The organism is Bradyrhizobium sp. Gha (genome assembly GCF_900113735.1).
Lineage (GTDB): Bacteria > Pseudomonadota > Alphaproteobacteria > Rhizobiales > Xanthobacteraceae > Bradyrhizobium.
The window spans coordinates 1-55,105 of the sequence record NZ_FOQM01000022.1 but is presented as its reverse complement, the minus strand read 5'-3'; the positions used below and the strand labels follow the sequence as shown (position 1 = coordinate 55,105).

At 64.1% G+C, this 55,105-nt stretch carries 57 protein-coding genes and 1 pseudogene (1 of these 58 cut by a window edge); 24 read left to right on the top strand and 34 right to left on the bottom strand.

The window, feature by feature from the left end; genetic code table 11:
• The 7 genes from BM222_RS24300 to BM222_RS24270 form a co-directional block, all read left to right on the top strand.
• On the top strand, window positions 1-778 hold the 3' portion of the coding sequence (locus tag BM222_RS24300; RefSeq protein ID WP_092233234.1) for an ABC transporter ATP-binding protein. The gene continues 38 nt to the left of window position 1, outside the view; 778 of the gene's 816 nt are visible here — the last part of the coding sequence; its start codon lies off the left edge, out of view; its stop codon occupies window positions 776-778.
• Complete coding sequence (locus BM222_RS24295; RefSeq protein ID WP_092233231.1) at window positions 775-1,593, top strand: ABC transporter permease; 819 nt, start codon at window positions 775-777, stop codon at window positions 1,591-1,593. Before BM222_RS24300 ends, BM222_RS24295 begins: the two co-directional genes overlap by 4 nt.
• Complete coding sequence (locus tag BM222_RS24290; RefSeq protein WP_092233228.1) at window positions 1,593-2,582, top strand: 2-hydroxyacid dehydrogenase; 990 nt, start codon at window positions 1,593-1,595, stop codon at window positions 2,580-2,582. Before BM222_RS24295 ends, BM222_RS24290 begins: the two co-directional genes overlap by 1 nt.
• Window positions 2,582-3,274: an AprI/Inh family metalloprotease inhibitor gene (locus BM222_RS24285; protein WP_092233225.1), complete on the top strand. Its 693-nt coding sequence runs from the start codon at window positions 2,582-2,584 to the stop codon at window positions 3,272-3,274. Before BM222_RS24290 ends, BM222_RS24285 begins: the two co-directional genes overlap by 1 nt.
• 158 nt (window positions 3,275-3,432) lie before the next feature.
• Window positions 3,433-3,840, top strand: coding sequence for a YciI family protein (locus BM222_RS24280; protein WP_092233222.1), 408 nt, complete (start codon window positions 3,433-3,435; stop codon window positions 3,838-3,840).
• Between the two features lie 31 nt (window positions 3,841-3,871).
• On the top strand, window positions 3,872-5,152 hold the full coding sequence (locus BM222_RS24275) for an RNA polymerase sigma factor (protein WP_092233218.1): 1,281 nt from the start codon (window positions 3,872-3,874) through the stop codon (window positions 5,150-5,152).
• Between the two features lie 222 nt (window positions 5,153-5,374).
• Window positions 5,375-5,680, top strand: coding sequence for a YMGG-like glycine zipper-containing protein (locus BM222_RS24270; protein WP_092233215.1), 306 nt, complete (start codon window positions 5,375-5,377; stop codon window positions 5,678-5,680).
• 32 nt (window positions 5,681-5,712) lie between these two features.
• Here BM222_RS24270 and BM222_RS24265 read toward each other — a convergent pair whose 3' ends face one another.
• Window positions 5,713-6,504, bottom strand: coding sequence for a bestrophin-like domain (locus BM222_RS24265; RefSeq protein WP_092233455.1), 792 nt, complete (start codon window positions 6,502-6,504; stop codon window positions 5,713-5,715).
• Between the two features lie 177 nt (window positions 6,505-6,681).
• On the bottom strand, window positions 6,682-7,395 hold the full coding sequence (gene radC / locus BM222_RS24260; protein WP_092233212.1) for a RadC family protein: 714 nt from the start codon (window positions 7,393-7,395) through the stop codon (window positions 6,682-6,684).
• Between the two features lie 295 nt (window positions 7,396-7,690).
• On the opposite strand from radC, the gene BM222_RS24255 reads away from it, so the two are divergent.
• Together BM222_RS24255 and BM222_RS24250 are read left to right on the top strand one after the other, a co-directional pair.
• Entirely contained in the window at window positions 7,691-8,131 is a 441-nt protein-coding gene (locus BM222_RS24255; RefSeq protein WP_177243422.1) for an antibiotic biosynthesis monooxygenase family protein, read from the top strand.
• Between the two features lie 91 nt (window positions 8,132-8,222).
• On the top strand, window positions 8,223-9,113 hold the full coding sequence (locus BM222_RS24250; RefSeq protein WP_092233452.1) for a sigma-70 family RNA polymerase sigma factor: 891 nt from the start codon (window positions 8,223-8,225) through the stop codon (window positions 9,111-9,113).
• 15 nt (window positions 9,114-9,128) lie between these two features.
• Here the strand turns inward: BM222_RS24250 and map are convergent, their stop codons facing one another.
• Window positions 9,129-9,947, bottom strand: a complete 819-nt coding sequence (gene map / locus BM222_RS24245; RefSeq protein WP_092233206.1) for a type I methionyl aminopeptidase — start codon at window positions 9,945-9,947, stop codon at window positions 9,129-9,131.
• Between the two features lie 110 nt (window positions 9,948-10,057).
• Window positions 10,058-11,374 carry a mechanosensitive ion channel family protein gene (locus BM222_RS24240; RefSeq protein WP_092233203.1) on the bottom strand — a complete coding sequence of 439 codons (1,317 nt, stop codon included), beginning with the start codon at window positions 11,372-11,374 and terminating at the stop codon, window positions 10,058-10,060.
• Between the two features lie 212 nt (window positions 11,375-11,586).
• Here BM222_RS24240 and BM222_RS24235 point away from each other — a divergent pair, with 212 nt between their 5' ends.
• Both BM222_RS24235 and BM222_RS24230 read left to right on the top strand, forming a co-directional pair.
• Window positions 11,587-13,380 (top strand): potassium/proton antiporter, encoded by a 1,794-nt coding sequence (locus BM222_RS24235; protein ID WP_092233200.1) that lies wholly within the window; start codon window positions 11,587-11,589, stop codon window positions 13,378-13,380.
• Between the two features lie 324 nt (window positions 13,381-13,704).
• Window positions 13,705-13,965 carry a PepSY domain-containing protein gene (locus BM222_RS24230; protein WP_092233196.1) on the top strand — a complete coding sequence of 87 codons (261 nt, stop codon included), beginning with the start codon at window positions 13,705-13,707 and terminating at the stop codon, window positions 13,963-13,965.
• Window positions 13,966-13,981: 16 nt separating this feature from the next.
• Here BM222_RS24230 and modC read toward each other — a convergent pair whose 3' ends face one another.
• From modC to plsY, 7 genes are all read right to left on the bottom strand, one after another.
• Window positions 13,982-14,644, bottom strand: coding sequence for a molybdenum ABC transporter ATP-binding protein (gene modC / locus BM222_RS24225; protein WP_092233192.1), 663 nt, complete (start codon window positions 14,642-14,644; stop codon window positions 13,982-13,984).
• A 2-nt stretch (window positions 14,645-14,646) separates the two neighbouring features.
• Window positions 14,647-15,342: a molybdate ABC transporter permease subunit gene (gene modB / locus BM222_RS24220; protein WP_092233189.1), complete on the bottom strand. Its 696-nt coding sequence runs from the start codon at window positions 15,340-15,342 to the stop codon at window positions 14,647-14,649.
• A 19-nt stretch (window positions 15,343-15,361) separates the two neighbouring features.
• Window positions 15,362-16,147 (bottom strand): molybdate ABC transporter substrate-binding protein, encoded by a 786-nt coding sequence (modA, locus tag BM222_RS24215; RefSeq protein ID WP_092233186.1) that lies wholly within the window; start codon window positions 16,145-16,147, stop codon window positions 15,362-15,364.
• A gap of 209 nt (window positions 16,148-16,356) precedes the next feature.
• On the bottom strand, window positions 16,357-17,301 hold the full coding sequence (mepA, locus tag BM222_RS24210; RefSeq protein WP_092233182.1) for a penicillin-insensitive murein endopeptidase: 945 nt from the start codon (window positions 17,299-17,301) through the stop codon (window positions 16,357-16,359).
• A gap of 34 nt (window positions 17,302-17,335) precedes the next feature.
• Complete coding sequence (locus BM222_RS42855) at window positions 17,336-17,470, bottom strand: hypothetical protein (RefSeq protein WP_283810256.1); 135 nt, start codon at window positions 17,468-17,470, stop codon at window positions 17,336-17,338.
• Window positions 17,470-18,624 (bottom strand): acyl-CoA dehydrogenase family protein, encoded by a 1,155-nt coding sequence (locus tag BM222_RS24205; RefSeq protein ID WP_092233178.1) that lies wholly within the window; start codon window positions 18,622-18,624, stop codon window positions 17,470-17,472. The genes BM222_RS42855 and BM222_RS24205 overlap by 1 nt, the downstream gene beginning before the upstream one ends.
• 69 nt (window positions 18,625-18,693) lie before the next feature.
• The gene (plsY, locus tag BM222_RS24200; RefSeq protein WP_092233175.1) at window positions 18,694-19,401 is read right to left on the bottom strand and encodes a glycerol-3-phosphate 1-O-acyltransferase PlsY; all 708 of its coding nucleotides are present in this window, start codon (window positions 19,399-19,401) and stop codon (window positions 18,694-18,696) included.
• A 313-nt stretch (window positions 19,402-19,714) separates the two neighbouring features.
• Between plsY and BM222_RS24195 the strand changes: the two genes are divergently transcribed.
• On the top strand, window positions 19,715-20,131 hold the full coding sequence (locus tag BM222_RS24195; RefSeq protein WP_092233173.1) for an SRPBCC family protein: 417 nt from the start codon (window positions 19,715-19,717) through the stop codon (window positions 20,129-20,131).
• Between the two features lie 282 nt (window positions 20,132-20,413).
• On the opposite strand, the gene BM222_RS24190 is transcribed toward BM222_RS24195, so the two are convergent.
• The 3 genes from BM222_RS24190 to BM222_RS24180 all read right to left on the bottom strand — a co-directional run bounded on the left by BM222_RS24190 (window position 20,414) and on the right by BM222_RS24180 (window position 22,296).
• On the bottom strand, window positions 20,414-20,713 hold the full coding sequence (locus tag BM222_RS24190; protein ID WP_244547223.1) for a carboxymuconolactone decarboxylase family protein: 300 nt from the start codon (window positions 20,711-20,713) through the stop codon (window positions 20,414-20,416).
• Between the two features lie 407 nt (window positions 20,714-21,120).
• Entirely contained in the window at window positions 21,121-21,978 is an 858-nt protein-coding gene (locus BM222_RS24185) for a L,D-transpeptidase (RefSeq protein WP_177243421.1), read from the bottom strand.
• Window positions 21,979-22,086: 108 nt separating this feature from the next.
• A complete protein-coding gene (locus BM222_RS24180) occupies window positions 22,087-22,296 on the bottom strand; it encodes a hypothetical protein (RefSeq protein ID WP_143106027.1) in 210 nt (69 codons plus the stop codon).
• Window positions 22,297-22,478: 182 nt separating this feature from the next.
• Here BM222_RS24180 and BM222_RS24175 point away from each other — a divergent pair, with 182 nt between their 5' ends.
• Window positions 22,479-23,168 carry an aspartate/glutamate racemase family protein gene (locus BM222_RS24175; RefSeq protein ID WP_092233161.1) on the top strand — a complete coding sequence of 230 codons (690 nt, stop codon included), beginning with the start codon at window positions 22,479-22,481 and terminating at the stop codon, window positions 23,166-23,168.
• A gap of 31 nt (window positions 23,169-23,199) precedes the next feature.
• On the opposite strand, the gene BM222_RS24170 is transcribed toward BM222_RS24175, so the two are convergent.
• The 3 genes from BM222_RS24170 to BM222_RS24160 form a co-directional block, all read right to left on the bottom strand.
• Entirely contained in the window at window positions 23,200-23,490 is a 291-nt protein-coding gene (locus BM222_RS24170) for a hypothetical protein (RefSeq protein WP_092233158.1), read from the bottom strand.
• A gap of 72 nt (window positions 23,491-23,562) precedes the next feature.
• Window positions 23,563-24,180 carry a DinB family protein gene (locus BM222_RS24165; protein WP_349509868.1) on the bottom strand — a complete coding sequence of 206 codons (618 nt, stop codon included), beginning with the start codon at window positions 24,178-24,180 and terminating at the stop codon, window positions 23,563-23,565.
• Window positions 24,181-24,349: 169 nt separating this feature from the next.
• Window positions 24,350-24,583: a hypothetical protein gene (locus BM222_RS24160; RefSeq protein WP_092233155.1), complete on the bottom strand. Its 234-nt coding sequence runs from the start codon at window positions 24,581-24,583 to the stop codon at window positions 24,350-24,352.
• Window positions 24,584-24,798: 215 nt separating this feature from the next.
• Between BM222_RS24160 and BM222_RS24155 the strand changes: the two genes are divergently transcribed.
• Window positions 24,799-25,074, top strand: coding sequence for a hypothetical protein (locus BM222_RS24155; RefSeq protein WP_092233152.1), 276 nt, complete (start codon window positions 24,799-24,801; stop codon window positions 25,072-25,074).
• Between the two features lie 1,121 nt (window positions 25,075-26,195).
• Here BM222_RS24155 and BM222_RS24150 read toward each other — a convergent pair.
• The 3 genes from BM222_RS24150 to lepA form a co-directional block, all read right to left on the bottom strand.
• Entirely contained in the window at window positions 26,196-26,399 is a 204-nt protein-coding gene (locus BM222_RS24150; protein WP_092233149.1) for a hypothetical protein, read from the bottom strand.
• Between the two features lie 320 nt (window positions 26,400-26,719).
• Entirely contained in the window at window positions 26,720-27,013 is a 294-nt protein-coding gene (locus BM222_RS24145; RefSeq protein WP_210188515.1) for a hypothetical protein, read from the bottom strand.
• A 183-nt stretch (window positions 27,014-27,196) separates the two neighbouring features.
• Window positions 27,197-29,008, bottom strand: coding sequence for a translation elongation factor 4 (lepA, locus tag BM222_RS24140; protein WP_092233146.1), 1,812 nt, complete (start codon window positions 29,006-29,008; stop codon window positions 27,197-27,199).
• A 126-nt stretch (window positions 29,009-29,134) separates the two neighbouring features.
• Here lepA and BM222_RS24135 point away from each other — a divergent pair, with 126 nt between their 5' ends.
• Window positions 29,135-30,760: a glycosyltransferase family 39 protein gene (locus tag BM222_RS24135; protein WP_092233443.1), complete on the top strand. Its 1,626-nt coding sequence runs from the start codon at window positions 29,135-29,137 to the stop codon at window positions 30,758-30,760.
• A gap of 9 nt (window positions 30,761-30,769) precedes the next feature.
• Here BM222_RS24135 and BM222_RS24130 read toward each other — a convergent pair whose 3' ends face one another.
• From BM222_RS24130 to BM222_RS24110, 5 genes are all read right to left on the bottom strand, one after another.
• Entirely contained in the window at window positions 30,770-31,087 is a 318-nt protein-coding gene (locus tag BM222_RS24130; RefSeq protein WP_092233143.1) for an HPr family phosphocarrier protein, read from the bottom strand.
• On the bottom strand, window positions 31,084-31,485 hold the full coding sequence (locus BM222_RS24125) for a PTS sugar transporter subunit IIA (protein WP_007597752.1): 402 nt from the start codon (window positions 31,483-31,485) through the stop codon (window positions 31,084-31,086). The genes BM222_RS24130 and BM222_RS24125 overlap by 4 nt, the downstream gene beginning before the upstream one ends.
• Window positions 31,486-31,692: 207 nt before the next feature.
• The gene (locus tag BM222_RS24120) at window positions 31,693-32,157 is read right to left on the bottom strand and encodes an HPr kinase/phosphorylase (RefSeq protein WP_283810255.1); all 465 of its coding nucleotides are present in this window, start codon (window positions 32,155-32,157) and stop codon (window positions 31,693-31,695) included.
• Window positions 32,154-33,944 carry a sensor histidine kinase gene (locus tag BM222_RS24115; protein WP_177243420.1) on the bottom strand — a complete coding sequence of 597 codons (1,791 nt, stop codon included), beginning with the start codon at window positions 33,942-33,944 and terminating at the stop codon, window positions 32,154-32,156. The genes BM222_RS24120 and BM222_RS24115 overlap by 4 nt, the downstream gene beginning before the upstream one ends.
• Before the next feature lie 195 nt (window positions 33,945-34,139).
• The gene (locus BM222_RS24110; RefSeq protein WP_027535781.1) at window positions 34,140-34,841 is read right to left on the bottom strand and encodes a response regulator transcription factor; all 702 of its coding nucleotides are present in this window, start codon (window positions 34,839-34,841) and stop codon (window positions 34,140-34,142) included.
• 240 nt (window positions 34,842-35,081) lie between these two features.
• Here BM222_RS24110 and BM222_RS24105 point away from each other — a divergent pair, with 240 nt between their 5' ends.
• The 3 genes and pseudogenes from BM222_RS24105 to BM222_RS24095 all read left to right on the top strand — a co-directional run bounded on the left by BM222_RS24105 (window position 35,082) and on the right by BM222_RS24095 (window position 38,571).
• Window positions 35,082-35,828: a HugZ family pyridoxamine 5'-phosphate oxidase gene (locus BM222_RS24105; protein WP_092233140.1), complete on the top strand. Its 747-nt coding sequence runs from the start codon at window positions 35,082-35,084 to the stop codon at window positions 35,826-35,828.
• A gap of 78 nt (window positions 35,829-35,906) precedes the next feature.
• Window positions 35,907-36,674: pseudogene (locus BM222_RS24100) on the top strand (CHAT domain-containing protein); the annotation flags it as partial.
• A gap of 280 nt (window positions 36,675-36,954) precedes the next feature.
• The gene (locus BM222_RS24095) at window positions 36,955-38,571 is read left to right on the top strand and encodes a phosphoenolpyruvate carboxykinase (RefSeq protein ID WP_092233137.1); all 1,617 of its coding nucleotides are present in this window, start codon (window positions 36,955-36,957) and stop codon (window positions 38,569-38,571) included.
• Window positions 38,572-38,743: 172 nt separating this feature from the next.
• Here the strand turns inward: BM222_RS24095 and BM222_RS24090 are convergent, their stop codons facing one another.
• Together BM222_RS24090 and BM222_RS24085 are read right to left on the bottom strand one after the other, a co-directional pair.
• On the bottom strand, window positions 38,744-39,559 hold the full coding sequence (locus BM222_RS24090; RefSeq protein ID WP_092233434.1) for an acyl-CoA thioesterase: 816 nt from the start codon (window positions 39,557-39,559) through the stop codon (window positions 38,744-38,746).
• 94 nt (window positions 39,560-39,653) lie between these two features.
• Window positions 39,654-42,179, bottom strand: a complete 2,526-nt coding sequence (locus tag BM222_RS24085; RefSeq protein ID WP_177243433.1) for a glycogen/starch/alpha-glucan phosphorylase — start codon at window positions 42,177-42,179, stop codon at window positions 39,654-39,656.
• A gap of 228 nt (window positions 42,180-42,407) precedes the next feature.
• On the opposite strand from BM222_RS24085, the gene BM222_RS24080 reads away from it, so the two are divergent.
• Entirely contained in the window at window positions 42,408-42,638 is a 231-nt protein-coding gene (locus BM222_RS24080) for a hypothetical protein (protein WP_092233131.1), read from the top strand.
• Between the two features lie 221 nt (window positions 42,639-42,859).
• Window positions 42,860-43,291, top strand: coding sequence for a hypothetical protein (locus BM222_RS24075; RefSeq protein ID WP_092233128.1), 432 nt, complete (start codon window positions 42,860-42,862; stop codon window positions 43,289-43,291).
• A 78-nt stretch (window positions 43,292-43,369) separates the two neighbouring features.
• On the opposite strand, the gene BM222_RS24070 is transcribed toward BM222_RS24075, so the two are convergent.
• Window positions 43,370-44,134 (bottom strand): DUF2865 domain-containing protein, encoded by a 765-nt coding sequence (locus BM222_RS24070; RefSeq protein ID WP_092233125.1) that lies wholly within the window; start codon window positions 44,132-44,134, stop codon window positions 43,370-43,372.
• Between the two features lie 169 nt (window positions 44,135-44,303).
• On the bottom strand, window positions 44,304-44,867 hold the full coding sequence (gene pyrE, locus BM222_RS24065) for an orotate phosphoribosyltransferase (protein ID WP_092233122.1): 564 nt from the start codon (window positions 44,865-44,867) through the stop codon (window positions 44,304-44,306).
• 173 nt (window positions 44,868-45,040) lie between these two features.
• Between pyrE and BM222_RS24060 the strand changes: the two genes are divergently transcribed.
• On the top strand, window positions 45,041-45,667 hold the full coding sequence (locus BM222_RS24060; RefSeq protein WP_092233118.1) for a glutathione S-transferase family protein: 627 nt from the start codon (window positions 45,041-45,043) through the stop codon (window positions 45,665-45,667).
• A gap of 163 nt (window positions 45,668-45,830) precedes the next feature.
• Here the strand turns inward: BM222_RS24060 and BM222_RS24055 are convergent, their stop codons facing one another.
• From BM222_RS24055 to BM222_RS24040, 4 genes are all read right to left on the bottom strand, one after another.
• Window positions 45,831-46,466: a LysE family translocator gene (locus tag BM222_RS24055; RefSeq protein ID WP_092233117.1), complete on the bottom strand. Its 636-nt coding sequence runs from the start codon at window positions 46,464-46,466 to the stop codon at window positions 45,831-45,833.
• A gap of 96 nt (window positions 46,467-46,562) precedes the next feature.
• Window positions 46,563-47,096 carry an NADPH-dependent FMN reductase gene (locus BM222_RS24050; protein ID WP_092233114.1) on the bottom strand — a complete coding sequence of 178 codons (534 nt, stop codon included), beginning with the start codon at window positions 47,094-47,096 and terminating at the stop codon, window positions 46,563-46,565.
• 13 nt (window positions 47,097-47,109) lie between these two features.
• Window positions 47,110-50,160: a DNA polymerase I gene (gene polA / locus BM222_RS24045; RefSeq protein WP_092233431.1), complete on the bottom strand. Its 3,051-nt coding sequence runs from the start codon at window positions 50,158-50,160 to the stop codon at window positions 47,110-47,112.
• A gap of 99 nt (window positions 50,161-50,259) precedes the next feature.
• Complete coding sequence (locus BM222_RS24040) at window positions 50,260-51,102, bottom strand: LysR family transcriptional regulator (protein ID WP_092233112.1); 843 nt, start codon at window positions 51,100-51,102, stop codon at window positions 50,260-50,262.
• A 98-nt stretch (window positions 51,103-51,200) separates the two neighbouring features.
• On the opposite strand from BM222_RS24040, the gene BM222_RS24035 reads away from it, so the two are divergent.
• Complete coding sequence (locus BM222_RS24035) at window positions 51,201-52,172, top strand: quinone oxidoreductase family protein (RefSeq protein WP_092233109.1); 972 nt, start codon at window positions 51,201-51,203, stop codon at window positions 52,170-52,172.
• 5 nt (window positions 52,173-52,177) lie between these two features.
• Here BM222_RS24035 and BM222_RS24030 read toward each other — a convergent pair whose 3' ends face one another.
• Window positions 52,178-53,248, bottom strand: a complete 1,071-nt coding sequence (locus tag BM222_RS24030) for an acyltransferase family protein (protein ID WP_092233108.1) — start codon at window positions 53,246-53,248, stop codon at window positions 52,178-52,180.
• Between the two features lie 191 nt (window positions 53,249-53,439).
• On the opposite strand from BM222_RS24030, the gene BM222_RS24025 reads away from it, so the two are divergent.
• Both BM222_RS24025 and BM222_RS24020 read left to right on the top strand, forming a co-directional pair.
• Complete coding sequence (locus tag BM222_RS24025; protein ID WP_092233105.1) at window positions 53,440-54,756, top strand: UDP-glucose dehydrogenase family protein; 1,317 nt, start codon at window positions 53,440-53,442, stop codon at window positions 54,754-54,756.
• A gap of 146 nt (window positions 54,757-54,902) precedes the next feature.
• Window positions 54,903-55,105: DUF4372 domain-containing protein (locus BM222_RS24020; RefSeq protein WP_143106025.1), on the top strand; the 203-nt coding region annotated here is incomplete at its 3' end.

Below are 55,105 nucleotides of genomic sequence, written 5' to 3'. Positions count from 1 at the left end.
CCTGACGGCGCTCGCCGTCAGCCTGCGCGGCGTGACGAAAGTCTACGACAACGGCGTCATGGCGCTCGGTCCGCTCGATCTCGCCGTGCGCAAGGGCGAGTTCATCTCGCTGCTCGGACCCTCCGGCTGCGGCAAGTCGACGGTGTTGAGGCTGATCGCGGGTCTCAGTGCGCAGTCATCGGGTACGGTACGAATGTCGCGTCATGAAGGCCCGAGGCAGCCCGGCCATGGCATCGGCTTCGTGTTTCAGGAGCCGACCCTGATGCCCTGGACCAGCGTGCGCGAGAACGTGCGGCTGCCGCTCAGGCTTGGCGGCGTCTCGAAGCCCGAAGGGCGGGCGCGGGCCGATGCCGCGCTGGCGAGCGTCGGGCTTGCCGATTTCGCCGACGCCGTCCCGCGCGAATTGTCCGGCGGCATGAAGATGCGGGTGTCGCTCGCGCGCGCGCTCGTCACCGATCCGGACATTCTTCTCATGGATGAGCCGTTCGCAGCGCTCGACGAGATCACGCGCTTCCGCCTCAACAATGATCTGCTCGCGTTGTGGCGCAGCCTTGGCAAGACCGTCATCTTCGTCACCCATTCGGTGTTCGAATCCGTCTATCTGTCGCAGCGCGTCGTGGTCATGACGGCGCGGCCGGGCCGCATCCAGGCGGACATCCGCATCGAGACCGTCGAACCGCGCAGCGAAGAGTTTCGCACCTCGACGGCCTATTCCGATTACTGTCGGAAAGTCTCGGCCGCGCTGGCGCCCTCCTATCAGGGACAGTCGATGCTATGAACGCGCGAGCCGCCATTCCCGCAAAGCCATCAGGCGGGCAAGCCGCGATGCGGTTCGTACTTCCGATCGCCGTATTCGCCGCCGGCCTCGCGGCCTGGGAGCTCGTGGTTCGCATCAGGGATGTTCCGCCTTACGTCCTGCCGGCGCCGTCGGTGATTTTCCTGACCTTGATCAAGGACTGGGCGGTGCTGTCGCAATCGCTCGCCGTCACGCTGTTGACGACGCTCGAAGGCTTCATCGCTGCCAGCATCGGCGGCATTGCGCTGGCATTGCTGTTCAACCAGTCGAAATGGGTCGAATATACGTTGTTCCCCTATGCCGTCGTGCTCCAGGTGACACCTGTCATCGCGATCGCGCCGTTACTCCTGATTTATCTGGAGCAGCAGACGGCGGTAGTCGTTTGCGCTTTCATCGTCGCCTTCTTCCCGGTGCTGTCGAACACCACGCTCGGCTTGAATTCGGTCGACCGCAATCTCGCCGGCCTGTTCCAGCTTTACGGCGCCTCGCCGCCGCAAACGCTGCGCTTTCTGAAATTGCCGGCGGCGCTGCCCTATATCCTCGGCGGGCTGCGCATTGCCGGCGGCCTGTCGCTGATCGGCGCGGTGGTGGCCGAGATCGCGGCGGGAACTGCAGGTGCCGGCTCCGGTCTTGCCTACAGGATCGCCGAGTCGGGCTATCGATTGAACATACCCCGCATGTTCGCAGCGCTGCTTTTGTTGTCGTTGGCCGGGATTGTCATCTATGGGGTGCTGGCGCTAGTTTCCCACCTCGTTTTACGGCGCTGGCACGAGAGCGCGCTTGGAAAGGAAGCCTGATGTCTACCGGTTCGATTTCGTCCGACAAGATCGACCTTCTGATCTATGGGCCGGTGCGGCCGATCCTCGAGAACGGGTTTTCCGATCAATTCGTCGTTCACAAGGCCGAGACACGCGGCGACCTGGAGCGGCTGACCCCGGCGATCCGCGACAGGATCCGCGGTGTCGCGGTGACCTATCACACCGTCCGCGCCGACAAGGATTCGCTGTCGCAGCTGCCCAAGATCGAGATGGTGGCAAGCTTCGGCGTCGGCTACGACCATGTCGACGCCAAATACGCTGCCGAGCACAACATCATCGTCACCAACACGCCTGACGTGCTGACCGAGGAGGTCGCCGACGTCGCGATGGGCCTGCTGATCTCCACGCTGCGCGAGTTCATCAAGGCCGACCGCTACGTGCGCTCGGGCCTCTGGCAGACCCAGAACTATCCGCTCAGCGTCGGCTCGTTGCGCGACCGCAAGGTCGGCATCGTCGGCATGGGCCGGATCGGCCAGGCCATCGCGCGCCGGCTCGATGCTTCGCTGGTGCCGGTGGTCTATCATTCCCGCAATCCGTCCAAGGACGTCTCCTACCAGCACTACCCTGATCTGATCGAGATGGCGAAGGCGGTCGACACGTTGATGGTGATCGTGCCTGGCGGCGCTGCTACCGAAAAGATGATCAATGCGGACGTGCTCAAGGCGCTCGGCCCGCGCGGCGTGCTGGTCAACGTCGCGCGCGGCTCGGTGGTCGACGAACAGGCGCTGGTCCAGGCCCTGAAATCGGGCACCATCCTCGCCGCCGGCCTCGACGTGTTCGCGGCCGAGCCCAACGTGCCTGATGAGCTCAAGACCATGCAGAATGTCGTGCTGCTGCCGCATATCGGCTCGGCCTCGGTGGTGACGCGCAATGCGATGGACCAGCTCGTGATCGACAACCTCAAGTCCTGGTTCTCCGGAAAGCCGCCGTTGACGCCGGTCGTCGAAACGCCGTTCAAGGGGCGCTGATGTCAGTTCTTCGGGTCATTGCATTCGCCGTCGTGGCCCATTTGGCCTCGCTCTGCAGCGCACATGCGCAGGATGCCAAGGCCCTGAAGAAGGAGATGATCGGGCAGTGGGAGCTTTCGACCACGGAGCGCAGCAAGACCTGCGTCGTCACGATCAAGGGCGATCCCGTGGCGCAGGGCTTCAAGTTGGAGCTGGAGCCGGCCTGCAAGACCGCGCTGCCCTTCACCAAGGACATCGTGGCCTGGAGCATCAAGGGCCTCGACATCGTCCGCTTGCAGGATGCATCCGGCGAATCCGTGATCGACTTCACCGAGGTCGAGGCCGGCATTTTCGAGGGCCTGCGGCAGGGCGAGGGCGTCTACATCCTGCAGGACCTCGCCGCCGCCCGCTCGATGGCCAAGTCGATGGACCAGATGATCGGCGACTGGGCGATGGTGCGCGGCGACGGCCAGCCGATCTGCGGGCTGACGCTGACCAACACGGAAGCCGATCAGGACAATTTCCAGGTCTTTCTCAAGCCGAAATGCGATGCGGCGATCGCCCAGTTCAACCCGACGCAATGGCGGCTCGATCGCGGCCAAATCATCCTGATGTCGAAATCAGGCGAGGTCTGGCAGTTCGAGGCCGACGACAATGCGCAATGGCGCCGGGTTCCCGATACCGCCGATCCCCTGATCATGCTGCGCCAATAGCACCTCTCCGTTCCTGCAATTTGTCTGGGTGCCCAATTTTTCTTGCTGCCAATTTTTCTTGATGCCTATGTCGATCCGGTCCCTGCCGGATCGTCATCTCTTGTAGCGAGCTGATCGCGGCCGAACCGGCCGCGTCTCGCCTTATCCAGGAGTTTTGCATGCGCTTCATGTACATCGTCACCTCCAGCCAGCCCATGAAAGGCCCGTCTCCGGCGCTGATGGAGGCCATGCAGAAAATATCCGAGCGGGAAATCAAGGCCGGCCGGATGATCGACAATGGCGGGTTGATGCCGCTTGCGACCGGTGCCCGCGTGCGGATCGTCGACGGGGAGCTCAGCGTCATCGATGGTCCCTTCATCGAAGCCAAGGAAGTGGTCGGCGGCTATGCCATTTTCGAGCTGCGCGACAAGGCGGAGGCCCTCGCGATGGCCAAGGAATTCATGCAGCTGCACCTCGATCACATGCCGGGCTGGGACGGTACCTGCGAGCTACGGGCCTTCGCCACGCCGGGCGTCGATGGCGCCTGCGAGGTCGATTCGCGCGCAGGGGTAGCCGCGCACGCCTGATGCACAGCAACGCGCATCACGGTCGGCGGCAATGACGGCCGCCGACATCGATCAAACCATCCGTGCCACGATTCACGCAACCTGGCGCGTCGTGCAGCCGCGGCTGATCGCGACGCTGTCGCGCATGCTGCGCGACGTGCCGTTGGCGGAAGAGCTGACCCAGGATGCGCTGGTGGCGGCGCTGGAAGCGTGGCCCGGCATCGGCGTGCCCGACAATCCCGGGGCATGGCTGATGACGACCGCGAGGCGCCGTGCGCTCGATCATTTGCGCCGCGGCAAGATGCTCGGCGAGAAGCACGACATGCTGACGCGGGACATGTTGCAGGAGCAGGAGACCGTGCCGGATTTCGATGCCGCGCTCGACGACGACATCGGCGATGAATTGCTGCGGCTGATCTTCACCGCCTGTCATCCGATCCTGTCGCGAGAGGCGCGTTCGGCGCTGGCGCTGCGCATGATCTGCGGCTTGACCACCTCCGAGATCGCGCGCGCCTATCTCGTGCCCGAGGCCACCATCTCCCAGCGCATCGTCCGCGCCAAGCGCACGCTGTCGAATTCCGGCCTCGGCTACGAGACGCCGGGCGGCGAGGCTCTGTCGGAGCGTCTCGCCTCGGTGCTGGAGGTCGTCTACCTGATTTTCAACGAGGGCTATCTCGCGGCACGCGGCGAGGAATGGCTGCGGCCGCAGCTTTGCGACGAGGCGCTGCGCATGGGCCGCGTGCTCGCAGGGCTCGCGCCTGACGAGCCCGAGGTTCACGGCCTCGTCGCACTGATGGATCTGAATGCGGCGCGGGCCCGCGCGCGCACCGATGCGAATGGTGATCCCATTCTGCTGATGGACCAGGATCGCACGCTCTGGGACTGGTTGCAGATCCGCCGCGGCCTGCGTTCACTCGAACGTGCCGGCGAGCTCGGCGGCTCCAGGGGGTTTTACGCGCTCCAGGCCGCAATCGCGGCATGTCACGCCAGGGCGGAGACCGCTGCCGCGACCAACTGGCAGCGCATCGCGCAGCTTTACGGCGAATTGGCGCGGTTGGTGCGCTCGCCGATCATCGAGCTCAATCGCGCGGTCGCGGTCGGCATGGCCGAGGGGCCGCAGGCCGGACTTGATGTCCTTGATACGGTCGCCGGTGCGCCGGCGCTGGCGGCCTATCACCATCTGCCGGCGGTTCGCGGCGACCTCCTGCAGAAGCTCGGACGGATCGCAGAGGCGCGGCAGGCCTTCGAAGCCGCCGCGCGTCTTGCGACCAATGGGCGCGAGCGCGCGCTGATGCAGCGCCGCGCCGCGGCGCTCGACGCTCAGAAAATCTAGAGCATGATCCGGAAAAGTGTGGCGCGGCTTTCCGAAAAGCTCATGCTCAAGCAAAGAGCCCCGATTGCGATCATTCCCGAAAGTGCAGCCGAGTGCCTTCGGTTTGAGGCGCAATCATACGTCGCGACAGGCCCGCCTTGGGGCGCGCCCGGCCAGGACGATTGTTCTGGCCCGGAGGGGCTCGAAACGCTATGACTGCGCCATCCGTTGGGAGGATTCGGAATGCTTCGACGCCTTGGAATTGCAGCATGTTTCGCGGTCGCGATGGCCGTCCCGGTCCATGATGCCGTGGCGCAGGACGCCGTCGGCGGCGCCATCATCGGCGGCGTGGGCGGAGCGATTTTGGGTGGCGCGCTCGGCGGTGGCCGTGGCGCGGCCATTGGCGCGGTCGTTGGCGCCGGCACGGGAGCTGCGATCGCCTCCGAAGGCGAGCGGCGCCGCTCCGGCTATTACGCCTATCAGCGCGGCTGCTACATGCAGCGCCGGGATGGCCGTTACGTGCCGGTCGATCCGCGCTACTGCTACTGAGTAGCCAACTGACGCGGGCACGGCCCGCGCAGTCAGCTTCGTCTCGCGGGGACCTCCGGCATGATCTGACGCAGCGGCTCCGGCGAGATCGATATCTGGCCCGTGAACGGACGGTCGTGCGCCGCGATCAGGAGCACCGAGGTGGCGACGCCCGTCGCGAACAGGCCCATCGCGATCGCCGAGCCGAGACGGTTGTCGCAATGAACGAAGCCGATCACCAGCAGCTCGCACAGGGCCTGGAGATAGAGGCACCACCATTTCACCGAATTGACCGAGGCGAGGCTGACGATGATGCGCTGCCGCCGCGCATCCAGCGCCTGCTCCAGCGCGGCGAGGACCTCGCGCTGCGTGGTCTCCTGGGCGCGCCCCTGCGGCGTCATCGTAACGACGAGCTGCAGGGCTTCCGCGAGCGCCGACGGCGTCGCCTTCAGCGAGGCCTCCTGATGCGCCATCATCGGCCATTCCACGGTGACGGCCTGCCCGACATAGTCACGCACCAGCCCGCGTAGCTTCGTCTCCTGCTCCGCCGGCAGGCCGGCTGCGAGCAGCAGGGCGCTTCGAAGCGCGCTGGCCTCGCGGCTCACCGCGGCGCCGGCGCGGTCGCTGTCGCCCCAGACCTGGGCTGCAGTGAAGGCGACGAACAGGCCGAAGATGATGCCGAGCACTGGCAGCATGCCCGGCGAGATCGCCTTCAGCGATGCCGCGCGCTCCTTCGTCGCGACCAGCGCGACGAGGGTGAACACCCCTGCTGCCAGAAGATAAGTGAAGCCGAAGATCACCACCGCCATCAAAGGCACTGGCAGGTTGTGCAGCCAATCGCTCATGTCGTCGTTGCTACGCGATTCGTGGGCCGAAATCAGCCGCATCCGTCGTGACCATCGACACCATGATCGACGGAGACGGCCGTTCGATCACGGCCACACGCACGGTCGCTCTCGGGTTCGATCAGGCCGGCAAAGCGGGATCGTCAAATCGACGATCAAGCCCAAGACGCAGACGGACTAGATCAGCCGCATCCCCTTCAGGCTCGCATGCCCGCTCTTGCCCACGATGATGTGGTCGTGCACGGCAATCCCCAGCGGCTTGGCGATGTCGATGATCGCCTTGGTCATCTGGATGTCGGCTTGCGAGGGCGAGGGATCGCCGCTGGGATGGTTGTGCACCAGGATCAGCGCGGTCGCCGAGAGCTCCAGCGCCCGCTTGATCACCTCGCGCGGATAGACCGGGGTGTGGTCGACGGTGCCGGTCTGCTGCACCTCATCGGCGATCAGCTGGTTGCGCTTGTCAAGGAAGAGCAGGCGAAACTGCTCCTTGTCGGCGAAGGCCATGCTGGTGCGGCAATAGGCGATCACCTCGTTCCAGGACGACAGCGCGTTGCGGCTGTTGACCTCGCCCTTGGCGATGCGGTGCGCGGCGGCAGCGATCAGCTTGAGCTGGTTGATCGCGGCTTCGCCGACGCCATCGACCTCGCGCAAGCGAGCCGCCGGCGCATGGACGACCTCGGCGAACGAGCCGAACACCTTGATCAGCATCTTCGCCAAAGGCTTGGTGTCGCGCCGCGGCAGCGCCGGAAACAGTGCCATCTCCAGCAGCTCGTAGTCGCTGAGCGCATCCGCGCCCGCGCTATAGAAGCGCTCGCGCAGCCGTTCGCGATGGCCGAGATAATGCGGCGTATCTTCGGGCGTGCTGTCGTCGGCGTCGGGCTTGGCAGGCATCGTCCGCCAGCATTGCCACGGATCTCGGCTTTTGCAACCGCCAATTGCAACAAGCCGGGGGCCCGCTTTGACCCGGAACCGGCAAGGCCAGCCGGAAGCTCACCGTCGTCGCCTTCACCCACCGGGCTGGAGCGCGGTTTCGGCACCTTCCCGAGCGAAATTCGCGACGCCGTCTATGGGCAAAGCGGCTGAACGAAAAAAATCCGCACCGACCGTTTCCTTTTCGCCGCCTCGTTCGTCTCTGCGCTGTGGGCCTCGACGAGCGGCCAGCAGGTTTTCGCAAAGGAGAACATCGATGTCAGAGATCAAAGCCACGCCATCGCGTCGTGCGGTGGTTGCCACCGGCCTCCGTGCCGGCGCACTGCTCGCCGCTCAAATCGACCCGTCCTTTGGCCAGAACAGGAGTTCGAACATGGAAGCCACCATTCGCACCGGCAGCGACATCGCGACCCTCGTCAACGTCTTCACGGTCGAGCCCGATGACCAGCAGAAGCTGGTCCTGCTCCTGAAGGAGGGCACCGAGGCCTTTTTCAGCAAGCAGCCCGGCTTCATCTCGTCCAGCGTCCACGCCGGCAAGGAGGGTGGCCGCGCCATCAACTACTCGCAATGGCGCAGCGCTGCGGATATCGAGAATTTCCGCAAGGATCCGAAATTCGCGCCCTACGTCCAACGTCTTGCCGCGATCGCGAAGGCCGAGACGATCCTGTGCGAGGTCGTCGAGGTCAATCATGCCTGACCTCGGCGTGTGGCGCCACGATCCGGATCGGCGTATCACGCTGACAGATGACCGGGAGATTTGCTTGGCAGACGATGCGACGAGCAATGGAATGGGGGCGGTCCGACAGACCGCCCGGCAGGCCCTCGAGCGGCTTGCGGTGGAGATGCGACCGCAACTGCATCGCTATTGCGCGCGCATGACGGGCTCGGTCATCGACGGCGAGGACGTGCTCCAGGAGGCGCTGCTCAAAGCCTTCGAGGCGGCGCCGCGAACCGGAACGCTCGACAATCCGGAAGGCTGGCTGTTTCGCATCGCCCACAACGCTGCGCTGGATTTCCTGCGCCGGCGCGCCCGCTACAACGCGGTCCACTCCGATGAAGATCTGGACATGATCCCCGCTCTGACCAGCGTCGCGACCGAACGTGAGATCGTGGCCGCAAGCCTCGGGACGTTCATGCGCCTGCCCGTGGCGCAGCGAGGCGCCGTGATCCTGCGCGACGTGCTCGGCTATTCCGTCGACGAGGTCTGCGCCATCATGGGCAGCAGCGTCCCGGCCACCAAGGGCGCGCTGCAACGCGGGCGTACCCGGCTTCGCGAACTCGCGGCTGAAACCGACGACGTCAGGCCTCCCGAACTGGAAGCCGCTGAACGTGCCCGCCTGATGCATTATGTCGAGCGCTTCAACGCGCGCGATTTCGATTCCTTGCGCGACATGCTGGCCGACGACGTATGCCTGGAGATGGTCAACCGGACCCGTCGTACCGGCCGCCGCGACGTCAGCGAATATTTCCATCGCTATGAGCAGACCAGCCCCTGGCGCTTCGTGCCGGGCTTCGTCGACCGCCGCCCCGCCATCATCGCGTTCGACCCGCAAGATCCGTCAGGTCCGCCGCGCTACTTCGTCCTGCTCGATTGGGACAACGGCAGCATCGTCAACATCAGGGATTTTCTGTTCGCGCACTACGCGATCGAAGGCGCGGAGCTGTTCACGCTGGAATGACGCCGCGGCGGGCCATCACCCGATCTGCTTCTCGCCGTGCCGCTCCGACAGCGTGAAGATCTCGACGCCCGTCGAGGTCACGCCGACGGAGTGCTCGAACTGCGCCGACAGCGAGCGGTCGCGGGTCACCGCGGTCCAGCCGTCGGACAGGATCTTCACATGCGGCTTGCCGAGGTTGATCATCGGCTCGATGGTGAAGAACATGCCGGGCTTGAGCTGCACGCCTTCGCCGGGCCGGCCGATATGGATGATGTTGGGTTCGTCGTGGAACATGCGTCCCAGGCCATGGCCGCAGAAATCGCGCACCACGCTCATGCCCTGCGGCTCGACGAAGCTCTGGATGGCGTGGCCGATGTCGCCGGTGGTGGCGCCGGGCTTCACCGCGGCGATGCCGCGCATCATCGCCTCATAAGTCACCTCGATCAGCCGCTCGGCCTTGCGCGCGATCGGGCCGACCGCATACATCCGGCTGGAATCGCCGTACCAGCCATCGACGATGAAGGTGACGTCGATGTTGACGATGTCGCCTTCCTTCAACGGACGGTCGCCGGGCATGCCGTGGCAGACCACGTGATTGAGCGAGGTGCAGGTCGAGTAGCGATAGCCACGATACATCAGCGTTGCCGGATAGGCGCCATGGCTGAAGGCGAACTCGCGGACGAACTGGTCGATGCGATCGGTCGGCACGCCGGGGCCGACGATATCAGTGAGCTCGTCCAGACACTTTGCGACCAAAGCACCCGCCTTGCGCATGCCGGCAAAGGCGTTCGGCCCATGCAGCTTGATCTGTCCGGTCTTGCGCAGGGAGGTATCGGTAGCTTCGACGTAGCTCATGCGGGCGCTATCTTCTGGAATATGGCGGAAGGGCTTGATTTGAAGCCCTAATTTAATGATTGCGGGCCCCCATGCAAGCTTGGCCTAGCCGCCATGCGCCCGAAAGCGGCTCAATTCGGGACTTCTACGGTGGTTTCGACCGGCAGCGCGCCGCCGCGGACGCGGATTTCGCGGACAGGATAGGGAACCCGGATGCCCTCGCGCTTGAAGGCGTCCCACAGCGCCAGCATCACGTCGCTCTTGACGTTGTCCATGCCGTCGGGGTCTGCGAGCCAGAGCGTCAGCGAGAACTTCATGCCGGCTTCGGCGAACTCGGTCAGGATGCAGTTCGGCGGCTTGGCCTTCTGCGCGCGTGGATGGGCGGCCGCAGTATCGATGGCCAGCCTGCAGACCAGCCGGGGATCGGCGTCATAATTGGTGCCGAAGGTGATCTTCACCAGCGTGTTCTTGTCGGTATAGGTCCAGTTGACGACCTTCTGCGTCACCAGGTCCTCGTTCGGGATCAGGAATTCGCGGCCGTCGCCGGCGGCGACGGAAATATAGCGCGTCTTCATCGCGCTGATGCGGCCTGTGTTGTCGCCGATGGTGACGAGATCGCCCGGCTTCACCGATTTGTCGGCGAGCAGGATGATGCCGGAGATGAAGTTGGCGACGATCTTCTGCAGGCCGATACCGATGCCGACGCCGACTGCACCGGAGAATACCGCAAGCGCGGAGAGGTCGATGCCGACCGCGCCGAGCGCGATCACGATGGCGACGGCAAGAAGCCCGATGCGGATGATCTTGATCAGCAGCACCTGCACCGACGGCGTCAAATCGGCCGCCGAGTTGATCTTGCTCTCGGCGAAATTGCTGGCGATGTTGGTGAGCCAGAGCGCGATGATCAGCAGCGCGCCGGCCTTGATCACCAGCAGCGGCGTCAGCCGCAGACCGCCGAGCACGATGGCATAGGAGTCGAGCAGCTCGACCGTGGCGTCGAGCTGGCCGAGGATGGAGAGCGCGGCGAAGAACCATGCGGCAACCGACACCAGCTTGACGATGAAGGCATTGCGCAGCACCGAGGTCACGAGCCGGATCGCGAGCCATGCCAGCCCCAGCTTGGCGGCGACCATCAAGAGATAGCTACGGCTCGGCCAGGTCGCGTGATACATCACGACGCGGGAGATGATCACGAGCAGGGTGAACACGGCTGTCGAGGCACTGGCCGCCATCACGTGGACGAAGCGGCGAAGCGGCAGCGGCCAGCGCATGGCGAGCGAGGTCAGGTCGACGCGGCTGTGCGCCGTGGCTTCCGCCGCATAGGCGATCCCCGCCGCCGCCAGAATGAGCCCGAACTGCAGGTAGAACCAGGGCGAGGAGATTTCCGCCCCGACGCTGCGCGCAGTCGTCTGCACGAACTCCATGAGGTCTTTGAGGTCCATGTCCATCTGATGGTCTCGGGGAAGCGGTCGGGCGGGTTTGATTCGGAAGTGCCGCAGAATCCCACAAAGGCCGCGACCGGGCCACCGATACACCGTGAAGTGAAGCGCGTTAAGGCCGTAAAATACGGGCAGATTGCCGCGAGCCGGAGAAAATGGGTTGGCGCGCCCGTCTGGCGACGATAAGGATGCAATTCCAGCGATTTGTACCCGGAAGGTGGATGGCCTCCCTCGACTCCTTCAGCATCGCCATTTTGCTCGGCGCCGTCCTCGTCATGGCCGGTATCCTGTCGAGCCTGCTCGCGCTGCGCTTCGGTGCGCCGTTGCTGCTCGTCTTCCTTGCCATCGGCATGCTCGCCGGCGATTCCGGTCCCGGCCAGCTCCAGTTCAACGATGTCGGCACCACCTATCTGGTCGGCTCGGTGGCGCTGGCCCTGATCCTGTTCGACGGCGGGCTGAAGACGCGCTTTGCCAGCATCCGCGCCGTGCTCGCGCCCTCGATGGTGCTCGCGACCGTCGGCGTGTTGCTGACCGCGTTGATCACGGCGCCGTTCGCGAAATTCGCGCTCGATCTCAACTGGGCGGAGTCGCTGCTGGTCGGCGCGGTCGTCGCCTCCACCGACGCCGCCGCGGTGTTCCTGCTGGTGCACACCCAGGGCCTGCGCCTGCGCCCGCGCGTCGGCGCGACCTTGGAAGCGGAATCCGGCACCAACGATCCGTTCGCGATCTTCCTCACGCTGATGCTGGTCGAGTACATCTCGCTGGGCTCGAGCACACCAGGCCATGTGGTGATGGAGTTCCTCCAGGAAGCGGTGCTCGGCGCCGTCGTCGGCGTGATCGGTGGACGTCTCGTCGTCATCGGGCTCAACAAGGTCGCGCTGCCACAGGGCCTGCACGCGCCTTTCGTCACCACGGCTGCGCTCGTGATCTTCGGCGGCTCGCAGATCATGCATGCCTCCGGATTTCTGGCCGTGTATCTCGCCGGCATCATCATCGGCAACCGGCCGACGCGCGCGCATAATTCGGTGGTGGCGTTTCTCGACGCCGCGACCTGGCTTGCGCAGATCGTGATGTTCGTGCTGCTGGGCCTGCTGGTGTCACCGAGCCGGCTCGGCTCCAGCGTGCTGCCGGCGGTTGCCGTCTCGCTGGTGCTGATGCTGGTGGCGCGTCCGATCGCGGTGTTCGTGTGTCTGGCGCCGTTCCGCTTCAACTGGCGTGAAAAGATCTTCATCGCCTGGACCGGCTTGCGCGGCGCCGTCGCGATCTTCCTGGCGTCGATCCCGATGCTGGTCGGCCTGTCGAAAGCCTATCTCTATTTCGACGTCGCCTTCGTCGTCGTGATCATCTCGCTGCTGCTGCAGGGCTGGACCTTGGCACCGGCCGCGCGAAAACTGCACGTGGCGCTGCCGCGCGCCGAGCGTGGGCCCCGCCGCGTCGAACTGGATCTGCCCGGCCAGCTCGAGCAGCAGCTGGTCGGCTATCCGGTGCGGCCGAAGAGCCTCTATTTCCGCCGCGGGCTGATCCCGTCCTGGTCCAAGCCGACGCTGGTGATCCGCAAAGAGAGCATCTTGACGCCTGTCGAAGCCGAGCCGATCGCGCCCGGCGACTACATCTATTTGCTGGCGCCGCCGGAGAAGGCCGAGGCGCTCGATCGTTTCTTCGTCGACATGCAGCCGAGCACCGCGCCCGATCCGCACCTGCTCGGCGACTTCATGGTATCGGGCGAGCACACGCTCGCCGAGCTCGCCGGGATCTACGGCGTGAAGGTCAGCGACGAGGAAGGCGCGCTCACGCTTGCCGATTATTTCGACGTCCATCTCGACCGCGCGCCGAAGGAGGGCGCCGAGCTTGCGCTGGACGAGATCGTGCTGGTCGCGCGCAGCATCTCCGGCGGCCGCGTAAACGTCGTTGGCCTGCGTCTGCCGGAAGAGGACGAAACGCCCGCGCCGCTGACCCGCAGCCAGGCGCTGCGACGCAAGCTCGCGGAGCTGTGGACCTCGGTGGCCGGCGTTTGATGCTGCCGTCCTGACGAAAGCCCATGGCCGCTGTCGGCCGTTGTCGAGATGATGCCAGCCAGGAACTCGTCATTGCGAGGAGCCCAGCGACAAAATTGCGTCGCAATTTTGCGCGGATGCGACCAAGCAATCCAGGATCTTTCCGCGGAGAGATTTTGGATTGCTTCGCTGCGCTCGCAATGACGGTGGTCGGAACACCGACCGCCACCAAATCGCCGCAACCGCCGAAGATTTGCGCGGCTTCGTGATCGCGGTTCCGGAACGCTCCGCGCCACTGTCGGTTCTTAGCCGCGTAACCGTCAACGCATCCGACAGGAGCAATCCATGCGCAAATGCATCCTGCCCGCCGTCGTCGCAATCGGTCTCGGAACGGCGGCACCGGCAATGGCCTATGACACGGGCGATCAGATCTCGATGCAGGCCGCGCTCGATGTCGCAACCGATATCGGCGTGATGACCATTTCGCACACCGAGTTCGCGGGCGATGAATGGCAGATCGAGGGCCGCGACCGCACCGGCCGCTGGATGGAGGTCGATGTCGATGCTCGCACCGGCGACGTGCGCAACGTCGATCGCGGCTGGTAGCATCCGGGCTACGGCCTCACGTCAGCACCTTCACCCCGCCGAACGACGTCACGCGTCCCTGCCTCAGCATCACGATCTGCGTCGCGAGCTGGCGCAGTTCGGCGGCATCGTGGCTGACATAGACCATCGGGACATTGGCCTCGTCGCGCAAGCGCACCAGGTATGGCAAAATCTCGAGCTTGCGAGCTTCATCGAGCGCGCCGAGCGGCTCGTCGAGCAGAAGCAAACGCGGCTTTGACAACAGCGCGCGGCCGAGCGCGACGCGCTGGCGCTCGCCCCCCGACAGCTTTCCGGGGCGGCGGTCGAGCAGCGTGCCGATATCGAGCAGCTCGATCACGCGCGCGTGCTGCGCCCGATCGGGCGCGAGCCGGTTCATCCGCCGGCCGTAATCGAGATTCTGCGCGACGTCGAGATGCGGAAACAGCCGCGCATCCTGGAACACGTAACCGATGCGGCGGCGCCAGGCCGGCACGTGAATGCCCGACGCGGTGTCGTCGAGCGTCTCGCCGTCGATGACGATGGTGCCGCGGTCGGGCCGCAGCAGCCCTGCGATGATGTTGATCAGCGAGCTCTTGCCGGCGCCGGAGGCGCCGAACAGGCCGGTGACGCGGCCCTCGCTCGAGAACGACGCCGAGAGCGAAAACTCGCCGAGCTGTTTTTCGACGTCGACGCGCAGCATGGTCAATTCCCGTGCAGGCGCGCCGTGGCGCGGCGAGCGAACCATTCGGCGGCGATGAGCGCACCGAGTGCGAGGACAACGGAGACGATCACGAGCCGCCCCGCGGCGGCGTCGCCGTCAGGTGTCTGGATCAGCGAATAGATCGCGGACGAGATCGTCTGGGTCTCGCCGGGAATGTTGGAGACGAAGGTGATGGTCGCGCCGAACTCGCCGATCGCCTTGGCAAAGCCCAGCACCATGCCGGCAAGCACGCCGGGCAGCGCCAGGGGAAGCGTCACCGTGAAGAACACCTTGAAAGGCGCGGCGCCAAGCGTCTCGGCGGCCTGCTCCAGCCTGCGGTCGATCGCCTCGATTGACAGCCGCATCGGCCGCACCAAAAGCGGAAACGACATCACGCCGCAGGCGAGCGCCGCTCCGGTCCAGCGGAAGGCGAAGACGATGCCGAGATGATCGGCGAGAAAGCCGCCGACGAGACCGCGGCGGCCGAAGGTGAGAAGCAGCAGATAGCCGGTCACGACAGGCGGCAGCACCAGGGGCAGATGCACGACGGCATCCAGAACCGACTTGCCCCAAAAATCCTTTCGGGCAAGCAGCCACGCCAGCGCAATGCCGAACGGCGTTGCCACCAGCGTCGCGATCACGGCGACCCTGAGCGAGAGCAGGATCGCCGTCCATTCGGCGGCAGAGATGTCGAGCACGACAATCAGGTGGCAAGAATCATGTTGTGGGACTGATCAAGAATTTGAAGCCGTACTTTTCAAGACAGGTCTTGGCCGTCGTCGAGCGCAGGAAGGCGAGATAGGCGCTGGTCTCGGGCTTCGCGGTCGTCGTCGCGGCGACGGGATAGACGATCGCGGGATGCGAATCCGCCGGAAAGGTGCCGACGATCTTCACGCCGGGCTCGACCTTGGCGTCGGTGGAATAGACGATGCCGAGATTGGCTTCGCCGCGCGCGACCAGTGCCAGCGCGGCGCGCACGCTCTCGGCCATGGCGAATTTCGGCTCGGCGGCGTGCCAGGCGCCGAGCTTCTCGAGTGCCGCCTTGGCATATTTCCCAACCGGCACCGACTTCACGTCACCGGTGGCGATCTTGCCGTCGCCGGCAAGCTTGGCGAGGTCGAAGCCTTGCGCGATCGTGACGTTGTCGATCCCAGAATCCTTCGGCGCGATCAGCACGATGCTGTTGCCGAGCAGGTTCACCCTGGAAGGCTCGTTGATGGCCTTCTTGGAAACCGCGTAGTCCATCCAGTCGGTGTCGGCGGAGACGAACACGTCGGCCGGCGCGCCCTGCTCGATCTGTCTTGCCAGAACCGAGCTCGCCGCATAGCTCGCTGTGATCTTGACGCCTGTTTTGGCGGTGTAGGCGGCATCGACCTCGTCGAGTGCGTTCTTCATCGAGGCCGCGGCGAAAACCGTGATGGTCCTGTCCTCGGCGCTGGCAGGCGAGAGGGTCGTGCCTGCGAGCAGGACGAGGGCAGTGAACAGTCCGGCGAGTCGGTACATGATGGCGCTCCGTGCGAGGGTCGCGCGCGCAACCGCACGCGCAAATCTGGCGTTGGGTGAGGTCGCGACCGACGGAAGCGCTGTTCCGGGTGTCCCCGCAACGGCTTACGGCCGGCGGAGATATCGCAGTCGCGAAGATAGCAGGCTGAGCCATCAGGTCAAAGGCGACCGTTTGTCTAATCTATTGCGCCGAGTAGGGCCAGCGCACCCTAAGGCTTCGCATCGGCCGCGTGCAGCACGGCTTTGCAGGCCGCCGGCATCTGGGCCAGCGTCATCGGCGGTTTTGGTTTGGGCGGCTCCGGCGGGGGCTTGGGGTGCAGCACGCCCTCGCTGAACCAATAGGCGAAATCAGAGGGCTTGCAGCCTTCGTCCTCGGATTGCGACGGCTGGCCCTGGCAATCGGTGGCGCCTGCCGGGCAGCGCATGCGGATGTGGAAATGATAGTCATGGCCCCACCAGGGCCGGATCTTCGATAGCCAGGAGCGGTCGCCCTTGGCCTCGCGGCACAGCGCCTTCTTGATCGCGGGATTGACGAAGATGCGCTGCACCGCCGGCTCCTGCGCGGCATCGCGCAGCACCAGCACGTGGGCAGGCGTGAAGACCCGGGGATCGACGTCGAGCCGGTCTTCGCGCACCATCATCACCGCCGACATCTCCTCGCGCTCCTCGCGCGAGAGGCGATGGTCCGGCATCGGCGTCAGCCAGATGTCGGCATCCAGCCCGATCTGGTGGCTGGCATGGCCTGACAGCGCCGGGCCGCCGCGCGGCTGGCCGATATCGCCGACCAGGATGCCCGGCCAACCCGCGTCCTTGTGCGCCTTGGCCGCCAGGCGCTTGATCAGCGCGATCATGTCAGGATGGCCCCAATTGCGGTTGCGCGACAGCCGCATCACCTGCCAGTTCTCGCCATTGAGCGGCATCTGCTGGGCGCCGCCGATGCAGCCCTTCACATAGGAGCCGATGACATGGGGCGGCCCCTTCGACGGCAGCAGTTTTCGTGCGAACAGCTCCTTGGCGCCGATCTTGGGATCATTGGGGTTGGCCAGTGGTGGCAACGGCTTTGGGTTCACGCTGCCCTTGTCCTGGGCCAGTGCGCCGCTGGCGGTCAGGAGCGTCATGATGAGCAGGAGAGGGGCGATGCGGCGGGGACTCATGCGAACGTGATTATACCCCAATGCCATCTCAGGGTCACTGAACGATGCGGCGGTTCGCCCGGCCGTGTTCCCTGACGGAGATCCGGACCTGATCGACCCGAAACCGTCGTGACATGATTTGTTGCCGGAACAGGTTGCGATCCTGGCCGCCGTTGGTGAACTCCGACATCACCGGCCCTCCGCCAAGATCATCTTCCCGACATCCTCAAAATGCGTGTCGCGCGCCTGGATCTGCTGGGTGATGGCGTGCATGTCGCGAAACCGTCGCTCGAACGGATTGCTGCGGAAGACGGCGGTGGCTCCGGCCATGCGATAGGCGATGTCGACCACGTCCGCCGATTGCTGGATGGTCCAGGTCGCGGCGAGCCTGATGGCGCTGCGATGGGCGGTGCTGAACGTGCCTGTTGTCGAGAGGTCGCTCCACATCGCGCCTGCCGTCGCATAGAGATAGGCGCGCGCGGCGCGCAAATCGCCTTCGGTGCGGCCGATCAGGCCCTGGACCGCCCCGTTGTCGCGCATCGCGCTCGTCGCCAGCGACTGATGCTTGGCGCGCGCCAATGCAATCGCTGCATCCAGCGTCGCGCGCGCGACGCCGAGCGAGACGGCGGCAAAGCCGAGGCTGAAGGCTGAGCCGGTGGGAAGCCGGTAGAGCGGGCCCGGCTCTCGCAAAGCGCTCGGCAGGTCGCGCAATACGGCGAAGCGATCGGGGATGAAGAGGTCTTTCACCTCGTAGGAATCGGTGCCGGTGCCGGCGAGACCGATCGCCTGCCAGACGTCGTGCAGCACAGCGCTCGCACGCGGGAACAGGACGGTGCGCAGCTCCGGCGAACCATCGGCCGCGTTGCGCGGTGTGCCGTCGGCATCGACGATGCGGACATGCGCCCCGAGCCAGCTCGCCTGTCGCGAGCCCGAGGCAAAATCCCATCGCCCGGTGACGCGGTAGCCGCCATCGACCGCGCGCGCCTCATGCGCCACCGCGCCCCAGGCGAGAATGCCGGGCGCGGTCTCGAAGATCTCGCGCGCGGTGTCGTGGTCGAGCGCGGCCGCGATCATCGCGCAGACGCTGCATTGGCCGAGACACCAGGCCGTGGAAGCGTCGGCCTTGGCGATCTCCTCCAGCATCTGCATGAAAATCTCCGGCGGCGCCTCTGACCCGCCGATGCTCCGCGGCAGCAGCGCGCGATAGAGCCCGTTGCCGATCAGCGCGGCCACGACGTCTGGCGTCAGCCGCCGCGTCCGCTCGATCTCGTCGGCCTCGTCAGCGATCAGTGGCGCGATCGCCCGCGCACGTTCGACCAGGCCAAGCCCCGGAGTTGCGTCCATGTCAGCGTTTCCTCGCCCATTCTGCGTGAGCGGTAAGGCCGGCGATGGTGGGCTATTTCGCGGAAGCGATCAAGCGCGGCCAGGAGGCGACGAGGCAGGCTCCGCTGCGTGCGTCTCGGCGCGGCTTTGTCCCAGCCGCGGCTCCGTGCCCGCCAGCAGCCGTTGAATGTTGGCGCGGTGGCGAAGGATCACATAGAGGCCGCCTGCGATCACCAGCAGCCGATAGGGCCACGGGTGCGCAAAGCCGCAGACGAGAATGATGGCCGTCACCGCCGCGAGCATCGAGCTGAGCGAAACGATCCGGGCCAACGCGAGAGCGATGCCAAAGACCACTGCCGCGCCCAGCCCCACCGGCCACGACATCGCCAGCAACACGCCGAGCCCGGTCGCAGCCGATTTGCCGCCGTTGAAATTCAACCAGATCGAGCGGGCATGGCCCAGCAGGGCGGCAATGCCGGCGAGGCAAACGGCCCATGGCCCCCAGACTTGCAGATCAGGCGCCGACGGCGGCGTCGATGACAGCTCTGCCGTGAGCCAGGGACAGAACCAGCGGGCGACGAAGATCGCGGCCACGCCCTTCAGCACATCGATGACGAGCACCATCAAGGCAGGCCATTTGCCGAGGGTCCGCAACACATTCGTCGCGCCGGTGGATCTGGAGCCGTGCTCACGGATGTCGATGCCTCCGAGTAGTTTGCCTGCCAGATAGCCCGTGGGGATCGAGCCGAGCAGATAGGCGATCATCAATCCAGCTGCGCCAGCGATCCAGAAAGCCATGTGCGTGTCCAGTGTTCGGTCAGTTCTATTTTATCGCCGACTTCTCCTCACCGCCATGGGCCGGATCTTGGAGCGCGTCCGATTCAGAAACTGCTGCCGTCGTTGCCTGCACCCATGCGCCGCGGAGCGCTGATGGACGTCCCGGCGAATATTTTTTTCCGGGTTTATCGCATTGAGGGCGGGTCCTCATGTCGGCATGGACTGGTCTCGATCGTCCTTGGGTGGACATTTCCCCTGATGTGCGGTGGATGGTCACCGCAGAGGTGAAGTGACGTCATCTCGAGCCGTCGAAATCGAACTGGAGCAACACCCCATGAGGATCACCGTCGAAACCAGCGTCGCCGCCCCCATCGATCAAGTCTGGCGAGCCTATACGACGCCCGCCGACATCGTGAAGTGGAACGCCGCGTCGGACGACTGGCACACGACCAAGGCAGCGGTCGATCTGCGCGAAGGCGGCGCCTTCTCGTCGCGCATGGAGGCCAAGGACGGCAGCATGGGTTTTGATTTCGCGGGCACCTACACCAAGATCATCGAGCACGAGCGGATCGAATATGCCTTCGGCGATCGCAAAGCCGAAGTCGACTTCGTCCCGGCAGCGAACGGCGTCACCGTCCGCGTCGTCTTCGATGGCGAGCAGACGCACTCGGTCGAGCAGCAGCAAGGCGGCTGGCAGGCGATCCTCGACAGTTTTGCGCGCTACGTGGAAGCGCAGCAGAAGAAGTCGTGAGGGCGTATAGGGAGGGGATGGGGCAAGAGCGGCAGACCAATGAAAGGCCGGACACATGCCCGGTCTTTCGTCATCACGCTCGTCGCGAGCGAATGAGCGGCCGTCTTGCTTCATCGCAGTCGATACACTGCCGAATGTCGCCTAAACTTGCGATCCAGGACCATTCACAGCGGGCGATCATGGCAACGCCCATCCAGGCGGCGACAAGGCTGTATTCAATGCGACACCCGGAAGCTTTTGGACGAATGTGAAAAGTAGGCCGCCTTCAGTCGGCGGCCTCACTCATTTTAAAGTGAAGACCGAGTCGGCATCGCGGCCGCCGTCCGAGCCTTGCAGCATTGTGCTGTTGAAACGCACGAGCGCGGCGGTTGCAATGGCCTCCTTTATTTGAGCATCGGTCGCACCAGCGGCTTTTGCCAATTTAGTGTGACCGTAAACGCAATATGCACAAGGAATTTGTGCTGCCACAGCGAGGCCAATGAGGTGCTTCGTTTTCCCGTCCAAAGCTCCCTTGGGATTCATCACGGCCAACTGTTCGTCCCAATGCGGCTTCAGGGCCTGGTCAGGAAGTGTCTGTTTCATCCATTCAGGGGCCTCCTGCGCGCTGACGCTTGGTTCCGTTGCCAAGGCCAACAACAGCGCAAGACCGGCACTCGCTAGTAGAGTTCTCATGACGGATCTCCCACGTGGTGGCACGGCCCGGCAGTGCGTGACACCGCCCGAGCAAGTGAGTTTCTTATTACTAGCATTTGCCCCAAACTCACGCTGCACCGCGGGATTTTAGCCTGGTCGATGTCGGCTGTGCGTCATGTGCGTCGGTCGGGCCAAGGGTCGGTCGGGCCAAGCGTCGGTCGGCTTCCGGTTCACCAGGACAAGCCGACCTTCTCGGTGGAGAGTTCGACTTCACCGTTGGCCCAGAAGCCGACCTTGAAGCAGCGACTTGAATTGCCCTCTTCCCCTCAGTTGCAGACCGAGGGCAGAGGACCGGGCTACTGGACCTCGGCGATCCTCGGTCCGGATGACAGCAGCTGCGCGTTGGTTGCCGCGGGACGGCTCGACGGCGAGGCCGGGTCCGGCGATCGGGAGGCGGCGTCGGGCGCTCCCTGGGATGGGCGATGGGCCGCATTTGCCGGAAGCACGATCACCTTGGCGCCGACCTTCACCCGCTCATAGAGATCCGCGACGTCGTCATTGGTCAGGCGGATGCAGCCCGACGAAACCCGCTTCCCGATCGTATCGGGTTTGTTGGTGCCGTGGATTCTATATTCGGTCTCGCCGAGATACATCGCCCGGGCGCCGAGCGGGTTGGTGGGTCCGCCTGCCATGAACCGCGGCAGATAAGGCTGACGCACGAGCATCTCTGCAGGCGGGCGCCAGTCCGGCCATTCCGTTTTACGGGCCACCGTCTGTTCGCCGGACCACGCGAAACCTTCGCGGCCAACACCGATGCCGTAGCGCATCGCTTGGGTGTCGTTCAGAACGAAATAAAGGAATGTGTTCTTGGTGTCGATGATCACGGTGCCCGGGGTCTGGTGACTGGCGTAGTCAACCACCTGCCGAACGAATGCGCCGGGACCGTCAGCGGCTTTGGGTGGTTCGACCAGCGGCGCCGGGGCCGGAACCGGAGCCGGAGCCGGAGCCGATGCGTGAACCGGAGTTGCCACGTAAACCGGAGATGATGATGCCTGGGCCTCGTGCATGAACGGTTTCCGGATCGGCTGAACGGTCGCCGGGCGAGACCACAAGCCATACCCCAGGGCGGCGACGGCCACGGCGCCAATCGCAACTCTCCCGGCCATTGGCAATGCGAGCGTCTCCGCCTTTCCACGTTTGGTCCGCTTGCCCATATCTTTCTCCGGATCACGATGGCCGGAACAGGTACCCCAGCAAATTTTAAGAAAGCTCGAAGCGATCTCCGTTGAGACCGGAACCGTTAAACATCGTTAACGCTGAACTCAGACCGATGCCTTGCGCCCGATCAGGCCGAACACGATCATGACGAGACTGATGCCGCCGACGGCGCCGGAGACCTCTCCGACCGTGCGCATCAGCGCGACCGGATCATTGGACCACAACGTCATGTCACGCATGGACAGGAAGAACAGCAGGGCCAGCACCAGCAGCACCGTGCCCACCGCAATCAATCGCCTGTTTCGTCGTCGCATGCGGGATGCTCCCCCGTACCGCCCATGAGGGCGAGACCGTCCACTCTGCAGGAGAGAGTGTCGTCCAGACCGGAACGGGTTCAATCCAGCCGAACGCAATCGGGTTGGTGCCCTGTCGCGATGGCGGGCGTCGGCGTCTTCGTCTACGATCCGGACATATCCAGATTTCGAAAGGCGCGGCGATGCGTACCATTGGGCTGATCGGCGGCATGAGCTGGGAGAGCACTGCGCTCTATTACAAGCTCATCAACGAACGCGTCCGCGACCGCATGGGCAAGCTGCATTCGGCGCCGGTGCTGATGTATTCCTACGACTTTCAGGAGATCAAGGAGATGCAATATGCCGGCCGCTGGGCGGAGGCGGCGGCGGATCTGGCCAAGGTTGCGCAGCGCCTCGAAAACGCAGGCGCGCGCGCGATCGTGCTGTGCACGAACACGATGCACAAGCTGGCGCCCGAGATCATCTCGAAGCTGACGGTCCCGTTCATCCACATCGGCGATGCGACCGCGCAGCGCATACGGGCGAAGGGGTACCGGCGGGTCGGGCTGCTCGGCACCATCTTCACGATGGAGCAAGAGTTCTACATCGACCGCTTGCGTGCGCATGATCTCGACGTCCTGATTCCCGACGCGGACGCGCGGGCCGACGTGAACCGGATCATCTACGACGAGCTGTGCCTTGGCGTCGTGACGGAGGCTTCGCGCCGCCGCTATCAGGATGTGATGGCCGCCCTGGTCGGGCGCGGCGCGGATTGCATCATTCTCGGCTGCACCGAGATCACGATGCTGGTCGGCGCTGCCGATACATCGGTCGAGACGTTCGATACCACGGCGATTCATGCGGAGACTGCGGCGGATTTTGCCATTGGGTAATGGCGCGCCGGGCTAGCTCAGCCCGCAAACGTCACAGCCAGTTGTCTTCGACAAAGCACCAGATCAATCCGCAGCTGAGGGCCAATCCTGCCAGAAGCTTATGCGGGCTGACGATCAGGATGCCGGGTATCGGCACCGCCCCATAGGACAGAAGCAGCCAGATTGCGATGGTCGCCAGCGGCACCACCACGAGCCCCTCGACTCGCCTGAATCCAAGCAGGCGATCGGGCAGCCAGAACACGGCGACGATCGCGAGCCCGATCGCTCCGGTCAGGATGACGAGATAGAGGCCGTATGCAACGGCCATGGCGAGCATGTGCATCCGTCGGATCCGGTGAAGATCGCCGATATCGTGGTGGCGCACCCGTTAACGGCGCGTTCATGCTCGCCCATGTCAGGGGCGTGCCGCCGCGGACCCGCCCAGCTGTTCGGCCAGATCGGGAGGTGGCACTCCTCGCTGGAACAACAACAAATCGAGCGGTGGCGGCTCTTGCTTGGTCACGATCGACAGGCATGCGTGCGCCTGACCCCGATGATGCGTCTGATGATTGAAAAGGTGCATCAAGATATCCGAGAGCGGCTGCTCTTGTGGCTTTCCGGAGGTCGTCTGGTAGGCGTGCGGCCGCGCTAGCGTCGCCTCGTCGTAGCCGCTGACCACGGCGAGGAGACGCGAGTCTTCCGCGAGCCGGGCGCGCGCGAGCTCCAATCGGTCGTCATAAAGAATCCCGTCGAGACGCTTCGGCTGTTCGCCGACGCATGTCAGTCGGGTCAGCCAAAGCCTGTCCGTGAGAAGAATGTGATTGAGCGTCCCATGAAGGCTCTGGAAGAACACGCCGACATTGGCTCGATAGAGCTCGTCCGGCAGCGCCAGTGCTCCTTCGTAGAGGCGGGCATTGGCCCAGGCGTTATAAGCGGCAAGTTGCCGAAACATGTTTCTCATCGGAGATAGCTCCACATCGTCGACGGCTCCGGCGGCGCCGCAATGATCGACATGGCCTATGTTGGCGCGCACCTTTCGAGCGGAAGGCTACGGCTGCTCGGGCCGCCGATCACGCTTGGTGAGGGGATTTACCGGGTCCGCCGCCCCGTGCGGCGCAATGATCGGTTCTTCAAGGCCAGAGGCGTTGCAGCTCGCCCGGCTTTCCCCTCCTGAACGATCAGATGGCAACTCGCAGGGCAAATCATATCCTGGCCTTGGCAACGTATAACCCCGCCACGCACTTGTAGCGCTCGATGTGCCAATCGTCGGATCGGTAGATGGGGTGGGCGGTCTTCCATTGCGACAGGCTTGCTTGGCCGCCGAGCATGCAGCCCTGCAAGGTGAGGCTCTGGTCCAAGTTGGAATTGGTGACGACCACCTCAGTACAGTCTTGCGCGGAAAGGTGACACAGCACGGCAACGACGGTGACGAACATGATCTGAATCCAAATTCGACATGGCCGGAAAATGAACTGAATATGCGCGGAATTTAACAGATGCGCGGCCCGCCCGACAAGGAGCCATGAAGCGCCGCCGGGACTGACATACCAGCGGAAACCGACGTCCAGGCGCAAGAAGCCGCGATGTCTTTGGAACGCTGTATCATGGCAATAATTGAGCAGCGGGGCGAATTGCTTGGAGGAATAAGCGGATGCGTTCGATTCTGGCCTTGAGCGTTTTGATCAGCCTGTGCGGTGTCGCGAACGCGGCAACCAAACATCATGGGTACCGTCCGCACGCGGTGCTTCGTCCGCATCACCACATCTACCCATCAGGTCCGGGCGCGGGTTTTGCCTATGCGCCGCGTCCGTACTATCGGTCCGCACCATACGGCCGAGGCTACAGCGAACCATATTATGGCGCTTCGCAGGGCTATGCGCCGGGCGAAAAGGAGCGATTTCTCGAAAGTGTGCTCAGCCCCTATTGAGAGCGCGTAGCGCCTGGGATGGGCGGAGCGAAAGCGAAACCCATCAAACTTCCTTGTTGTCATCGGAGCGAGCTGGATACCGCGCTCGTCTGCGAAGGCGATCCTTTGCAGCAACCGGCGAAACAATCGGCGCTCCGGTGAGGAGCGCCGAATCAGCAGTTTTTGCAGATCTTACCTACCGTTCGGTCGGCCTTATTGTTCTCCTGATCGATCTTCGCGTCGCTGTCCTGCTCGTTCGTGGTTGCCGGCCGGCCAATGCCGCCGGCAGGCGCAGTACCTCGAGCATTGACGCCAGGAGATCCCGCGGATGCCGTAGTACCCGCCGCGTTGGTACCTGGCGCCTGTCCAGTGGTTGAACCACTGCTTTCGACCGCTCCCTGGGTTACGCCGGATCGGCGTGGGTCTGAAGTATTCAGGTCGGCCGAACTGCCGTTCACGGCGCTGGGCGAGTTGGCGGTAGGACTAGAACTTACGCCGGGGCCCGTGGCCCCGCCGACGGCGCCGGCGGGAGCCGAGGCTGTTGGGGTGCCAGCGGCACCAGATGACGCACTGCCGCCCGACGATGTGGCGCCGCCGCCTGCGCCACCGCCTCCCGATCCGCCGGTACCGCCACCGCCACCACTTTGGGCGAAGGCCGCGCAGGGCAGGCAGACGGCAATGACGAGGGCGAACCGGAAGGCTGTCATGTCGCAATTCCTTTAGCGACCAAGAGGCGCGCCCTGGTTTAGTTCCTATCGGTGGTCTGATTTTGGAGGCAGGAGGGCGGTGCGATGCCGAGCCGTCCGAACAGCCTTGATGAAGCGTGCGGACGGTGTCCTAAAGTCCGAAGCCTCGGCCGATGTCCCGCATGAGCCGGAGCGCGGCTTCGGTATTGCGACCATAGAAGAGCGCTCGATCGAGCTGCGAGAACATGGTCATTCCAAATAGCGCTATGGCAATGCCTCTAAGCATGGTTGTGAACCGCGTTCGAACGATGCTGTGACAGAGTTCAAAACGGCCCCAGCCGCAGGATGGGGTAAACAGCCGGGGCCGGCATTCCCATTCCAATGTGCCGCAATCGGCGGTGAACGGCACTCATCGAGTTAGCCACACAGAAGCTAACAAACTGTTTTGTTTCGCAGTCACTCCGCGGGTTGGGTGATGCTGTGCTCTCCAGGAAGCGGTGAGCAAACCGAGCATTGGTCAAAATGATCCGGCTCCGCATCATTGGCCAAATGCTCCCAATACTCGGCTTCGGCCAGCAGTTTCCAACTGCGATCGGGATGGCGCGCGGCTGTCTGACGGCACAACACTGCCATCGCGCGCAGGCGACCCGCAGTATCCATGTACTCCTCCCATTTATTTATTCTTGTTGATGAGAGCCTATTTTCTTTTTATGCGTCGGAGTCATCACGGTTATGATCCAGAACTAATTTTAAGCGTCGAAGAGCGCGTCGGTTTCGTTACACCTTCAAATCGCGCTTCGCGCGCAACTCCTGCGATTGCAAACGCAGGACCGACACGCTTGCCGTAGATCTACGGGCGTCGCGCATCGTCGTCTCGCAGCTGCTTCCGATTGGTTTTTATGATGCTCGAGTCTTCCGGCGCCGCTTCGTGCGCGTTCAAGCCGTGATGGCGACGAGCCTTGTGCTTGGCGTGAGGCCCATCAGACGTCGGTCATCGGAAGCAATTCCAGCTTGGCGGATGATTTTTCCAGCAGCCAGGCTTGTGCCGTCCGCCGCGGGTCAATTCGATAGTTCTGGAAGTCCGCATCGGATGCGAAGCTGACGATGTGCACTTCCATCGTGCCGTCGGCGTTACGAAGCCGCCGCTCCAGGCGTCCGTTGAACTCGGGGAGCAGCGGCAGCACCGCGTCCTCGTAGGCCCTGAAGGCCGCGACGCCGTCTGCGGGTATTCGGGCGATGAGCGCAAACGTGAGGTGAATGGTTTGGTCAGACATCGTCGCCTGCTGGCTGCAGCGCCGGCATGGTGCCATCATGCGCCTGTTTTGCCCGACGAGTCAAACGGTATTCGCAAAATACGAAAAACTGGTGCCGCCACCAAGGAGGCGGCTACGGTGCATGGGGTTGTTTTCGAGATTTGCGTTATCCGGCCTGACGTCCCGAAGCCGGACCTGATCACCTCAGCTATCGACCTTCAGCGCGGCGATGAAGGCTTCCTGCGGAATGTCGACCTTGCCGAACTGCCGCATCTTCTTCTTGCCTTCCTTCTGCTTCTCCAGAAGCTTGCGCTTGCGCGTGATGTCGCCGCCGTAGCACTTCGCCGTCACGTCCTTGCGCAGCGCGCGCACGGTCTCGCGCGCGATCACCTTGCCGCCGATCGCCGCCTGAATGGGGATCTGGAACATGTGCGGCGGGATCAGCTCCTTCATCTTCTCGACCATGGCGCGGCCGCGCCCCTCGGCGCGGGTGCGATGCACCAGCATCGAGAGCGCATCGACCGGCTCGGCGTTGACCAGGATCTGCATCTTGACGAGATCGGCCGGCTTGTAGTCGGTGAGATGATAGTCGAACGAGGCGTAGCCCTTGGAGACCGACTTCAGGCGATCGTAGAAATCGAACACCACCTCGTTGAGCGGCAGGTCGTATTTCACCATCGCGCGGGCGCCGACGTAAGTGAGCTCCTTCTGCGCGCCGCGGCGGTCCTGGCACAGCTTCAGCACGCTGCCGAGATATTCGTCGGGGGTGAGGATCGTGGCTTCGATCCAGGGCTCCTGGATCTCCTCGATCTTGACGACATCGGGCATGTCGACGGGATTGTGGATCTCGAGCTCGCTGCCGTCGGTCAGCTTCATCTTGTAGATGACGCTCGGCGCGGTCGCGATCAGATTGAGATCGAATTCGCGCGACAGCCGCTCCTGGATGATCTCGAGGTGGAGCAACCCGAGGAAGCCGCAGCGGAAGCCGAAGCCGAGCGCGGCCGACGTCTCCATCTCGAAGGAGAAGCTGGCGTCGTTGAGGCGCAGCTTGCCCATCGCGGCGCGCAGCGTCTCGAAATCGTCCGCATCAACCGGGAACAGGCCGCAGAACACCACGGGGATCGCCGGCTTGAAGCCCGGCAGCATCTCGCTGACCGGCTTCCTGTCATCGGTGATGGTGTCACCGACGCGGGTGTCGGCGACTTCCTTGATCGCGGCGGTGATGAAGCCGATCTCGCCGGGGCCGAGCTCGTCGACCTGCTGCATCTTCGGCGTGAAGAAGCCGACGCGCTCGATGTCATAGGCCGCCCCCGTGCCCATCATGCGGACGCGGCTGCCCTTCTTCATGACGCCGTCGACGACGCGGATCAGCACGACGACGCCGAGATAGACGTCATACCAGCTGTCGACCAGCAGCGCCTTCAAGGTCGCATCGCGATCGCCCTTCGGCGGCGGCAGGCGGGTGACGATGGCTTCCAGCACATCGGGAATGCCGAGGCCGGTCTTGGCCGAGATCATCACCGCGTCGGAGGCGTCGATGCCGATGACGTCCTCGATCTGCTGCTTGACCTTCTCCGGCTCTGCGGCGGGAAGATCGACCTTGTTCAGGACCGGCACGATCTCGTGATTGTTGTCGAGCGCCTGGTAGACGTTGGCGAGCGTCTGCGCCTCGACGCCCTGGCTGGCGTCGACCACCAGCAGGGAACCTTCGCACGCTGCCAGCGACCGCGAGACCTCGTAGGCGAAGTCGACATGGCCGGGCGTGTCCATCAGGTTGAACACGTAATCCTTGCCGTCCTTGGCGCGATAGGCGAGGCGCACGGTCTGCGCCTTGATGGTGATGCCGCGCTCGCGCTCGATGTCCATGGAATCGAGCACCTGCTCCTTGCCCGCCATTTCGCGGTCGGAGAGGCCGCCGGTCATCTGGATCAGACGGTCGGCCAGCGTCGATTTGCCATGGTCGATATGGGCGACGATGGAGAAATTGCGGATGTTGGAAATGGGGACGGTCGTCATGGGCGCGGGATACCACTCACATCCCCGTGCGGCAACCATATTGCTGTATTTTCAGGGCCTTTCTTCACGCCAAGCTGATTCCAAGCGAGACCAAAACGCGCTACGGAAGCGCCCATGTCCAGGCTCATGTCAACGACCTCGATCCCCTCCGCCCGGGCGCGCGCGAAGACCCGCTTCAGGTTTGACCGTTTCCGGGCCTGGCTGGTTGCCGCCGCAACCCACCCCTCGATCCGGCTCTGGCTGGTGATCGAATTCGCGACCCTGCATGCCTTGATCTGGACCTTCATCCTGATCAATCTCAAGGCCGCGCAGGACGTTCACATGGACGTCGCAGAAGCCTGGGGCTGGGGCCAGAAATTCCTGTGGGGCTACGGCAAGCATCCGCCGCTCTCCGGCTGGATCGCCGGGCTCTGGTTCATGGTCTTCCCGGCGACGGACTGGGCGACCTATGCGCTCGCGATGGCGACGGTCAGCGTCGGCATGGTGATCTGCTGGCTGATCGCGCTGCGCGTGGTGGATCCGCGCCGCGCGTTCCTGGTCGTGGTGATGGTCGCGCTCTACCCGATCTTCAATTTCAAGGGGTTCAAGTACAATCCCGATCTGCTGCAGCTCGTCACCCTGCCGCTCGTCGTGCTCGCTTATCTCAACGCTTTCGAGAAGCGGAGCTGGCAGTCCGGAATCTGGCTCGGCCTCGCCGGCGCGCTGGCGCTGATGACCAAATATTGGGTGCTGACGATGATCGGCGCGATCGGCCTTGCCGCGCTGATCCATCCGCAACGGATGCGCTTCCTGCTGTCGCCGGCGCCGTGGGTCGCGATCGCGACGATGCTGGTGGCGATGATCCCGCACATCGTCTGGCTCGCGGATGCGCATTTCGTGCCGCTGACCTATGCCGGCGACACCTACAGCATCGAGGATGTCGGCCTCGTGCATCAGCTCGTGTTCGGCTATGTCCTGCACAACGCCGCGCTGCTGGCGTTGCCGGTGGCGCTTGCCGCGCTCGCAATGGCGCTGGTGCCGCCGTGGCCGACGCTGCTCGTGCGCGCACCGCTGCGTATCGTCACGCGGGCCTGGGCGCGGGGAGGCAATACGGGCGTCAATGTTTCCCAGGCGCTGAACGTCTGGATCATCCAGATCATCGTCGCGGCCGGGCCGCCGCTCGGCGCGCTCGCCTTCAGCATCTATATCAAAACCGATTGGGGCATCTCGCTGTTCTTCCTGGTGCCGCTCGCACTGGTCGCGATACCGGCATTGCGGGTGCAGAGGGCCGCGTTGTTCAACATCGTAGCGATCTGGCTCGTGCTCAGCGTCGCGACGCTTTTCGCTTCGCCCTGGATCGCGGCGCGCGAGATGGCGCTGAACGCGGACAACACGGCGACCTATGGCGCGCGCTCCGAGCTCGCGCGGGAGCTGACGCAAGCCTGGCATTCGCGCTTCGCCTCGCGCTGGGCGATCGTCGCCGGCACCATGGAATCGATCCAGCCGATGGTGTTCTACAGCCCCGACCATCCGGTTGCGTTCATCCCGAACGAGGCCTGGTCCTCGGGGCTGACGTCGCTCGATCAAGTCAAGAAATACGGCTTCATTGGCGTGTTCGATCCGACCGACAGTCGTCTGCCTGCCTTCGAAAAATGGGTTTCGGAGATTGCGCCGAAGGCCGAGCGCATGGTGATGACGACGCGCCGCTTCACCCACGGCAAGGCCGGTCCGTCGATGACGTGGAACATCTACATCGCGCCACCGGCGAAGTGATCGGGCGGCCTAAACGCCTTCCTCGTTGAACTTGCTTTCAACGAGCTCGGTGATCGCCGCAAGCGCGGCCTCGGCGTCAGGGCCCGCAGCGGCGACCGTGATGGTCGTGCCCGGTCCCGCAGCTAACATCATCAGGCCCATGATCGAGGTGCCCCCGACGGTCTCGCCGCCGCGCGTCACCCACACCTGCGCGTTGAAGCGCTCCACCGCCTGGACGAACTTCGCGGAGGCGCGGGCATGCAGGCCGCGCTTGTTGATGATCAGGAGCTCTTTGGAAATCGCGCCCGCGGGCACGCCCGTCCCCGCTTGTGGCACGTCGTCACTCATTTGCCGGCGAGCACCCGGCTGGCGATGGTGACGTATTTGCGGCCGGCTTCCTGGGCCATCGCGATTGCGTCGGGCAGCGGACGCTCCTCACGGACCTTGGCGAGCTTCACCAGCATGGGCAGGTTGATGCCCGCGAGCACTTCGACCTTGGGCCGGCTCATGCAGGAAATTGCGAGGTTCGATGGCGTGCCGCCGAACATGTCGGTGAGGATCGCAACGCCGTCGCCGGAATCGACGCGGTTAACCGCTTCGATAATGTCGCTGCGGCAGAGATCGGAATCATCTTCGGCGCCGATCGTAATCGCTTCGATTTGCTTTTGTGGGCCCATGACGTGTTCAAGCGCTGCCTTGAATTCGTCGGCAAGGCGCCCGTGGGTCACAAGTACTAGACCAATCATCGGAAAACTCCCGCGGGCGCTTTTGGTGCACCGCACGAACGCGCCACTTTGACCATCCAGAGCCCTCGCGCAAGAGGGGATGTTGCGTATCTCCCTGAATCTCGACGGATGGATGAGGGGAGCTGCGCCGGTCTACTCGGTCGCGAGTGTGGGGTTCATATGGTTACCAATTCCCTTCAAACAATCGCCTGGGCGCTTAGCAGAAGGTTAACTCTTGGTAGTGGTTAACGCCGCGACAACCAACGGAAGGGGCGAATAGCCGCGGCCAACAGGGATTCGCGGTATTTCGACACCAAAAATGGTGGTTTTGAGCGCTTCGGCGGGAGGCAGGCGCTCGACGTCGGATGCGTCGAGATCGACCACGAGGCCGACCGTCGCATGCTCCGCAAAGTCGCAGCGGCGGATTCCCAGTCCCCGGATCTCGATCAAGCCGGCCAGCGCGGGGGCGGGACGGACTTCAATTTCCTCGCCGACTGTCGCCAGATGGACACGGTCGTCGCCGACCAAAACGGCGCTTTCGACCACGCCCGCACGTCCCGCGATGATCAGATCGAAGGCAAGGCGCGACTTACCTGCGCCCGAGGGCCCGCGGATCAGCACCGCCATCGGCCCGACCTTGACCGCGGAGGCGTGGACGCTCGGGCCGACTTCGTTCAAGGTGCCTTGGCTCATAGCGCCGGCAGCCTCACCACGAAGCGCGCGCCGGCAACGGTCGGCGCCCCGTCTTCGTCGGTGGGACCGGCGCGATTCTCGGCCCAGATGCGGCCGCCATGGGCGTCCACGATCTGCTTGGAGATCGATAGTCCGAGGCCGGAGTTCTGGCCGAAGCCCTGGTGCGGCCGGTCGGTGTAGAAGCGCTCGAAGATGCGCTCCAGCGCATCGTCGCGGATGCCGGGGCCGTCGTCGTCGACCACGATCTCGATCTCGCCCCGCACACGGCGGCAGGTCAGGCGCACCTTGCTGCCGGCTTCCGAGAACGATTGCGCATTGGAGAGCAGGTTGGCAACCACCTGCCCGAGTCGCGAATCATGGCCCGTCACCGCGAACGTATCGGTCGGGCCGCGGCCTTCGAAGCGGGCCTCGACCGCGACGTCGTGGCCGAGCTTCGTTTCGTTGGCAACCGCGACCAGCGTGCCGAGGAGCCGCCTGAGATCGACCGCGATCGCGTCCTGCCGTTGCAGCTCGGCATCGAGCCGGCTCGCGTCGGAGATATCGGAGATCAGGCGATCGAGCCGCTTGACGTCGTGCTCGATCACCTCGAGCAGGCGAGCGCGACTGCTCTCGTTGCGCGCCAGCGGCATCGTTTCGACCGCGGAGCGCAGCGAGGTCAGCGGATTCTTCAGCTCATGAGCGACGTCGGCGGCGAACATCTCGATCGCCTCGATCCGCTTGTAGAGCGCATTGGTCATGTCGCGCAGCGCGCCGGAGAGGTGGCCGATCTCGTCGCGGCGGCGGGTGAAGTCAGGGATCTCGACGCGTGACTTGATGCGGCGGCGGACGCGCTCGGCGCTGTCGGCGAGCCGGCGCACCGGACCGGCGATCGTGCTGGCGAGCAGCAGCGACAGCATGATCATGACGGCGGCCGCGACGCCGCCCACTTTAAGGATCGCCAGGCGCTCGGCTGTGACCATCTGATCGATTTCGTCGCCCTGCGTCGACAGCATCAGCGCGCCATGGATGGCGCGTGAGCGCTGCACGGGGACCGCGACCGAGACGATCACCTCACCGCGCGAATTGACCCGCACCATCGAGCGTTTCTGGCCCTGGAGCGCATCGGCTACTTCCACATAGCCATTGCCGTTTTCGCGGCCGAGCTCGCGATAGAGCGGCAGGTCGCCGCGGTTCAGCCAGGTGCGCACTGCGACCATCGCGCGTTCGAGCAGCCCCGGCTTGTCGGAGAGCGGCGGCAGTGGGATGCCCCGCACGCTATCGAGATCGCGGCTGTCGAGCAGCACAGTGCCGTTGGGATCGAAAATCCGCGCGCGGGTCTTTGTCGGTGAGATCAGCGTGCTCAATACCGGCGCCACGCGCTCGGGATTGATCGGAAAATCCAGCGAATCATCCATTCCGCCGTAGCTTTCGCCCAATTTGAGGTCGAGCAGCCGCTCAGGGTCGACGGTGATTGCGTTGGTCTGCACCGTTGCCGACGCGCCGATGGCGCCGGCGATGATCTCGGCCTGCACCAGCAGGCTCTGTGCGCGCGCATCGATCAGGCCGGCGCGGAACTGCGACAGGTAAAGGATGCTCGCCACCAGTGCGACGAGGCCGGCGAGGTTGAGTGAGACGATGCGGCGGGTCAGGCTCGAGAAGGACAGCGCGAAGAAGAACTGCCCGGCGCGCTTGAGCCAGTTCAACGGCCCCCAGCCTTTCGCAAGGGGCTTGTCCTCATGATCAGGGGCGCCGTGGGATGCGATGTCCTCGGCGTTCGAACTCTGGTCAGGCTGCGTTCGGTCCAGCAATGCTTACGCCCGCGTTAGGACAACTCGTGCGACGGTCCTCGCATCCTAGAGCATGATCCGGAAAAGTGTGCAGCGGTTTTCCGAAAGATCATGCTCAAACAATAGCCTGAAGCGCGATTGCGCTTCAGGGCGTGCCCGGTTCTGATGGAATCAGAACCGGCGCAGCCCTCATCTGCTGTGAAGGCGGCAGCCGCCTCAGGCTTCCTTGAAGCGGTAGCCGACGCCGTAGAGCGTTTCGATCATCTCGAAATCGTTGTCGACCACCTTGAACTTCTTGCGCAGCCGCTTGATGTGGCTGTCGATGGTGCGGTCGTCGACATAGACCTGGTCGTCATAGGCGGCGTCCATCAGTGCGTTGCGGCTCTTGACCACGCCGGGCCGTGTCGCCAGTGCCTGCAGGATCAAAAATTCGGTGACCGTCAGCGTCACCGGCTCGTTCTTCCAGGTGCAGGTGTGCCGTTCCGGATCCATGCGCAGCAGGCCGCGATCGAGCGCCTTGGCGTCGTTCTCCTTCGGTGCGACGGTCGGATCCTTCGGCGCCGAGCGGCGCAACACCGCCTTGACGCGTTCGACCAAGAGGCGCTGCGAGAACGGTTTGCGGATGAAATCGTCCGCCCCCATCTTGAGGCCGAACAGCTCGTCGATCTCTTCGTCCTTGGAGGTGAGGAAGATCACCGGCAGATCGGACTTCTGCCTGAGGCGGCGAAGCGTCTCCATGCCGTCCATGCGCGGCATCTTGATGTCGAGGATGGCGAGATCGGGTTGGGTGGTGCGGAAACCGTCGAGCGCAGAGGCGCCGTCGGTGTAAGTCATGATGCGGTAGCCTTCGGCTTCCAGCGCGATCGAGACGGAGGTGAGAATGTTGCGGTCGTCGTCGACCAAAGCGATTGTGGGCATGAGCCTCTGCTTTCTGCTTTCCGTTTGGGTCGTGGCTTAAAACGGCGAGCAATCCAGTGATGCGCCGCATACATGGGTGCCGAACTGGCGTTCGAACCTGGTCACCGAGCAATGCAAGCTGGGCTGAAGTGTGACCAAGTTCCACGAAACACGGCAGATTCGCCGCATGTCGACCCATAACCGGGCTCGGGTTTACCCGAAAAAAGGCCCGCCTTGCAACCACCTGAGCCGAGAAAGCCAATGCAACCGACCCCCGATTTTGCTCCCCAAAAGCTCGCCAAATCGCTGCTCAGGCGGTCGCGGCAGGGGGCGCTCGCGACGCTCATCCCAAGCAGTGGCGATCCCTATTGTTCCCTGGTCAACCTGGCGAGCCATCCCGACGGCTCGCCGATTCTGCTGATCTCTCGGTTGGCCATTCACACCAAGAACATCCTCGCAGATAACAGGGTTTCCCTGATGCTCGATGAGCGCGCCGCCGGCGATGCGCTGGAAGGCGCCCGGATCATGCTGTCCGGCCGGGCCGAGCAGGCCGACACTGAGAAAAATCTGCTCCAGCGGCGGTATCTCAATGCCCATCCGTCGGCAGAAGCCTTTGTCTCATTTCAGGATTTCTCGTTCTTCCGGATCCGCGTGACGGGAACGCATCTGGTCGCAGGCTTTGGCCGGATCGTCGATCTCAGGCCGGAACAATTCCTCACGGACCTCACTGGTGCCGAGGACCTGCTGGCCGCGGAGGAGGGGGCGGTCGCGCACATGAACGCCGACCACCGTGACGCCTTGGGCCTTTACGCAACGAAGCTTCTTGGCGCGGCCGAAGGTGACTGGCGCTGCACCGGCTGCGATCCCGAAGGTCTCGACATGCAGGACGGCCAGACCGCGCTGCGGTTGGCTTTTCCGGAGCGGGTCACCACCGGCGCGGCCCTGCGCAAGATGCTTGTCCGGCTGGCCGGCGAAGCGCGCGGCAAGATCGGCGAGAAGCCTGACTAGCTGCACACGTTGAACGCCGGCCCCATCGCAGCGGCTCAAGATCGTGAACGGTCTGAGGTTGGCAGCGAGAGGGTTCATGACGCTCGCGCCGAGCAGCGCAGCCGCGCCAGGATCGAAGCCATCGCCGGCGAGCGCGCCGGCTTGCAGAAGACGCTTGCCGTCGAGTTTCCAGACTACGCCTCACTCTCCAACCCGTTGCCGCTGACGGTCAGGGATGTCCAGCAGCAGCTGTCGGCCGACGAGGCGATGCTGCTCCACTCCGTCGTCGACAAGCGCAGCTACGTCATCGCCATCACGCGCGAGAGGACCGACTGGAAGGAGATTCCGCTTGGCGCTGACGTGCTGCCTGCGCGCAAGCGCGCACCGCTTGCTCAACACAGCATCATCTACTTTGCAACCCACGGCCTCGTTGCCGGCGATGTCAAAGGGTGTGGGCGAACCGTCACTCGCGCTTTCGATTCCAGATCAACCGTCCGAGCTCGACGACGGTCTGCCCACGGCAAGCGAGGTCGCGCAGCTCAAGCTCAATGCAGATTGGGTGGTGCTGTCGGCCTGCAACACGATCGCCGGCGACAGGCCGGGCGCCGAGGCGTTGTCGGGATTGGCGCGTGCCTTCTCCTACGCCGGCGCGCGTGCGCTGCTGTTTCGCATTGGGCATCGGATTCGGAAGCTGCCACCCGCTTGACCACCCGACTTTCGGTTTACTCAAAAACGAACCAGAAATCGGGAGAGTCGAAGCTCTTCGGCGCGCCATGCTGGCGTATGTTGATGACACCGCGTCGCCGCGCAATGCGTATCCTGTGATGTGGGCCATTCGCACTCATCGGCGAAGGTGCGGTCCGATAGCGCTGCGCTGTGATTGTGCGTCGCAAAACACAGGCCGCGCCGAAAAAGCCATTTGGTTGCGCGATCATTGATGATTTTAGCATGACCTGCTCGGTGCTGACATGCGCGACGTTTGGCGCCGTCGTTGAATAAACCAAATCCTGCTGGATCAGCTTGGCAACGCCAGCGTTCATCAGTATTAGGTCGTCCGGCCGAGGCCGGCCGGCCTGTCATTCACGGTGACTGCGATGGCGCTAGTGCTTGGCCGCGCCATGTGTCGCTGGTTCTAGGAGGATTTTTCGTGCAAGAGACGGGCGTGCGCAACGGTGCCTTCGGCGCCGACAAATTCGGCTTAAGGAATCTCAAGCAGGTTCACTGGAACCTCGGCGCGCCGCAACTGTATCAGTATTCGCTCTCTGCAGGCGAGGCGGTGCTCTCTGCAGACGGTTCGCTCTGCGCCGACACCGGTGAATTCACCGGCCGCAGCCCGAAGGACAAGTTCACGGTGCGTGACGCCACCACCGACAAGAAGATGTGGTGGGCCGGCAATCAGTCGATCACTGCAGAGCAGTTCGAGACGCTCTATCAGGACTTCCTCAAGCATGCCGAAGGCAAGCGCCTGTTCGCGCAGGATCTCTATGGTGGGGCCGATCCGTCCTATCGCATCAAGACGCGCGTCTTCACCGAGCTCGCCTGGCACTCGCTGTTCATCCGCACGCTGCTGATCCGCCCGGAGGCGATCGAGCTCTCCACCTTCGTGCCGGAGCTTACCATCATCGACATGCCGAGCTTCCGCGCCGATCCCAAGCGTCACGGCTGCCGCTCCGAGAACGTCGTCGCCATCGATTTCGCCCGAAAGATCGTGCTGATCGGCGGTTCTTATTATGCCGGCGAGATGAAGAAATCGGTCTTCACCACGCTGAACTATTACCTGCCCGAGCGCGGCGTGATGCCGATGCACTGCTCCGCGAACGTTGGCGCCAATGGCGACACCGCGATTTTCTTCGGACTGTCGGGCACCGGCAAGACCACGCTCTCGGCCGATCCGAATCGCACGCTGATCGGCGACGACGAGCACGGCTGGGGCCCGAACGGCGTCTTCAACTTCGAAGGCGGCTGCTATGCCAAGTGCATCAAGCTCTCGAAGGAAGCCGAGCCCGAGATTTACGCGGCGTCGACGCGATTCGGTGCGGTGCTCGAGAACTGCGTGCTCGACGAAGACACCCGTGTGGTCGACTTCGACAACGGCTCCAAGACCGAGAACACGCGCTCGGCCTATCCACTCGAGTTCATCCCGAACGCTTCGCGCACTGGCCGCGCGCCGCAGCCCAAGAACGTGGTGATGCTTGCCGCCGACGCCTTCGGCGTGCTGCCGCCGATCGCCAAGCTCTCGCCGGCGCAGGCGATGTATCACTTCCTGTCCGGCTACACCGCGAAGGTCGCCGGCACCGAGCGCGGTCTCGGCAATGAACCGCAACCGGAATTCTCGACCTGCTTCGGCTCGCCCTTCCTGCCGCTCGATCCGTCCGTCTACGGCAACATGCTGCGCGATCTGATCGCCCAGCACAATGTCGACTGCTGGCTGGTCAACACCGGCTGGACCGGCGGCATGTACGGAACGGGTTCGCGCATGCCGATCAAGGTGACGCGCGCGCTGCTGACCGCCGCGCTCGACGGCTCGTTGCGCAACGTCGTATTCCGCACCGACAAATATTTCGGCTTCGCAGTCCCGACCGCGCTGCCGGGCGTGCCGAGCGAGATCCTCAACCCGGTCAACACCTGGAGGGACAAGGACGAGTTCGATAAGACCGCGCGTCGCCTGGTCGGCATGTTCCAGAAGAACTTTGCCAAGTTCGAAGCCCAGGTCGACGCCGAGGTGCGTGCGGCGGCGCCGGACGTGAAGCTCGCGGCGGAGTGATTGCTCTGCCTTCAATGCGAAAGGGCGGCCGCGAGGCCGCCCTTTTTGTTCGTGGCATCATCTCTCCTTTCGTCATTGCGAGCGTAGCGAAGCAATCCAGGGTTGATCCGCGGAGTCAGCCTGGATTGCTTCGTCGCTTCGCTCCTCGCAATGACGGGGGACCTGGAAGCAGCTACGCCTTGAAATACGCCATCTGCGTGCTCGTCGCGAGCAGCCGTCCGTTCGGCGACCACAGCTCGGCGTTCTGGTCGGCGTAGCTCTTGTGCATGATCTTCGAATCGGCCGTCGCGAGCACACGTGTGATGTCCTCGGCCGCGAGCTCTTCGGCATCGGTGTGGAAATAGGTCGTCAGCGACACCGTGCCGAACGGCACCAGTTCGCGTCGCGCGTGGAAGATGCGGCCGAAGAAGGCGTCCGACATCGACATCAGCGAGAGCATGTCGAGCTTGCGCGGCTCGCGGTCCGCGATCCAGATTTTCGAATAGGTGCTGGCGAGTTCGGCCTGCGGCGGCCCGAGGCGCATCTCGCCTTCGACGAAGCGGAATTCATACTGGTTGGCCCAGGACGCCTGGATATTCGGGAACGGCAGCGTCTGCGCGAACGGCTTCGCATCCGGGGCCTTTGCCACCCTGTGCTCCCACGACGGTCGGCGCTCGGCGAACACGGCGGTGGCGAGTGTCGCGACCTCACCGCCGTCCTGCGACAGTTCGACGCTCCAGTGCTGGCTGGAGCGGTTGCCCTTCACCAGTCGCAGGTCGAGATCGAACGGACCCTTGGCGATCGGCGCGCAATAATTGACCGTCAGCGCCAGCGGATCGCCGGCGCGTTGCGGGTGTTCGATCAGCGCGCGCAGAATGGTCGCGGCCGTGACACCACCGAACGGGCCGACAAAGGCCCAGTAGTCGTCGCTCGTTTGCCCTTGCCAACGTGAGTCACCGGCGGTGATGCGCGTGGCGTCGTCGAAGGGGTGCGGGAGCTTGGCGTGCATGATCATGTCCGGCGTTCGATGACGGACGTCATATCACGTCCGCCGTCGGTCCGTGCAATTACCTCTCGGGTAGCCGATTTCACGCTGCGGAAAATCAGCTCGCCGCGTCGCGCATGGTCTCTGCCATCTGGAACGGTGGCGCCGCCGGATTGACCGGCACGTTCCAGATCTCCTCGGCATATTCGCGGATGGTGCGGTCGGACGAGAACCACGACATGCGGGCGACGTTGAGGATCGAGGCGCGGGTCCAGGCCGGCGAGACCAGCCAGCGCGCATCGATCGCGCGCTGCGCCTCGTAGTAGGAATCGAAGTCGGCGCTGACCATGTAATGGTCGAGATAGCGCAACGCGTGCGCGATCGATTCGAAGCGGCCGGGATCGCCGGGCGAGAACTCGCCGGTTCCGATCGCATTGATGGCGCGCTGGAGCTTCGGCGAATTGCGGATCACGTCCGAGGCGTCCAGCCCCTGCTTGCGCCGGATCATCACGTCGCCGGCCTCCATGCCGAAGATCGCGATGTTCTCCATGCCGACCTGGTCGCGGATCTCGATGTTGGCGCCGTCGAGCGTGCCGATGGTGATGGCGCCGTTGAGCGCCAGCTTCATGTTGCCGGTGCCGGAGGCTTCCATGCCGGCGGTCGAGATCTGCTCCGACAAATCGGCTGCGGGGATGATCACTTCGGCGAGGCTGACATTGTAGTCGGGCAGGAAGACGACTTTGAGCTTGCCGCCGATCGCGGGATCGCTGTTGACGATTTCGGCGACGTCGTTGATCAGCTTGATGATGAGTTTGGCGTAGCGATAGCTCGCAGCCGCCTTGCCGGCAAAAATCTTCACCCGCGGCACCCAATTGCCGTCAGGGTCATCCTTGATCGACTGGTACAGCGCGACGGTCTCGATGATGTTGAGCAACTGGCGCTTGTATTCGTGGATGCGCTTGATCTGCACGTCGAACAGCGCGGTCGGGTCGACCTTGATGCCGAGCCGCTCGCCGATCAGGCGCGCCAGCGCCGTCTTGTTGTGCAGCTTGACGCTCCGGAACTTTTTCTGGAATTCGACGTCGCTGGCCCGCGCCTCGATCAGCGAGAGCCGGGTCGGATCGTCGAGCACGGCTTCGCCGCAGGCCTCCCGCAGCAGATCGGTGAGCTTCGGGTTCGCCAGCATCAGCCAGCGGCGGAAGGTAATGCCGTTGGTCTTGTTGGTGATGCGGCCGGGATAGAGATGGTTGAGATCGTGGAACACGGTTTCGCGCATCAAATCCGAATGCATCGCCGAGACGCCGTTGATGCGGTGCGAGCCGACGAAGGCGAGCTGGCCCATGCGGACGCGGCGCCCGCTCTTTTCGTCGATCAGCGAGACAGAGGCGCGGAAATCGATGTCGCCGGGGGCGCGTGCTTCGGCCAGTGCCAGATGCTGGACGTTGATGCGATAGATGATCTCGAGATGGCGCGGCAACAGCCGCTCGAACAGCTCGACCGGCCAGGTCTCGAGTGCTTCCGGCAGCAGCGTGTGGTTGGTGTAGGAGAGAGTGGCGACCGTGATCTTCCAGGCCTCGTCCCAGCGGAAATTATGGAGATCGACGAGAATGCGCATCAGCTCGGTGACGGCGAGGCTCGGGTGTGTGTCGTTGAGCTGCACCGCGACCTTGGACGACAGGCTGCGCAGCTGGCCGTCGGAGGCGAGATGCCGCTTGATCAGATCCTGCAGCGAGGCGGAGACGAAGAAATATTCCTGGCGCAGCCGCAGCTCGCGACCCGCCGGGCTCTCGTCGTTCGGATAGAGGAATTTGCAGATCGCTTCCGCGCGCGACTGCTCGGCGCTGGCGCTGACATAATCGCCCGAGTTGAAGGCATCGAGCTTCAACGGATCGGGCGAGCGCGCCGACCACAGCCGCAACGCGTTGACGTGCTGGCCGCGCCAGCCGACGATCGGCGTATCATAGGCGATCGCCTGCACGGTCTCGCTCGCGTGCCAGATCGCGCGGTCGCGACCCCTGTCGTCGACATGCTCGACGCTGCCGCCGAAATTGACGTCGTAGATCACCTCGGGGCGCTGCAATTCCCAGGGGTTGCCGAAGCCGAGCCATTCGTCCGGATATTCCTGCTGCCAGCCCTGATTGATGATCTGTCGGAACAGGCCGTAATCGTATCGGATGCCGTAGCCGATCGCGGGGATCTGCAGCGTCGCCATGCTTTCCATGAAACAGGCGGCGAGCCGCCCGAGGCCGCCATTGCCGAGCGCCGCATCGGGTTCGCATTTGCGCAACTCAGGCAGCGACACGCCGAGATCGCCGAGCGCCACATCGAAGATCTTGAGAAGGCCCATATTGTTGAGCGCATCGGTGAAGAGGCGCCCGATCAGGAATTCGAGCGAGAGATAATAGACGCGCTTGCGGCCGGCGTCGTAGCTGCGCTTTTCGGCCGAGAGCCAGCGATGCACGATGCGATCGCGCAGTGCCAGCGCCGCGGCCTGGTACCAGTCGTGCTTGGTCGCCATGCCCGCATCCTTGCCGATGGCGAGGCGCAGCTTCGCCAGGATCGCGCCCTTGATCTCCGACAGCGCGAGTTCGTCGATGGGCTGACCGGGGGCGGGGACGTCGGGTTGGAACGATTGATCTTGCAAAGCCGTCACTTCCTGGTCGACAGAAACACACCACTAACACCTACGCGTATTGCTCCCGCACCGGAACCATCGCTGGTGCGGGAGGGCACCGCGCTGCCGTAAAATTATGCAAGGAACGGGCCGCTTTGGGAACCCGGGCCAGCACGGAGGAACGCTGATTCGGCGCTAGAAAGCTGATTGGTGCTAGTTTGGGAACCAATTCAGCCATCATCATGGAGGAGAGGCCTCATGAGACTGCTGATCGAAATCGCCACCGCGGCCCTGATCGTCATCTGCATCACCGCCTCCAGCGCCGCCCTTGCCGCTGGCAAGACCGGCCGCAGCGACGCTCTCAGTTGCGCCGTTTCTCTCCCGCAATTCGCAACACCCGCCGCGCGCTGCGCCGCCATCAAGCGCCAATGCGGCGGCAAGTTCTACGCGAGCGCGTGCGGGGACAGGCTGTTGTCGGCGGTGAATTGAGGGGGTTTGGGCAGCACGGTTTGTGTCGTCCCGGCGAGGGCTCTTACCACATCGTCGTCCTGGCGAAAGCCTGGACCCATTACCCCGGCTGTCAAATTAAGCCCGACCGATCTCAACATCAGAACAAATTAAGAACAATTTAGCAAGTCTTTGATATATCATAGTGATTCGGTACGTTGCCGACACAACATCTGGGGTCTGACGTCAGTCGCGAGGACTACATGTCCACTATTGCCTTCGATCAATTTGCCCTCACCCGGATCGCCGATTTCGCGCGGTCGCTGTCGCGGCTGCATCAGGCGGCGCGGCGCCATGCCGTCGATGACGACCAGTTCGACCGCGAGTTCAACGCGGTGTGCCAGTCGATCTGGGGCTACACCATCGACGACATCAGCGACGATCTGTTCGCGGCCGAGGATCACCACTTCCTCGACACGCTGGACGAAGCGCATGCGCGCATCTTCGCGGCCGAACAGGGCTATGACCTCGTCGGCGAGACCGGCCTGCTGACCGACTGGTGGGGCTTTTGCTGGATGATCCTCGCCGAGAAGCGCGGCCTGCTGACGCCGGATAACCGCGCCGCCGCGCGTGCGGCCATCGAGGAGAAATATCTGGCGGCGCCGAACGTGATCGGGGTGATTATCGGGCGGTGATGCTCCATCCTGCCGTCATTGCGAGGAGCTTCGCTCGCAATGACGGCTCGCAGTGACGGCTTGGATAGAGTCCGGACCTTAATCCAGCCCTGCGCGCTTCGCCGACTTCGCCGTCTTCGGCACATCAGTCACATCAGGCAATGCCTCGCGCACGATCTCGGCCGCCGGGGCATCGGCTGCCACGGTCTCCGCGCGCACCGGCGCCACCTTCATTTCCCCGAGTCGGGCGCGGACCTGCGCGGTAAGGCCGGGATAGGAGGCGACCGGGGTGAACTCGGCGGTCTGGTCATTGCCGAGACGAACGCCGGTATAGGCGACGAGGCCATCGCTGGTGGCGATGACGTCGCCGGCCTTCAGCGAGCCATCGAGCGTCAGATCGACCGGAGCGAGGCCCGCCGGGTCGCGGCCGTTGCAGGTGCAGTCCGCGCGCAGCGCCTTGCGATAGGCGAAGGCGTTTTCGCTGTCGGCGTAGCGCTCGCCGGTCTGGCTGTAAGCGCCATCGATCGAGGAGCCGAAAAACACTTTCGTGGTGCTGGCGGGACAGAAGGCCTGACACATCTGCGCCGGCGAGGCGAGGCCGCGCATCAGCGGAAAATATTTGCCGTCGCAGCTGCGCACGCAGAAGGCCGGGCCCGAGCCGCCAGTCGACGCCGAGCGTGTTGGCGGCTGAGTGGCCGGATTCTGCTGACTGCCGAACGGATCGACGAACGAGCTCGACGGCTGCGGAACATCCCGTTGCGGCCGCTGTTGGCCGCCGCCGAAGAAGAAGTCGAACAAGCCTTCGGCCGCAACCGGGGCAGGGGGCGCAAGCAGCGGTGCTGCGAGGGTGGCGGCCATCAGCATCGCGCAACGCCGCCGGCGTGCATGGGATACATTCGTACGCAACGCTTACTCCACCCGACGCTACTGAACCGGCCGCGACCTCCAGGGGCCTCAGCACATGATTCACCATAAAGCGGGATGGTAAATGAGCGGTTGCTTCACCTCGCCCCGCTTGCGGGGAGAGGAGAGATCACGCCTTCAGGAATTCCGAGGCCTTGTACAGCGAGCGGAACGGCAGGCCGGCCGCGCCAAAAGTGTCGGTAGCGCCTTCCTCGCGGTCGACCATGGTCAGCACCAGCACGACTTCCGCGCCGGTCTCGCGCACGGATTCCACGGCCTTCATCGCCGAGCCGCCTGTCGTGGTGACATCCTCGACGATCACGACGCGCTTGCCATCGAGCGTCTCGCCTTTCGGCAGACCTTCGATCGCGAGCCTGGCACCGTGCTCCTTCGGCTTCTTGCGCACGAAGAAGGCCGCGATCGGATGGCCCTTGATCCAGGAGATCTGCGCCAGCGCGCCGGCGAGCGGTACTGCGCCCATCTCGAGGCCGCCAATGTAATCGAGATTGTCGTCCTTCAGCGTCTCATAGGTCAGCTCGGCGAGCAGCGTTGCGCCCTCGGGGTCGAGCATGGTCGGCTTCAGGTTGAAGTAGAAATCGCTCTTGCGGCCCGACGCGAGCGTCACCTCGCCCCGGCCGAAGGAACGGCGGCGGATGATTTCGAAGAGGCGGGCGCGGGAGGCAGATTTCGACACGGGGGTCCCTCGAACAGGGTTTGAGAGGTGGCGGAATTTATCCGCGACGGCCGTGACATTCCAGAGGGGGGCGCCCCCGTCAACAGGGATCGGCCATCCCGGTCCGCCGGTTGTGGCTGTGCAACTATCTGGGGTAGGTGGATGCCTGGTATCCCGGGAAGGAAAACAGGCCAATGACCATCGAGCTGCACACCTGGAACACGCCGAACGGCCGCAAAATTTCGGTCGCGCTGGAGGAAATGGGACTGCCCTACAGGGTGGTCCCGGTGAACATCACCAAGGGCGAGCAGATGGCCCCGGCGTTCCTGAAGCTGTCCCCCAACAACAAGATCCCCGCGATCCTCGACCCCGAGGGCCCGGACGGCAAGCCGGTCAGCATCTTTGAATCAGGCGCGATCCTGCTCTATCTCGGCGAAAAGACCGGCAAATTCCTGCCCAAATCGCTCGGTGCGCGCATCCCGGTCTATGAATGGCTGATGTGGCAGATGGGCGGCTTCGGCCCGATGCCGGGCCAGGTGCATCATTTCATCGCGCTGGAGAACGAGCAGGACCGCGGCTACGGATTGAAGCGCTACATGGCTGAGACGCGTCGGCTCTATGGCGTTCTGGACCGTCGCCTGGAGGGGCGCGATTTCGTCGCCGGCGATCTCTCGGTCGCCGATTTCGCCATCCTGGGCTGGGCTTGGCGGCATCCCCGCCACAAGGTCGAGCTCGCCGACTTCCCCAACGTCAGGCGCTGGTACGACGCCCTGATGGCGCGTCCGGCCGTGAAGCGGGGCATGGACGCGAAGCTGGATTGAGGGCGCTCTTACCCTCTCCCCTTGCGGGAGAGGGTGGCTCGAGGCGTAGCGGCGAGACGGGCTGAGGGGTCTCTATCCTCACGAACGGTATTGCGCGTTGTGAGAACCCCTCATCCGGCGCTTCGCGCCACCTTCTCCCGCATGGGGAGAAGGAAGAAAAAGCTCACACCTTCCGCGCTTCGACCGCCATCCTGACCGCAAGCCCGGCCAGCACGGTGCTCATCACCCAGCGCTGCACCAGCATCCAGCTTGGTCGCCTGGCCAGGAACAGCGCGATCGATCCGGCCGCCAGCGCGATGATCGCATTGACGCTGATGCTGATCACGATCTGGATCGCGCCCAGCACCACCGACTGCGTCAGCACGCTGCCGGCGGCGGGATCGATGAACTGGGGCAACAGCGCCAGATACAACATCGCGATCTTCGGGTTGAGCAGGTTGGTGACGAGCCCCATCGCGAACAATTTGGGCGGGCTGTCGATCGCGAGCTGCTTCACCTGGAACGGCGAGCGACCGCCCGGTTTCACCGCCTGCCACGCGAGCCAGAGCATGTAGCCGGCACCGGCAAAGCGCAGCGCGTCATAGGCAAAGGGAATCGCGAGCAGCAGCGCCGTGATGCCGAACGCCGCGCACAGCATGTAGAACAGGAAGCCCAGCGCGACGCCGCCGAGCGAGACGATCCCGGCCGCCGGTCCCTGCGTGATCGAGCGTGAGATCAGATAGATCATGTTCGGCCCTGGCGTGAGCACGAGTCCGAGGCAGACGAGGGCAAAGCCGAGCAAGGCCGAGGTGTGGGGCATGATCGAACCGGTGCGGGAGCTGCGCCGGTTCTAATATGCGCGGCGATGTGAGGCCATCGCGCAATTGCACGGAGGACAATTCGTTCGGTCCGACGCCTAGGCCTGCACGGTGCTGATGAAGGCCGCGAAACGCTCCATCGCCACGCGCAACGGCTCTGCGAGGGCGGGATCAGCGGCGATGCTGTGCTCGTCCCAGGCTCCGCCGAGCAGCGGCAGTGTCAGGCAGGCGTCCGTGGCGAGGCGGGCCGACATCGTCTCCAGCGTCAGCCTCAGGGCGGCCAGCGCGTGTGTCGCGCGCGGCGACGTGTTGATCAGCGCGACGGGCTTATCGGGAAATTCGTGGCTGCCGACAAGCCAATCGAGCGCGTTCTTCAAGACCCCAGCGACGCCGCGGGCATATTCAGGGCTCGAGATCAGCAGCCCGTCGACGCTGCCGATCATCTCGCGCATGGCGCCGACCGGTGCAGGCACGTTGTCATCATCGAGATCCGGATTGAAGAAAGGCAGCCCTGCAATTCCTTCGAACTGCATCACCTCGACACCATCTGGCGCGAGCCGAGCGGCTGCGCGCAACACGGCCGTGTTGCTCGAACCCGCGCGCAGGCTGCCGGAAATGGCGGCGATTTTCATCGGGACGGCCCCCCTAATGCGCCTCGTCCCAATTGTTCGCCGCGCGCGCATCGACATGCAACGGTACCGACAGCAGCACGGCCGGGAACGGTGCGTCCTGCATCACGTGTTGCACGACGGGCAACGTCGCCTCGACCTCGGCGTCGGGCACCTCGAAGATCAATTCGTCATGCACCTGCAAGAGCATCTGTGCCGAGAGCTTCTTCTGCGCCAACGCATCTTCCACCCGCGTCATCGCGCGGCGGATGATGTCGGCGGCGGTGCCTTGCAGCCGCGCGTTGATCGCGGCGCGCTCGTTGAAGGCGCGCACCGAAGCGTTCGAGGCCTTGATGTCGGGGTAGTGGCACTTGCGGCCGAACAGCGTAGTGACATAGCCGTGGTTCCGGCAGAAATCTCGCGTCTCGTCCATATAGGCGCGAATGCCGGGAAAGCGCTCAAAGTATTTCTTGATGTAGGCCGACGCCTCTTCGCGCGCGATGCCGAGCTGGTTGGCGAGGCCGAACGCCGAGATGCCGTAGATGATGCCGAAATTGATCGCCTTGGCGCGGCGGCGGATTTCGCTCGGCATGCCCTTGATCGGAACGCCGAACATTTCCGACGCGGTCATCGCGTGAATGTCGAGGCCGTCCTTGAACGCTTGTTTCAGCACGGGGATGTCGGCGATTTCAGCCAGCAGCCGCAGCTCGATCTGCGAATAGTCGGCAGAGACGAGCTTGTGGCCCGGCGTCGCGATGAAGGCGCGGCGGATTTTTCGGCCGTCCTCGGTGCGCACCGGAATGTTCTGCAAGTTCGGCTCGTTCGAAGACAGCCGGCCCGTCGTGGTCGCGGCCAGCGCGTAGGTCGTGTGCACGCGATGGGTCTGTGGGTTGACATAGGTCGGCAGTGCGTCGGTGTAGGTCGATTTCAGCTTCGAGACCTGGCGCCACTCCAGAATCTTGCGCGGAAAATCATGGCCCTGCTCGGCCAGCTCGTCGAGCACCTGTGCGGTGGTCGACCACGCGCCGGTCTTGGTCTTGGTGCCGCCTGGCAGGCCCATCTTGCCGAACAGGATGTCGCCGATCTGCTTGGGGCTGCCGACGTTGACCGGCTCGCCCGCGATCTCCTGGATTTCGGCTTCGACGCGCGCCGCAGTCTGGGCGAAGTCGCCGGATAGCCGGGACAACACCTGGCGGTCGATCGAGATGCCGCGCCGTTCCATGCGCGCGAGCACCGATACCAGCGGACGCTCGAGTGTCTCGTAAACGGTGGTCATGTGCTCTGCTGTGAGGCGCGGCTTCAGCACGCGCCAGACCCGCAAGGCCATGTCGGCGCCCTCGGCCGACAGCGGCGCTGCCTTCTCGATCGGCACCTGGTCGAAGGTGATCTTGCCCTTGCCGCTGCCGAGCAACTCGCTCTCCTTCAACATGGCGTGGCCGAACCAGCGCTCCGAGAGCGGTTCGATCGCATGCGAGCCGCGGCCGGCGTCGAGCACGTAGGAGATCAGTTGTGCATCGTCGGTGTTGCGCAAGGTGATGCCATGCTGCGCCAGCATCACGGCAGTGAACTTGACGTCGAAACCGATCTTGAGAATGCCGGCCGATTCCAGCACTGGCCTCAGCGCTTCGATGGCGTCGTCATGCGTGACCTGGTCCGGCGCAAGGCCGGCGTCGAACAGGCCGGCGCCGCCGCCGGACCGCTTGTGCGCGAGCGGCACGTAGCAGGCCTCGTTCGGCGCCAGCGCCAGCGCAATGCCGCAGAGATCCGCCTGCATCGGATCGATCGAGTTTCCTCTCGTCTCGATGGCGACGTGGCCAGCGTCGTGAATGCGGCTGATGAAGGCGTTGAGCTCCTTCACCGATTTGATCGCCTGGTACTTGCTGCGGTCGACAGGCAGCTTGCGCAGCGCCTCCTCGCGCGCAACCGCGAGCGAAATCGGCGCGCCCTTCGGACTAGCCGCCTTGTCCTCCTTGCCCGCCGATGTGTTGCGCTCGCTCGGCCGGGCCTGCGCCGGAGTGCCGGCGCCCGGGGCGGGCACGACGTCCGACGGCGGCAGCGGCGAGAACACGCTGGCACCGCTCGCATAGCCGGGATCGGCATCGACGCTGGCAAGGTCGATCTGCGAATAGTCGGCGACGCGGCGCGTCAGCGTGGTGAATTCCATCGCCTTCAGGAAGGCGACCAGCTTGCGCGCGTCGGGCTCGTGAACGGCGAGATCGTCCAGCGGCACCTCCAGATCGACCTTGTCGTCGAGCAACACGAGCTGGCGTGAGATCCGCGCCTTCTCGGCATTCTCGATCAGCGCCTCGCGCCGTTTCGGCTGCTTGATCTCGGAGGCACGGAACAGGAGCTGTTCAAGATCGCCATATTCGACGATCAGCTGCGCGGCGGTCTTGATGCCGATGCCGGGAACGCCAGGCACGTTGTCGGTGGAATCGCCGGCCAGCGCCTGCACCTCAACGACCTTCTCCGGCGGCACGCCGAATTTCTCGATCACCTCGGGAATGCCGATGCGGCGATCCTTCATGGTGTCGTACATGGTGACGCAATCGGTGACGAGCTGCATCAGGTCCTTGTCGGAGGACACGATGGTTGCGCTCGCGCCGCGCTCGCAGGCCTGGCGCACATAGGTTGCGATCAGATCGTCGGCTTCGTAGCCGACCTGTTCCAGGCAGGGCAGGTCGAAGGCGCGAACGGCTTCACGGATCAGCGAAAATTGCGGGATCAGATCGTCGGGCGCCGGCGGCCGGTGCGCCTTGTAGTCGGGATAGATCTTGTTGCGGAAGGTGATCTCCGACTTGTCGAAGACGATCGCCAGATGCGTCGGACGGTTGTCCTCGGGCATGTCGCGGAGCAGCTTCCACAGCATGTTGCAGAAACCGAGCACGGCATTGACCTGCAACCCGTCCGACTTGCGATTCAGCGGCGGCAGCGCGTGATAGGCGCGGAAGATGTAGGAGGAACCGTCGACCAGGAAGACGTGGTCGCCTTTTCCAGCCGCCTTGGCTGCGACCGGTTTGGCAGCAGCTGTCGCGGCAACGGGCTTGGTGTCGGCTTTGGCTGATATCTTCGAAGAGGTTTTTGGCATGGCCGCAATGTATGAATTTTTGCGGCAAAAGACAGCCTCGACATCCAGCAATTTTGCCGACTCGCACAGACAAATCACGCGGCCGGCAAGGCCGTGAGATCAGGCCAGGCAGCTTTCGATGAAACTTGCGACCGCGCGTATCGCGGGCGTACGGCGCAGGTCGCGATGCAGGACCAGCCAGATCTCGCGCCCGACGGGGCGCCCACCGACGTCATGGCGTTCCAGCCGTGGGTCGGGCTCGCCAAGGAATTTCGGCAACGCCGCGAGCCCAATTCCGGTCCTGGCGGCAGCGGCCTGGTTCTCCAGATCGTTGGTGCGAAGCACGATCTCGCGCGCGCCGGCGAAGCGCATCAGCCATCGCTGTTGCGGAACCTCATCCATGCTGGAATCGTAGGCGACGAAAGCGAAAGCACGCGCGGGCGTGGCCTTCAGATAGTCGGGCGAGCCGTAGAGGGCGAACTCGAAATAGCCGATCTTGCGGGCAACCAATCCCGGCTCCGTCGGACGCGACAGCCGAAGCGCCAGATCAGCCTCGCGGCGATTGAGTGAGGCCGTGCGCTTCTCGCCGATCAGCTTGATCCGGATGCCCGGATGCTGCTGTCGCAGCCGCACCAGCCGCGGCGCGATCAGGAGATTGGCGAGCGACGGCGGCGCGCTGATCGTGATCTCGCCGCCGATCTCGGATTTCGAGGCCAATGCGGCGCGCTCCACCGCAAACGCCGTCTCGGCCATCGGTGCCCCGATCTTGGCAAGGCGCTTGCCGTCTTCGGTGAGCTCGTAGCTGCGCGGCCTGCGGTCCACGAGCTTGAGCGACATGGAGGCTTCCAGGGCAGCGACGCGGCGGGCCACGGTCACGTGGTCGACGTTCAGGCTCCTCGCCGCGGCAGACAAGGTGCCCTCGCGTGCGAGCGCCAGGAAGTGCTGCAGGTCGGTCCAGTCCATCTGTGCAAATTCTCACAATAAGGTCTCTGTTATGAGCGGTTTCGCAGATCTTCACGCTGTCCCATAGTCCTTTCCATCATCGACAGGAGGACTTGGACATGGCCGTGATCGTGAGATTGAAGGCGCCCGGTGGCGTCGACCAGCTCGAACTGGCGAGCGCCGATCTGCCGCCGCCGGGGCGCGGCGAAATCCGGCTGCGGCAGACCGCGATCGGCGTCAATTCCATCGACATCTATCAGCGTATCGGCCTCTATGCGCTGCCGCCCGAGCGGATTCCCGGGGTCGAGGCGGTCGGCGTCGTTGCGGCTGTCGGTACCGAGGTGACTGGCCTCGAGCCCGGGGACCGCGTCGCCTATGCGGGCGCACCGGTTGGCGCCTATGCCTCCGAACGCAACCTGCCGGCCTGGCGCTGCGTGAAGCTTCCGGCGAGCTTGCCGGATGAGGCCGTTGCCGCAGCGTTCGTCAAGGGCATCACGGCCGACATGTTGCTCACGCGCATTTTCCCGGTTGGTCGGGGTACGACGATCCTCGTGCATAGCGCAGCCGGCGGGCTCGGTCAGGTGCTGACGCGCTGGGCCAGTGCGCTCGGGGCGGTCGTGATCGGAACGGTCGGCTCACCGGCGAAGGTCGAAATCGCCCGCGCTGCCGGCGCCTCTCACCTGATCGTCGGGCGCGACGCCGATTTCGCCGCAGGCGTCGCCGGTCTCACGGCCGGACGAGGCGTCGATGTCGCCTATGACGGCGTCGGCGGCACGACGTTGCAGAAGACGCTTGGCTGCGTGCGGCCATTCGGCGTCGTTGCGAGCATTGGTCAATCCGCCGGGCCGATCCCCTCACTCGATCTCCATGATCTCGGACCGCGGCGCAGCCTGATGCTGGCGCGGCCGAGCGTCATGGCCCACATGAACGATGCCGATGCATACAGCCGTTCCGCCGGGCGTGTGCTGGCGGCGATCAGCGACGGTGTGCTGCAGGTAAGCGGGACGGCCTACAGCCTGCGGGACGCCGCGCTGGCGCAGGCCGACCTGGAAGCCGGACGGACGACGGGAGCCCTGTATCTTCGACCGTGAGCGGCCTATTCCGCGGCCTGCAAAATGGTGCCGGCTTTCCTCGGGGCGATCCAGAATGCATCCGGGCGCTCGAACAGGAAGTCCGCGTGCAGCCGCAGCGCGGCCCGCCAGATCGCGAGTGATCCCAGCACGCCGAGAACCGTGACGATCAGCGACACCGTGCCGATGTCGGCGATCAATCCGGTGTGCAGCAGCAGTGTCCGCGTCGCCGCCATCGGCAGGAAGAAGGCGAGATAGATCACGATCGAATGCTCGCCGCAAAAGCGGAGGAAATTGCACCAATGCGCGCGCGCCAGCAGCGTGCCGATCGTGATGATCGCGCACGCACCGGCAAAGCCGAGCATGAGCGAGACGATCCTCCATTCGCTGGCGCCTGATACGACGAGGCCGCCATCGACCGACACCCAGGTCGCGAGAGCCACGAGCGACAGCGCGGGGTGCTTCCTGGCGCGATCCGACAGTGCGAACACGTAAGGCGCGAACAGGAAACCGGAATAGAAATAGACGAAACGCGCGCAGAACTCGTCGATTGCGGTCCAGCCGGTCGTGACGCGGGCCGTCTCCAGCGCGGCAGCGACAAGCCAGATCGCGAGCGGCGGGATTTGGCGTGTCACTTTCGTGACGATGAAGAAGACCGGCAGCAGGTAGATGAACCAGAGCGTGCCGAACGGCTCGATGAAGGATTCGAGATACAAGAGGCCGACCTCGCGCCAGCCGGTTTCAGCGGCAAAGGCGGGGGCCTTGAAGCCGAACTGGATTGTCACCCAGACGACATAAAAATAAGCGAAATGCACCACCTTGCGGTCGAGATAGGTTCGCCAGTCCCGATCGATCACCAGCGGCAGGAACAGGCCGGAAATCAGGAAGAAGTCCGGCATCCGGAACGGCTTTGCGAAGGCCACCACGACATGCATGAAACCGGTCTCGCCGGCGGCAAGCTCGACCCCCAGCACCGAATGCATCGTCACCACCATGACGATGCAGATGCCCTTGGCATAGTCGACCCAATCGACACGCGCGGCAGCGGAGGCTTTGAAAAGCCCCCCGCTTGCAGCTGACGTGTCCGATGGTGTCATATGTCTCTTTTCGAGGCGTGTTCCGCCCGGTATGTACGGGCGTGGGGCAGTGTGGGCCCCAGTGGTTTCCGACTTCTTTACCGATACAAGTCTCGTGCCGGTTTCTCAGCGCGGGCTCTTCCTTCCCGACGGGAAAATGCTAAACCGCTCCCGGATTGGGTTTCATTAACCAAGCTAGAACAGGAATTTTCATGCGCATCGCGATGATCGGCACGGGTTATGTCGGACTGGTGTCCGGCGCCTGCTTTGCGGATTTCGGTCACGAGGTCACCTGCGTCGACAAGGACGAGAAGAAGATCGCGGCGCTCCATCGCGGCGAGATTCCGATCTACGAGCCTGGCCTCGACGAATTGGTCGCCACGAATGTGAAGGCCAAGCGGCTCGACTTCACGACGGATTTGGCGAAGCCGGTCGCTGATGCCGATGCCGTGTTCATCGCGGTCGGCACGCCCTCGCGCCGCGGGGATGGTCACGCCGATCTCTCCTATGTCTACGCCGCCGCCAAGGAGATCGCGCAGTCGCTGTCCGGCTTCACCGTCGTTGTGACGAAGTCGACCGTGCCTGTCGGGACCGGCGACGAGGTCGAGCGCATTATCCGCGAAGCCAATCCCGGGGCTGACGTGGTCGTTGCCTCGAATCCGGAATTCCTGCGCGAGGGCGCCGCGATCCGCGACTTCAAATTCCCCGACCGCGTCGTGGTCGGCACTTCCGACGAGCGCGGCCGCAAGGTGATGGGCGACATCTATCGCCCGCTGTCACTGAACCAGGCGCCGCTGATGTTCACCGCGCGCCGCACCGCCGAGATGATCAAATACGCGGCGAATGCGTTCCTCGCGACCAAGATCACCTTCATCAACGAGATCGCCGATCTCTCCGAACGAGTCGGCGCCAACGTGCAGGAGGTCGCGCGCGGCATTGGGCTGGACAACCGGATCGGCACCAAGTTCCTGCACGCCGGTCCCGGCTTCGGCGGCTCATGTTTCCCGAAGGACACCAAGGCGCTGATCAAGATCGCGCAGGACTACGATGTGTCCTTGCGCATCGTCGAATCCGTGCTGGCCGTGAACGAGAACCGCAAGCGCGCGATGGCGCGAAAAGTGAGCCAGGCGCTCGGTGGCTCCTTGCGCGGAAAGACCATCGCGGTGCTCGGCCTCACCTTCAAGCCCGACACCGACGACATGCGCGATGCGCCGTCGATCCCGCTGGTCACCGGCCTGCTCGACATGGGCGCGAAGGTGAAGGCGTTCGATCCCGTCGGCATGGAGCAGGCCAAAAGCGAGCTGCCCAGCATCACCTATTGCGAGGATGCCTATTCCTGCGCGGAGGGCGCCGACGCGCTGGTGGTCGTCACCGAGTGGACCCAGTTCCGCGCGCTGGATCTGGACCGGCTGAAGGCAACCATGGTGCAGCCCGTCATTGTCGATCTGCGCAACATCTACCGTCCCGAAGAAATGGCGGCGGCCGGCTTCATCTATGAGAGCGTGGGCCGCCCGCCGGCACAGGGCTGACGTTCCGCCACCGTGCACGATTCCGTCATGGCCGGGCTTGTCCCACGGCTGTCCGGTTTAGATTTTGTGGACAAGGCGCATGGCGTTGATTCTAGTCGGTTCTGGACGTCTGCAAGCGTTCCGGGACACGACAGGAGATCAGCGCCATGCCGCACCACAATACAGTATTTCGCGACGTCCTGAAGCTGATGCCGTGGCGTCAGTTTGAAGGGCTTGTGGAAGAACATGATGCGGATGCGCGGGTACGGCGGCTGCCGACCAAGTCGCAATTCGTGGCGATGCTGTACGGCCAACTTTCTGGAGCCTCGGGGCTGCGAGAGATTGTGACGGCTCTTTCGAGCCATGGGTC

Bases quoted from the DNA above. Each gene is read 5' to 3' on its own strand.
- BM222_RS24295 (WP_092233231.1), top strand. From the start codon at position 775: ATGAACGCGCGAGCCGCCATTCCCGCAAAGCCATCAGGCGGGCAAGCC.
- BM222_RS24290 (WP_092233228.1), top strand. From the start codon at position 1,593: ATGTCTACCGGTTCGATTTCGTCCGACAAGATCGACCTTCTGATCTAT.
- BM222_RS24285 (WP_092233225.1), top strand. From the start codon at position 2,582: ATGTCAGTTCTTCGGGTCATTGCATTCGCCGTCGTGGCCCATTTGGCC.
- BM222_RS24280 (WP_092233222.1), top strand. From the start codon at position 3,433: ATGCGCTTCATGTACATCGTCACCTCCAGCCAGCCCATGAAAGGCCCG.
- BM222_RS24275 (WP_092233218.1), top strand. From the start codon at position 3,872: ATGACGGCCGCCGACATCGATCAAACCATCCGTGCCACGATTCACGCA.
- BM222_RS24270 (WP_092233215.1), top strand. From the start codon at position 5,375: ATGCTTCGACGCCTTGGAATTGCAGCATGTTTCGCGGTCGCGATGGCC.
- BM222_RS24265 (WP_092233455.1), bottom strand. From the start codon at position 6,504: ATGAGCGATTGGCTGCACAACCTGCCAGTGCCTTTGATGGCGGTGGTG.
- radC (WP_092233212.1), bottom strand. From the start codon at position 7,395: ATGCCTGCCAAGCCCGACGCCGACGACAGCACGCCCGAAGATACGCCG.
- BM222_RS24255 (WP_177243422.1), top strand. From the start codon at position 7,691: ATGTCAGAGATCAAAGCCACGCCATCGCGTCGTGCGGTGGTTGCCACC.
- BM222_RS24250 (WP_092233452.1), top strand. From the start codon at position 8,223: ATGGGGGCGGTCCGACAGACCGCCCGGCAGGCCCTCGAGCGGCTTGCG.
- map (WP_092233206.1), bottom strand. From the start codon at position 9,947: ATGAGCTACGTCGAAGCTACCGATACCTCCCTGCGCAAGACCGGACAG.
- BM222_RS24240 (WP_092233203.1), bottom strand. From the start codon at position 11,374: ATGGACATGGACCTCAAAGACCTCATGGAGTTCGTGCAGACGACTGCG.
- BM222_RS24235 (WP_092233200.1), top strand. From the start codon at position 11,587: ATGGCCTCCCTCGACTCCTTCAGCATCGCCATTTTGCTCGGCGCCGTC.
- BM222_RS24230 (WP_092233196.1), top strand. From the start codon at position 13,705: ATGCGCAAATGCATCCTGCCCGCCGTCGTCGCAATCGGTCTCGGAACG.
- modC (WP_092233192.1), bottom strand. From the start codon at position 14,644: ATGCTGCGCGTCGACGTCGAAAAACAGCTCGGCGAGTTTTCGCTCTCG.
- modA (WP_092233186.1), bottom strand. From the start codon at position 16,147: ATGTACCGACTCGCCGGACTGTTCACTGCCCTCGTCCTGCTCGCAGGC.
- mepA (WP_092233182.1), bottom strand. From the start codon at position 17,301: ATGAGTCCCCGCCGCATCGCCCCTCTCCTGCTCATCATGACGCTCCTG.
- BM222_RS42855 (WP_283810256.1), bottom strand. From the start codon at position 17,470: ATGTCGGAGTTCACCAACGGCGGCCAGGATCGCAACCTGTTCCGGCAA.
- BM222_RS24205 (WP_092233178.1), bottom strand. From the start codon at position 18,624: ATGGACGCAACTCCGGGGCTTGGCCTGGTCGAACGTGCGCGGGCGATC.
- plsY (WP_092233175.1), bottom strand. From the start codon at position 19,401: ATGGCTTTCTGGATCGCTGGCGCAGCTGGATTGATGATCGCCTATCTG.
- BM222_RS24195 (WP_092233173.1), top strand. From the start codon at position 19,715: ATGAGGATCACCGTCGAAACCAGCGTCGCCGCCCCCATCGATCAAGTC.
- BM222_RS24190 (WP_244547223.1), bottom strand. From the start codon at position 20,713: ATGAAACAGACACTTCCTGACCAGGCCCTGAAGCCGCATTGGGACGAA.
- BM222_RS24185 (WP_177243421.1), bottom strand. From the start codon at position 21,978: ATGGGCAAGCGGACCAAACGTGGAAAGGCGGAGACGCTCGCATTGCCA.
- BM222_RS24180 (WP_143106027.1), bottom strand. From the start codon at position 22,296: ATGCGACGACGAAACAGGCGATTGATTGCGGTGGGCACGGTGCTGCTG.
- BM222_RS24175 (WP_092233161.1), top strand. From the start codon at position 22,479: ATGCGTACCATTGGGCTGATCGGCGGCATGAGCTGGGAGAGCACTGCG.
- BM222_RS24170 (WP_092233158.1), bottom strand. From the start codon at position 23,490: ATGCACATGCTCGCCATGGCCGTTGCATACGGCCTCTATCTCGTCATC.
- BM222_RS24160 (WP_092233155.1), bottom strand. From the start codon at position 24,583: ATGTTCGTCACCGTCGTTGCCGTGCTGTGTCACCTTTCCGCGCAAGAC.
- BM222_RS24155 (WP_092233152.1), top strand. From the start codon at position 24,799: ATGCGTTCGATTCTGGCCTTGAGCGTTTTGATCAGCCTGTGCGGTGTC.
- BM222_RS24150 (WP_092233149.1), bottom strand. From the start codon at position 26,399: ATGGATACTGCGGGTCGCCTGCGCGCGATGGCAGTGTTGTGCCGTCAG.
- BM222_RS24145 (WP_210188515.1), bottom strand. From the start codon at position 27,013: ATGTCTGACCAAACCATTCACCTCACGTTTGCGCTCATCGCCCGAATA.
- lepA (WP_092233146.1), bottom strand. From the start codon at position 29,008: ATGACGACCGTCCCCATTTCCAACATCCGCAATTTCTCCATCGTCGCC.
- BM222_RS24135 (WP_092233443.1), top strand. From the start codon at position 29,135: ATGTCAACGACCTCGATCCCCTCCGCCCGGGCGCGCGCGAAGACCCGC.
- BM222_RS24130 (WP_092233143.1), bottom strand. From the start codon at position 31,087: ATGAGTGACGACGTGCCACAAGCGGGGACGGGCGTGCCCGCGGGCGCG.
- BM222_RS24125 (WP_007597752.1), bottom strand. From the start codon at position 31,485: ATGATTGGTCTAGTACTTGTGACCCACGGGCGCCTTGCCGACGAATTC.
- BM222_RS24120 (WP_283810255.1), bottom strand. From the start codon at position 32,157: ATGAGCCAAGGCACCTTGAACGAAGTCGGCCCGAGCGTCCACGCCTCC.
- BM222_RS24110 (WP_027535781.1), bottom strand. From the start codon at position 34,841: ATGCCCACAATCGCTTTGGTCGACGACGACCGCAACATTCTCACCTCC.
- BM222_RS24105 (WP_092233140.1), top strand. From the start codon at position 35,082: ATGCAACCGACCCCCGATTTTGCTCCCCAAAAGCTCGCCAAATCGCTG.
- BM222_RS24090 (WP_092233434.1), bottom strand. From the start codon at position 39,559: ATGCACGCCAAGCTCCCGCACCCCTTCGACGACGCCACGCGCATCACC.
- BM222_RS24080 (WP_092233131.1), top strand. From the start codon at position 42,408: ATGAGACTGCTGATCGAAATCGCCACCGCGGCCCTGATCGTCATCTGC.
- BM222_RS24075 (WP_092233128.1), top strand. From the start codon at position 42,860: ATGTCCACTATTGCCTTCGATCAATTTGCCCTCACCCGGATCGCCGAT.
- BM222_RS24070 (WP_092233125.1), bottom strand. From the start codon at position 44,134: ATGCTGATGGCCGCCACCCTCGCAGCACCGCTGCTTGCGCCCCCTGCC.
- BM222_RS24060 (WP_092233118.1), top strand. From the start codon at position 45,041: ATGACCATCGAGCTGCACACCTGGAACACGCCGAACGGCCGCAAAATT.
- BM222_RS24055 (WP_092233117.1), bottom strand. From the start codon at position 46,466: ATGCCCCACACCTCGGCCTTGCTCGGCTTTGCCCTCGTCTGCCTCGGA.
- BM222_RS24050 (WP_092233114.1), bottom strand. From the start codon at position 47,096: ATGAAAATCGCCGCCATTTCCGGCAGCCTGCGCGCGGGTTCGAGCAAC.
- polA (WP_092233431.1), bottom strand. From the start codon at position 50,160: ATGCCAAAAACCTCTTCGAAGATATCAGCCAAAGCCGACACCAAGCCC.
- BM222_RS24040 (WP_092233112.1), bottom strand. From the start codon at position 51,102: ATGGACTGGACCGACCTGCAGCACTTCCTGGCGCTCGCACGCGAGGGC.
- BM222_RS24035 (WP_092233109.1), top strand. From the start codon at position 51,201: ATGGCCGTGATCGTGAGATTGAAGGCGCCCGGTGGCGTCGACCAGCTC.
- BM222_RS24030 (WP_092233108.1), bottom strand. From the start codon at position 53,248: ATGACACCATCGGACACGTCAGCTGCAAGCGGGGGGCTTTTCAAAGCC.
- BM222_RS24025 (WP_092233105.1), top strand. From the start codon at position 53,440: ATGCGCATCGCGATGATCGGCACGGGTTATGTCGGACTGGTGTCCGGC.